Origin of the sequence: Lacihabitans soyangensis, assembly GCF_024343775.1 — a bacterium.
GTDB classification, from domain to species: Bacteria; Bacteroidota; Bacteroidia; order Cytophagales; family Spirosomataceae; genus Leadbetterella; species Leadbetterella soyangensis.
The window spans coordinates 1-57,671 of the sequence record NZ_RJUF01000198.1 but is presented as its reverse complement, the minus strand read 5'-3'; the positions used below and the strand labels follow the sequence as shown (position 1 = coordinate 57,671).

At 39.0% G+C, this 57,671-nt stretch carries 39 protein-coding genes (1 of these 39 running past the window's edge); 33 read left to right on the top strand and 6 right to left on the bottom strand.

What is annotated here, in order from left to right:
- Nucleotides 1-336, bottom strand: partial view of an SdrD B-like domain-containing protein gene (locus EGI31_RS25155; RefSeq protein WP_255039967.1) — the 5' end (the start) only. The gene continues 18,885 nt to the left of window position 1, outside the view; 336 of the gene's 19,221 nt are visible here — the first part of the coding sequence; the start codon lies at nt 334-336; its stop codon lies off the left edge, out of view.
- Nucleotides 337-518: 182 nt separating this feature from the next.
- Between EGI31_RS25155 and rhaT the strand changes: the two genes are divergently transcribed.
- The 7 genes from rhaT (at nt 519) to EGI31_RS25120 (ending at nt 7,968) form a co-directional block, all read left to right on the top strand.
- Nucleotides 519-1,571, top strand: a complete 1,053-nt coding sequence (gene rhaT, locus EGI31_RS25150) for an L-rhamnose/proton symporter RhaT (protein WP_255039966.1) — start codon at nt 519-521, stop codon at nt 1,569-1,571.
- A 223-nt stretch (nt 1,572-1,794) separates the two neighbouring features.
- Complete coding sequence (locus EGI31_RS25145; protein WP_255039965.1) at nt 1,795-3,087, top strand: sialidase family protein; 1,293 nt, start codon at nt 1,795-1,797, stop codon at nt 3,085-3,087.
- 98 nt (nt 3,088-3,185) lie between these two features.
- Nucleotides 3,186-3,758, top strand: a complete 573-nt coding sequence (locus EGI31_RS25140; protein WP_255039964.1) for a YceI family protein — start codon at nt 3,186-3,188, stop codon at nt 3,756-3,758.
- 105 nt (nt 3,759-3,863) lie between these two features.
- Entirely contained in the window at nt 3,864-4,370 is a 507-nt protein-coding gene (locus EGI31_RS25135) for a heme-binding domain-containing protein (RefSeq protein WP_255039963.1), read from the top strand.
- Nucleotides 4,371-4,576: 206 nt separating this feature from the next.
- Nucleotides 4,577-5,437, top strand: coding sequence for a dienelactone hydrolase family protein (locus EGI31_RS25130; RefSeq protein WP_255039962.1), 861 nt, complete (start codon nt 4,577-4,579; stop codon nt 5,435-5,437).
- A 259-nt stretch (nt 5,438-5,696) separates the two neighbouring features.
- A complete protein-coding gene (locus EGI31_RS25125) occupies nt 5,697-6,227 on the top strand; it encodes a gluconate 2-dehydrogenase subunit 3 family protein (RefSeq protein WP_255039961.1) in 531 nt (176 codons plus the stop codon).
- 28 nt (nt 6,228-6,255) lie between these two features.
- On the top strand, nt 6,256-7,968 hold the full coding sequence (locus EGI31_RS25120; RefSeq protein WP_255039960.1) for a GMC oxidoreductase: 1,713 nt from the start codon (nt 6,256-6,258) through the stop codon (nt 7,966-7,968).
- A gap of 76 nt (nt 7,969-8,044) precedes the next feature.
- Here EGI31_RS25120 and EGI31_RS25115 read toward each other — a convergent pair whose 3' ends face one another.
- On the bottom strand, nt 8,045-10,636 hold the full coding sequence (locus EGI31_RS25115) for a carbohydrate-binding domain-containing protein (RefSeq protein WP_255039959.1): 2,592 nt from the start codon (nt 10,634-10,636) through the stop codon (nt 8,045-8,047).
- A gap of 306 nt (nt 10,637-10,942) precedes the next feature.
- Between EGI31_RS25115 and EGI31_RS25110 the strand changes: the two genes are divergently transcribed.
- The 10 genes from EGI31_RS25110 (at nt 10,943) to EGI31_RS25065 (ending at nt 21,100) form a co-directional block, all read left to right on the top strand.
- Entirely contained in the window at nt 10,943-12,664 is a 1,722-nt protein-coding gene (locus EGI31_RS25110; RefSeq protein WP_255039958.1) for a GMC oxidoreductase, read from the top strand.
- A 344-nt stretch (nt 12,665-13,008) separates the two neighbouring features.
- Entirely contained in the window at nt 13,009-13,602 is a 594-nt protein-coding gene (locus EGI31_RS25105) for a gluconate 2-dehydrogenase subunit 3 family protein (protein WP_255039957.1), read from the top strand.
- A gap of 83 nt (nt 13,603-13,685) precedes the next feature.
- Nucleotides 13,686-15,797 (top strand): bifunctional aldolase/short-chain dehydrogenase, encoded by a 2,112-nt coding sequence (locus EGI31_RS25100; protein ID WP_255039956.1) that lies wholly within the window; start codon nt 13,686-13,688, stop codon nt 15,795-15,797.
- Between the two features lie 116 nt (nt 15,798-15,913).
- A complete protein-coding gene (locus tag EGI31_RS25095; protein ID WP_255039955.1) occupies nt 15,914-16,300 on the top strand; it encodes a GxxExxY protein in 387 nt (128 codons plus the stop codon).
- A gap of 119 nt (nt 16,301-16,419) precedes the next feature.
- On the top strand, nt 16,420-17,655 hold the full coding sequence (locus tag EGI31_RS25090) for a sugar isomerase (RefSeq protein ID WP_255039954.1): 1,236 nt from the start codon (nt 16,420-16,422) through the stop codon (nt 17,653-17,655).
- A gap of 38 nt (nt 17,656-17,693) precedes the next feature.
- Complete coding sequence (locus EGI31_RS25085) at nt 17,694-17,867, top strand: hypothetical protein (protein WP_255039953.1); 174 nt, start codon at nt 17,694-17,696, stop codon at nt 17,865-17,867.
- Nucleotides 17,857-18,369, top strand: a complete 513-nt coding sequence (locus EGI31_RS25080) for a DUF6169 family protein (protein ID WP_255039952.1) — start codon at nt 17,857-17,859, stop codon at nt 18,367-18,369. Before EGI31_RS25085 ends, EGI31_RS25080 begins: the two co-directional genes overlap by 11 nt.
- Entirely contained in the window at nt 18,366-19,073 is a 708-nt protein-coding gene (locus EGI31_RS25075; RefSeq protein ID WP_255039951.1) for a (Fe-S)-binding protein, read from the top strand. Before EGI31_RS25080 ends, EGI31_RS25075 begins: the two co-directional genes overlap by 4 nt.
- Nucleotides 19,073-20,461 carry a lactate utilization protein B gene (locus tag EGI31_RS25070; RefSeq protein ID WP_255039950.1) on the top strand — a complete coding sequence of 463 codons (1,389 nt, stop codon included), beginning with the start codon at nt 19,073-19,075 and terminating at the stop codon, nt 20,459-20,461. The genes EGI31_RS25075 and EGI31_RS25070 overlap by 1 nt, the downstream gene beginning before the upstream one ends.
- 63 nt (nt 20,462-20,524) lie before the next feature.
- The gene (locus EGI31_RS25065) at nt 20,525-21,100 is read left to right on the top strand and encodes a LutC/YkgG family protein (RefSeq protein WP_255039949.1); all 576 of its coding nucleotides are present in this window, start codon (nt 20,525-20,527) and stop codon (nt 21,098-21,100) included.
- Nucleotides 21,101-21,103: 3 nt separating this feature from the next.
- Here EGI31_RS25065 and EGI31_RS25060 read toward each other — a convergent pair whose 3' ends face one another.
- Nucleotides 21,104-22,903, bottom strand: coding sequence for a peptidase associated/transthyretin-like domain-containing protein (locus EGI31_RS25060; RefSeq protein WP_255039948.1), 1,800 nt, complete (start codon nt 22,901-22,903; stop codon nt 21,104-21,106).
- A gap of 241 nt (nt 22,904-23,144) precedes the next feature.
- Here EGI31_RS25060 and EGI31_RS25055 point away from each other — a divergent pair, with 241 nt between their 5' ends.
- The 5 genes from EGI31_RS25055 (at nt 23,145) to EGI31_RS25035 (ending at nt 28,078) form a co-directional block, all read left to right on the top strand.
- Nucleotides 23,145-23,369, top strand: coding sequence for a hypothetical protein (locus EGI31_RS25055; RefSeq protein WP_255039947.1), 225 nt, complete (start codon nt 23,145-23,147; stop codon nt 23,367-23,369).
- On the top strand, nt 23,359-23,694 hold the full coding sequence (locus EGI31_RS25050) for a type II toxin-antitoxin system RelE/ParE family toxin (protein WP_255039946.1): 336 nt from the start codon (nt 23,359-23,361) through the stop codon (nt 23,692-23,694). Before EGI31_RS25055 ends, EGI31_RS25050 begins: the two co-directional genes overlap by 11 nt.
- Entirely contained in the window at nt 23,691-24,317 is a 627-nt protein-coding gene (locus EGI31_RS25045; protein WP_255039945.1) for a TIGR04282 family arsenosugar biosynthesis glycosyltransferase, read from the top strand. The genes EGI31_RS25050 and EGI31_RS25045 overlap by 4 nt, the downstream gene beginning before the upstream one ends.
- A 165-nt stretch (nt 24,318-24,482) precedes the next feature.
- Entirely contained in the window at nt 24,483-27,323 is a 2,841-nt protein-coding gene (locus EGI31_RS25040) for a TonB-dependent receptor domain-containing protein (RefSeq protein WP_255039944.1), read from the top strand.
- 14 nt (nt 27,324-27,337) lie between these two features.
- Nucleotides 27,338-28,078, top strand: a complete 741-nt coding sequence (locus EGI31_RS25035; RefSeq protein WP_255039943.1) for a GLPGLI family protein — start codon at nt 27,338-27,340, stop codon at nt 28,076-28,078.
- A gap of 195 nt (nt 28,079-28,273) precedes the next feature.
- Here EGI31_RS25035 and EGI31_RS25030 read toward each other — a convergent pair whose 3' ends face one another.
- From EGI31_RS25030 to EGI31_RS25020, 3 genes are all read right to left on the bottom strand, one after another.
- Nucleotides 28,274-29,605, bottom strand: coding sequence for a hypothetical protein (locus tag EGI31_RS25030; RefSeq protein ID WP_255039942.1), 1,332 nt, complete (start codon nt 29,603-29,605; stop codon nt 28,274-28,276).
- A 212-nt stretch (nt 29,606-29,817) separates the two neighbouring features.
- Nucleotides 29,818-30,564: a methyltransferase family protein gene (locus tag EGI31_RS25025; RefSeq protein ID WP_255039941.1), complete on the bottom strand. Its 747-nt coding sequence runs from the start codon at nt 30,562-30,564 to the stop codon at nt 29,818-29,820.
- A 154-nt stretch (nt 30,565-30,718) separates the two neighbouring features.
- Nucleotides 30,719-31,378, bottom strand: a complete 660-nt coding sequence (locus EGI31_RS25020) for a DUF4230 domain-containing protein (protein ID WP_255039940.1) — start codon at nt 31,376-31,378, stop codon at nt 30,719-30,721.
- 46 nt (nt 31,379-31,424) lie between these two features.
- On the opposite strand from EGI31_RS25020, the gene miaA reads away from it, so the two are divergent.
- From miaA to EGI31_RS24965, 11 genes are all read left to right on the top strand, one after another.
- A complete protein-coding gene (gene miaA / locus EGI31_RS25015) occupies nt 31,425-32,363 on the top strand; it encodes a tRNA (adenosine(37)-N6)-dimethylallyltransferase MiaA (protein ID WP_310586246.1) in 939 nt (312 codons plus the stop codon).
- Nucleotides 32,364-32,448: 85 nt separating this feature from the next.
- Nucleotides 32,449-33,138 carry a (d)CMP kinase gene (cmk, locus tag EGI31_RS25010; RefSeq protein ID WP_255039939.1) on the top strand — a complete coding sequence of 230 codons (690 nt, stop codon included), beginning with the start codon at nt 32,449-32,451 and terminating at the stop codon, nt 33,136-33,138.
- Complete coding sequence (locus EGI31_RS25005; RefSeq protein ID WP_255039938.1) at nt 33,126-34,196, top strand: NAD(P)/FAD-dependent oxidoreductase; 1,071 nt, start codon at nt 33,126-33,128, stop codon at nt 34,194-34,196. The genes cmk and EGI31_RS25005 overlap by 13 nt, the downstream gene beginning before the upstream one ends.
- Before the next feature lie 44 nt (nt 34,197-34,240).
- Nucleotides 34,241-36,538: a BamA/TamA family outer membrane protein gene (locus EGI31_RS25000; protein ID WP_255039937.1), complete on the top strand. Its 2,298-nt coding sequence runs from the start codon at nt 34,241-34,243 to the stop codon at nt 36,536-36,538.
- 451 nt (nt 36,539-36,989) lie between these two features.
- A complete protein-coding gene (locus EGI31_RS24995; RefSeq protein WP_255039936.1) occupies nt 36,990-48,698 on the top strand; it encodes an SdrD B-like domain-containing protein in 11,709 nt (3,902 codons plus the stop codon).
- A 148-nt stretch (nt 48,699-48,846) separates the two neighbouring features.
- Nucleotides 48,847-49,848 (top strand): PorP/SprF family type IX secretion system membrane protein, encoded by a 1,002-nt coding sequence (locus tag EGI31_RS24990; protein WP_255039935.1) that lies wholly within the window; start codon nt 48,847-48,849, stop codon nt 49,846-49,848.
- A 31-nt stretch (nt 49,849-49,879) separates the two neighbouring features.
- Nucleotides 49,880-52,429, top strand: coding sequence for an OmpA family protein (locus tag EGI31_RS24985; protein WP_255039934.1), 2,550 nt, complete (start codon nt 49,880-49,882; stop codon nt 52,427-52,429).
- Nucleotides 52,430-52,576: 147 nt separating this feature from the next.
- Nucleotides 52,577-53,467 (top strand): type IX secretion system membrane protein PorP/SprF, encoded by an 891-nt coding sequence (locus tag EGI31_RS24980; protein ID WP_255039933.1) that lies wholly within the window; start codon nt 52,577-52,579, stop codon nt 53,465-53,467.
- An 84-nt stretch (nt 53,468-53,551) separates the two neighbouring features.
- Nucleotides 53,552-53,986 (top strand): IS200/IS605 family transposase, encoded by a 435-nt coding sequence (gene tnpA / locus EGI31_RS24975; RefSeq protein ID WP_255039209.1) that lies wholly within the window; start codon nt 53,552-53,554, stop codon nt 53,984-53,986.
- A 296-nt stretch (nt 53,987-54,282) separates the two neighbouring features.
- Nucleotides 54,283-57,057, top strand: a complete 2,775-nt coding sequence (locus EGI31_RS24970; protein ID WP_255039932.1) for a 2-oxoglutarate dehydrogenase E1 component — start codon at nt 54,283-54,285, stop codon at nt 57,055-57,057.
- A gap of 2 nt (nt 57,058-57,059) precedes the next feature.
- The coding region (locus tag EGI31_RS24965) for a biotin/lipoyl-containing protein (protein WP_310586245.1) at nt 57,060-57,671 on the top strand (612 nt) is incomplete at its 3' end.

The following is a 57,671-nucleotide window of genomic DNA, read 5'->3' as shown; positions in this document are numbered from 1 at the left end:
GGGTGCTACTAGAAAATCTCCTCCGGGATTTCTAAATACTACGTAATAATTTCCGTTGGCCAAACCCGTAAACTGGAAATAGCCAGGATTGCCCAAACCATCGTTGGCAGTTATTTCAAACCCAACAAAGGTGTCACTTGAAGGATCTGGGATTGAACCGATGGGTTGATAAATTTCGACAGTGACATTGTTCATTCCAGAGGAGGCGGGCTCATCTTGAATACCGTTAGCGTTTATGTCCTCCCAGACATAATTTCCTACTGTCGATTGCGAAAAAGATTTGAAATTTATATTTATCAGGAGACACGTAAGAATGATGAAATAAATGTTTCTCATATTCCTAAGTGTTTTGTATTCCGTATGAGAGAAACTCTACAAAAATGATGCCACCCAATAACTAGTTTCAGGTAGAAAAAAAATACTATAAACCAAAAAAAGCCTAAAAGGTGAGTAAAGGAGAGTGAATTTCAAAAAGTCGTTTATATTTGTAAATTCATAAAAAACAACCCTAAAATACAATGGAATCGATACTAGGAATCATTTTTCACTCCATAGGAGGCTTTTCTTCAGGCAGTTTTTACATGCCATTCAAAAAGGTCAAAGGCTGGGCTTGGGAGAGTTATTGGATAGTGGGAGGATTATTTTCTTGGTTAATCGTTCCGCCGATAGCAGCCTATTTAACCATACCAAATTTTGGAGAAATAATTTCTGGCACGGGGTCTTCCGTCTTGAATTTTACTTTTTTGATGGGTTTGTTGTGGGGAATTGGTGGTCTTACTTATGGCCTTGGTGTAAGATATTTAGGAATGTCGCTTGGGAATTCAGTGGTTCTGGGTTTTTGCTCGGCCTTCGGTGCATTGGTTCCTGCTATTTATTATGATTTTAACCCAATCGATGGTAAAACCACCTTTACTGATATGCTTCACAGTAGCGGTGGTCAAGTGGTATTGACGGGGGTTTTGGTTTGTATTATTGGCATTGCAGTTTTGGGAAGAGCGGGGCTTTTGAAAGAAAAAAGTCTTACGCAAGAACAAAAAGTGGCTAGTGTGAAAGAGTTTAGTTTGGTAAAGGGCCTCATCATCGCCATTATTTCGGGTATTCTGAGTTCCTTTTTTAACTTTGGTATTGAGTCAGGAAAACCTATGGCCGACGCCGCTGTTGCTTCTGGCAACAACCCGCTTTTTCAGAATAATGTCACTTATATTATTGTTATGTGGGGCGGTCTTACTACCAATTTTATATGGTGTATGTATCTTAATTTCAAGAACAAAACCTTTGGTGATTATACCAATGCTAAAACTCCAATAGCCAGCAACGTTCTTTTCTCAGGAATTGCCGGAACCATGTGGTTTTTGCAGTTTTTCTTTTACGGCATGGGCGAAAGTAAACTTGGAAATGGTGCCAGTTCGTGGATACTTCACATGGCTACGATTATACTCACAGCCAATCTTTGGGGACTTTGGTTAAAAGAATGGAAGGGCGTTTCAGCAAATGCTTTCCGAACTTTCGTAGCTGGCATAGCCATCATAATGTTGTCAATCTTCTTGGTTGGTATTGGGAATTCGATGTAAGTATCTAAAATATTATTCAAAAACCTTAAATGACCATTCAGAATTGTGTGGTCATTTTTGTTTGGGTTGATTCCTTTCCCAAAAGTTTTAATTTATATTTTATTCCGACCCATCTGTCGAATATTTCTCCTGCTTCATATATTTGATTATCTTATCTTTTTTGAGGTTGCTATATTTGTTTTCAGATGATAAGAATTGCTTTAATCTAAAAAAAATATTTGATATGATACGATTGATTTTCACTTTTCCTCTGGTTTTCCTAGGCCTTTTGGTTGCAATGATGTCTACTAATACCGAAAAAGTTCCGGAGATGACTTTATGTGCTTATGTGCCTCATAATGAATCCAGTGTGAAAACTATTGAAGGGGATTTTTCTTCAGTAAAAGCAACAGAAATTCCTTTTGAAAACGATCCAAATAAAGCTTACAGCATGCCATTATTGGCCAAAACTTCTTCGGGAGACGTAATGCTTTCTTGGACTGAGAAAGACGAACAAGGACTTGTCTCTTTTTGTGTGGCATTTTCAAAGGACCAAGGAAAGACATTTTCGGACAAAAAAGTTATTTTCTCGGGAAATGGTATCGGCAATAGCCGCATGATGAGAGCCAAAGTTTTAAGCAAGAAAAACGGAACTTTGGTGGCCGTATTTTCAAACAGGGGTGAAAGTGCTCCAAATGCTTCAGGTCGCGGAGGCCGTTGGTCTAATATTGTTTTTTGTGAATCCACAGATGGTGGAAATACCTGGACAAAACCAGCGAACGTAGATTCCGACCCTAAACAAGGAATAGTAAGAGGTTTTTTTGATGCCATAGTAATGAGAAATGATGAAATAGCCGTGGCTTACCTAAAAGATGTTGCCAACAGCACCAAGCACGAGGAAAGAGACCTCCGATTGGTAACCTCCAAAGACGGCATTTTTCAGCCAGAGCGATTGATTGATCCCGTAGTTTGCGATTGTTGTCCAATTAACTTTTTGATAGATTCGGAAGGTAATTTGAATGTCTTTTACAGGGATAACAATAACAATATCAGAGACATAGCTCGTGTGGTCTCCAAAGACAACGGCAATACATTCTCTAAACCTGAGATTGTTTTTAACGATAAATGGGAAATTAACGGTTGCCCCCACAGTGGTGCGGTCTCTACCATCAACGGCAAAGGAGGCTTGGTTTCTTGGTTTTCGGGTACCGATAACGAAATGGGCATCAGAGTCGCAACTACTGAAGGTAAAAAGCTTTTTGTATTGGACGATGCATCAGCCAAAAACCAATATTTGGTAAAAACACCTTCGGCTTCAGTACTTTTTTGGGAGCAAAACAAAGACGAAAATAACCCGTCTCAAATCGCTTTCAGGAAAATCGCCGATAACAAAGCATCAGAAATGACATGGGTAGAAGGCTCCGCAAACTCAACCAACGTGGTGGGCTTGAATGTTGGAAATACAGTAATAATTGCCAACGAAATTATACAATCTAACAAAAAGAATAAGCTAAAAATAAGCACAGTAAGTATTTGATATTTTGTGTAAAATTAAGAAATCACTTTGTGATCCTTCGTGCCTCCTTAGTGTACCTTTGTGTAATAGTCTCGTATAGTATAATTAAACCTAAAACAATGAAAAAAACAGTCTTATCATTCGCTTTTTTGCTAGTTTCTACCTTTACTTTTGCCCAATGGAGCATTGACAAAGGCCATACCAAATTTACTTTTATAGCCGAGCATCACGGTTTGTCCGAGGTGGATGGTTATTTCAAGAAGTTTGATGGAAAAATTACCGCTGCCAAAGACGATTTGTCCGATGCAGTTTTTGAGATTTCGATAGAGTCTGCGAGCATCAACACCGACTTAGAAATGCGTGATAATCACCTCAAAAGTGAGGATATGTTTAATGTCGAGAAGTTTCCTGCCATAACTTTTAAAAGCACCAAACTGACCAAGGTTTCTGGCAATAAATATAAAATGGCTGGAAATATTACCATCAAAGGTATCACTAAACCTATCACTTTGGATGTTACTATGAATGGACCAATGGCTCATCCAAATCCCAACAATAAAATACCACAATTGGGTATTAAAGCCACAGGGACAATTAAAAGAAGCGAGTTCGGCATTGGAGGAAAACTGGAAAACGTGATGGTGGGTGACGAAATCGCTATCAGAGCAACAGGTGAGTTTCAGAAAAAATAAGAAATTGCGATTGCGGATGATGATAATCTTATTTATGTTTTGTAAATTATGATTTCAATTATCCGAAACGCAAATTTTTATAGATCACCTAATATAAATAGTACAATGCTTAAAAAAATCTTTATTGGCCTCGCAGTCGTGTTGATTGCCATCCAGTTTGTAAAACCAGAAAAAAACCTTTCCGACGACAATACTTACGCCATCACTACCAAATATGATATGCCAGAGGATGTCAAAAAGACGTTTGAAGTAGCTTGTAACGATTGCCACTCCAACAAGACTGTCTACCCGTGGTATTCTAATATTCAGCCCATTGCATGGTTTTTAGATCATCATGTGGTAGATGGAAAGAAACATTTCAATATCTCTACTTTTACAAAATTACCTGTAGCCGTTCAAAACCATAAGTTAGAAGAGACTATAGAAATGGTCAAAGAAAAAGAGATGCCTTTGGAGTCATATACCTATTTTGGACTACACAAGGAGGCGAACCTTACCGATGCTCAAAGAGAAGCAATAGTAAGCTGGGCCAGTGCCCAAATGGATTCATTGAAGGCACATTACCCTGCTGATAGCCTGAAAATGAAGCCAAGACCAAAACCAGCGAAATAGAGAACATTCACCTACCAAAAAAGCCGTCGAAACATATTGACGGTTTTTTTGTTAGAACAGTCTAAGGGCTATTCGAAGTTAACTTTCGGGTAAAAATGAGCAGAGCGAAAACTCCGTGAAACTCAAAAACATAATGTGAATAAAGAAAAATACTGTGAAACTCAGTGTCGAAACAAGCAATCTAAAATTAAAACCTTAACAAAACTATGTTTAAACTAAGCTTTATCCTTCCTATTTTTTTTTCGTTTGTTCTTTTTGTCCCAACTTTCAATGATTTGGACACAAAGGCCGAACCGATGACCATCTGCCACACTTTTCCTGGTGATGACATGCGTCAGTTTGCACTTGATCCAGAGTTTCAGGCTCTCCATTTCGCACCGGCTCCGCTTCAATATACTGGAGTAGGAACCAATGTAACCTTCAAAACTACGGATGGTACAGATGGCAAAGGTTATTTGGTAAAAGCCAAAAAGAAATCCAACAAGTGGCTTTTTGTTTACCAAGAATGGTGGGGATTAAATGACTATATCCGTCAAGAATCAGATAAGTTTTACAAAGATTTGGGTGAAAATGTAAACGTTTTGGCAGTAGATATGTATGATGGACAATCCACTTCTAATCCTCAAGAAGCGGGTAAATTGATGTCAGGTACAAAAGAGGATCGTTTGGTAGCTATCGTAAATGGAGCCACAACTTTTGCTGGTAAAAAAGCAAAAATAGCCAATGTTGGCTGGTGTTTTGGTGGTGCTTGGTCGCTTCGCTCTGCTATTTTGGGAGGTAAACAAACTGTAGGTTCGGTTATGTATTACGGTATGCCTGTTAGCGATGTAAATGAACTCAAAAAACTCAATTCTGACGTTCTAGGCCTTTTCGCCACTGAAACTAGAATCTCAAAAGAAGTAATTGAGAAATTTGCTGAAAACATGAAAATAGCCGGCAAAAAGCTGGATTACAAAATATTTGATGGCGTACACGGATTTGCCAATCCAAGCAATCCAAAACATGACCCAGCTCTTACCAAAGAAGCCTACGGTATGGCTTTGGGGTATTTGAAGGGTAAGTTTTAAGGAGAATTTTATTGATTAAAGCCACATTGAATTCAATTCTTTGTGGCTTTTTTATTTCGAAATTATCTGTTTTATTGCTTCTCAACAATTGACCAGTTATTACTTAGCTTCATGTAATTTCATACCTGTATTTGCTCTTTTAGTCCAATCCTCCATATTAGTAGATGAAAAAATACTTCTATGGTTATTTTTTGAAAAAATATAAAATATCTTTGTTGTGATTCTTGGGCTTATATAATTATCTTAAAATCTATCTAAAATGAACAGAAGAGAACTCATACAGAGGGTTACGTTTATGCTTGGGGGCGTTATGGCTGCACCTTTGATGGCCGGTGCCATGGGAGAGGTGCTAAATTCCGAACCAGGTTTGGTGGCCGACGATTTGCAGGAAAGACTATTGGCCGAGGTGGCTGACATTATTATCCCTGCTACTTCTACCCCCGGTGCCAAAGAGGCTGGAGCCCATAATTTTATCATCAGAGTGGTGCGTGATTGTTTCACCAAAGACGAACAAAAGAAGTTTTATGATGGGCTGGGAAAGCTGAACGACGACAGCAAATCAAAATTCGGAAAGGGATTTGTGGATTTGACACTTCCACAAAAAAACGAAATGATAGAAGACGCCACGGTGTACAACAAAGACTTTTTCAGAGAAATGAAAAACCTCACCATTACAGGCTATTTTACCTCTGAAATCGGTGCTACGCAGGCTTTGGCTTATGATCCGATTCCAGGCAGATTTGATGGCTGCACCACCTTGGAAAAAGGCCAAAAAGCTTGGGCTTTATAATTTCAACCCTCTAAAATCAATAATAAAAATGAATTTAAATATAGATGCAGTAAAAGCTCAAACTTTCGATGCCATAGTGATAGGCTCGGGAATATCTGGTGGTTGGGCCGCCAAAGAGCTTACCGAGAAAGGATTAAAAGTGCTGATGCTCGACAAGGGCAAGCAACTTGAACACGTAAGTGGCTATGAAAACGCTATGAAAAACCCTTGGGATACGATGTATAATGGTCGCTTGACTGTGGCTCAAAAAGAATCTCATCCGAAATTGGCGAGAGATTATCCTTACAACGAAAATACCGAAAAATATTGGATGAACGACTCGGATTCGATGTACCAAGAAGAGAAGCGTTTCGACTGGTTCAGACCTGATATCGTCGGTGGAAAATCAATTATGTGGGGTAGACAGTCGTACAGATTGAGCGACATTGACTTTGAAGCCAACCTAAAAGAAGGCATTGCAGTGGACTGGCCGATAAGATATAAAGATATAGCTCCTTGGTATTCTTATGTCGAGAAATTCGCGGGTATCTCAGGTGAAAAATTGGGCCTGCCTCAGTTGCCAGATTCTGATTTCTTACCAGCAATGGATATGTACTGTGTGGAAAAAGAGGTGAAGAAGAAAATCGCTGAGCATTTTCCTGGTAGAATAATGACTATTGGTCGTGTAGCTAACCTTTCCGAAGCTCAAAAAGCTCAAACGGGTGTAGGTCGTTCGGGTTGTCAATACCGCAACAAATGCTCATTGGGATGTCCTTATGGTGCGTATTTCAGCACGCAGTCGGCCACCTTGCCAGCTGCAATGAAAACAGGCAAATTGACCGTAAGACCCGATTCTGTCGTAAAAGAAATTATGTACGATGAAAATAAAAATCGTGCTACTGGGGTAAGAGTCATCGACACAAACACTTTGGAAGTAGTAGAGTTTTATGCCAAAATAGTTTTTGTAAATGGAAGTACATTAGGCTCAACATCGGTATTACTCAACTCAACCTCAAACAGATTTCCGAATGGAATGGGTAATGATTCAGGCGAATTGGGTCACAATTTGATGGATCACCACTTCAAAATTGGAGCGAGCGGTGAATGGGAAGGCGGAAAAGATAATTATTACTTTGGTAGAAGAGCCAACGGTATTTATGTGCCACGTTATAGAAATATTGGTAACGACAAACGCGATTACGTTCGTGGCTTCGGTTACCAAGGTGGAGGCTCAAGAGCTGGTTGGAATCAAGGCTCTGATGCAAAAGCCTTCGGTGCTGATATGAAAGAGGCTCTAACCAAGCCAGGTCCATGGAGAATGGGATTGAGCGGTTTCGGCGAATGTTTACCATACCATGAAAACCGCATGTATCTTCACAAAACCGAAAAAGACAAGTGGGGGTTGCCGATTGTGGTTTTTGATGCGGAATTCAAAGAAAACGAGGCCAAGATGCGTATAGACATGCAAAATGATGCCGCTGAAATGCTCGAAAAAGCAGGTATGAAAAATGTAAGATCATACGATAATAAATCTTATCCTGGCATGGCCATCCATGAAATGGGAACTGCCCGTATGGGCCGAGATCCTAAAACTTCGGTATTGAATGGCAACAATCAACTGCATTCAGTTCCTAACGTTTTTGTAACAGACGGTGCCGCAATGACCTCAGCTTCTTGCGTCAATCCATCTTTGACTTACATGGCATTAACTGCTCGTGCGGCCGATTTTGCAGTAAGGGAAATGAAGAAAAAGAATATTTGATTATACCCGATGAAATGTAAAAAAGACTCTTCAAGGTATCCTGAAGAGTCTTTTTTTTGATATAAAGAAATTATTTTTAAAAAGTTAGAGCATTCACCGCAGCTGAACTCGAAGTAGTTGGTGAGGACTTCAAAGTTGCTCCTGTGTTTGAATAGGACCCTCCTGTATACAAGCCCCATCCTGATGAATTTCCAACAAAACTTCCACCTGTGTAAGTACCACCATAATATATTTTGTAGGACGTATTTTTGGCCAAACTTGGACTTGAAAAATGAAAAATTGCGGCAGCACTTCTCGGTTTACAGGTTACCAAGTCTTTTCCAGAAGCATCTTCAATATGAATAAGTGAAGTAGCTGCCAAAGACGAAGTAGATTTAATAAACATACTCACCTGAGTAGAAGAGGTGCTCATTGATTTGGTCATGTTTGAGTTCGGCCCTGAGGAAATAATAGTTCCTCCGCTTATAATGAAGTTTCCGTTGATATCAATACCTTCGTTGCCACTAACTATGGTGGTTCCTCCCTTGATGAAGAAATTTCCATTAACATCAACTCCATCCGACCCTGTAACTATTAGTACACCACCACCTATTGTCAGGCTACTTCCATCGTTCGACTCTGTTCCACCTGAAACTGTGCCATAAGAGGTATTGATGCCATCATTAGAAGCCGTAAGGTTGGTCACTCCACCGTTTATGTTAATAAAAATAGACTCCATTCCTTCATAGGATTTTGTAACATTGATTGTACCGTTGTTAACAGTTACCGAGGTTCCAGATTTCAAACCGTCGTCAGTTGCAGATATATTTAGTTCGCCATTGTTCATCACAAATGCTCCATCGCTTTTAAAACCTTTGGCTTCGCTGGTTTGGGTGCTACTGTAGGTAAATTTAGCACCTGAGGCAGTAATGTTTGTCGCACCTCCTCCTAGGGTAGCTGTGCCGTCCACATTTATTCCTTTACCTCCTTGCCCAGTACAAGTGATGCTTACGTCACCACCGTTTATTTTTAGGTTTTTATCACAATTTATACCGGCTGGGGCGACTATATCAGCATCTGTGGTGTTGTAATAGGCCACACCCGAATTCGTGATTTTTACAGTGCCAGCATTCAGCGTGAAATCTCCACCGGTTTTTATGCCTTTTGCTCCTTTGCCAGAAACATTCAAATTAATAGCATCTATGGTAATGATGGTAGTGTAACTTTGGCTTTTCAGAGCATTTCCTTTTTCGCCCGAGGTGTTCACGGTTATTTTTCCACCTTTGATCAATACATATGGCGTAATACTAGCATCTGTGCCTTCATAAGGTGCAGATATGCCATCATCTACACTGTTAATATTAATAGTTCCGCCATTAATTGCTACGTATCCTTCTTCGGCCACAATGCCGTCACCTGATGATGTTAGGCTCAAGTTTCCATTGTCCATCAAAAAATAATCATTGGCATGAATTCCGTCTTTTATTGCAGATTTTATGATAATTTTTGCCTCGCTTATGGCTATATAATCATCTGCTACAATACCATGTTTGTTGTTTCCTGTAACATTTAGGGTTCCTGTTCCCATAAAATTCAACTGACCTTCACTAAAAAAAGTGCCTTTTTGATCTTCAGTACTGGTAGAATAGGTTACTCCGTCCACTAAGTTGTTGGTTGTTCCAGCCAAAACGTTAATAGTTCCTTTTTTTGTCGATTGGATATTGACAGCTGGTCCTATGGAGTTAGTGATATTAACACCTTTCATGGTGATATTGTAGCGGTATTCGCTATAAAGTTTAAAACTTCCTTTAGTGGCATTGCCTGATAATAAATAGACAATTTCTTTGGAAACATTGGTCGATTTTACAGTCACATCGGCTCCACTTAAAGTTATGGACACACCGTCGCTTTGGTAAGGATTACTTATGGCTGCACTTACTCCTGAGTAGTTTATTACCACAGTGTCTTTGGCAGGTGTAGCAGTTCCAGAAGCTGTTGCCGCTACAATCAGCGAAACTGTACAACTCTGTCCACCTAAACTTAAATTAAAAATTGCGTTTCCGGCTGAACTAGGTGTACCCGAAATATTGTAAACCAAGCTTCCGGCTCCGTTGCTTAATGTACCGGCTGCTACTGTGGCAGTCAGTCCTTCAACTCCAATTGATGATGCCGTTGACACATCATATACACCACCATTTCCACCTGTATAATTCATCGTTAAAGTACCCGTGTAGGCCGTTCCGCTGGTACCGTTTGCGGGAGTTGCTACGCAAACTAATGAAGAAATGCTGGATTTTGAAACGGCCACAGGCAAAGCCAAAGTGCAAGTTTGGCCGCCTAAAGCAATGGCAAAACTTGCAGTACCAGATGTAGTGGGTGTTCCTGTGATTATGAAATTAGCCGTGCCGCTTCCTTCTGCCAAGGTGCCTGCTTGTAAGGTTGCTGTAAGACCCAAAACCCCAGAAGAGGCCACAGCGTCGTCGGAAGTGTAATCACCACCATTTCCACCAGTGTAAGGAACACTCGCAGTGGCTGTGTATGACGCTCCACTAGTTGCAGGCACTGAAAATGTGGCATTTGAACAAGCAATTGAAGTAATTGTAGCTCCCTCGGGATCTATGGAAGCGTTTTCATTGCAAGAGAGAGTTCCTAACAGAGCTAAGCTTAAGAGTGTTTTAGAGAATTTCATTGGTAAATGCGTTATAAAAATTTTCTGGATGCCTGAAGTTGCCGTTTTTGACAACTCATGATTTTATTCTGATATCGTAAACTTTTAAATTTCGAGAACTTTAAAATCTATTACGCTTAATTTTTTGGAATCGTTATTCTTGATTTAGTTTTATGGCATAAAAAATAGAATTTGTTTAAGAAATTATCGGTATAGCACAATAATGTAGCCTTTAATTTCAATTTTATGGAGTAATTATTTTAGGCTTTTGTCGGTTTTGAATAAACAAAAGCATAAATTCGCAGTCATTCAACCAAAAAATATTTAATGGCCAATCTGAATACAAAACTTAATAAAACAAATACGTACGATGCCATAGTGGTAGGTTCAGGCATGAGCGGGAGTTGGGCAGCCAAAGAACTTTCGGAGAAGGGTCTGAAGACGCTAGTTTTAGAGAAAGGACGAATGGTCAACCATTTGGAAGACTATCCGACCATGAATCAAGACCCATGGGACAAGGAGCACAGAGGAGCACTTACTGCTGAGGATAGAAAAAAGCATCATATTCAGATCAGAAGTGGGTTTGTAGGTGAAGATACCAAACATTTCTGGACCAATGACATAGATAATCCTTATCAGGAAATTCAGCCGTTTGATTGGATTCGCGGACATCACACAGGTGGAAGGAGTCTGCTTTGGGGTAAACACACTTACCGTTGGAGCGAGCACGACTTTGAAGCCAATGCCCGTGAAGGCATAGCCATAGATTGGCCTATTCGTTACAAAGACATAGCTCCATGGTATAGCTATGTTGAAAAATTCGTTGGTATCAGTGGTGAGAAATTGGGTCTTAGCCATTTTCCAGACGGTGAGTTTCAGCCGCCCTTTCCGTTGAATTGTTTAGAGGATCATTTTAAGTCTCAAATTCAAAGCAAATTCAAAGGCAGGTACGTCACCTCTGGTCGTGTGGCCCACTTAACAGAACCTACCGAAGAACAGCTAAAGCTGGGCCGAGGAAAATGTCAGAACAGAAATCGCTGCTCAAGAGGTTGTCCTTTTGGAGCTTATTTTAGTGCCAATTCATCCACTTTACCTGCTGCTAACAATACGGGTAATTTTGTCATTCGCCCTCATTCAGTGGTAAAAGAAGTGCTATTTGATAATCAAACTCAAAAAGCAACTGGTGTAGTGGTGATAGACGCCGAAACTATGGAAGAGCATACCTTCAAAGCAAAAATCATTTTCTTAAACGCCTCAGCCATGTCAACGGCTCAGATTTTGATGAATTCGAAATCAGAGCGTTTTCCAAATGGCATGGGTAATGATTCTGGTGAATTGGGTCATAACATCATGGACCATCACTATCATGTGGGAGCTATGGGTGATTTTGATGGCATGGAAGAAGACTATTATAAAGGCAGAAAGCCGGTAGGTATTTTTATTCCCAAATATGTCAACATTGATGCACAAACGCAGAACAAAAACTTCTTGAGAGGTTTTGATTATCAAGGAGCATCAGCTAGAAGCAATTGGGGTAGAGGTGGAGATGAAATAGGCATAGGTGCAGATTTTAAGGAATCCCTTTATAAACCGGGTGGCTGGAGTATGTCATTGATGGGATTTGGAGAGGTTTTACCCTATCATGAGAATAAAATGCACTTAGATTTTACGAAAACAGACAAATGGGGTATGCCTCAGATAGTTTTTGATGCTGGTTTTATGAAAAATGAACTCGAAATGCGTAAGCAAATCAAAGCAGATGCCGTAGAAATGTTAGAAGTCTCAGGATTTAAGAATATAAAATCTTTTGATAATTCTGGGGGAATGGGTGTAGGTGTGCATGAAATGGGAACCGCTAGAATGGGTAAAGATCCGAAAACTTCGGTATTGAATGGAAACAATCAGGTGCATGCTGTCAAAAATGTGTTTATCACAGACGGTGCGTGCATGACGAGCTCAAACTGCGTGAATCCATCGATCACCTACATGGCTCTCACAGCACGAGCAGCGAACTATGCTGTAGACGAACTCAATAAGCATAATCTATGAGTCGGTACAGGTAAAGACGCAATGCATTGCGTCTCAATCCTAGGTGGACGCAATGCATAGCATCTCAATCCTAGGTGGACGCAACGCACTGCATCTCAAGCATAGATGGATACAATGCATCGCATCTCAATCCGAGGTAAAGACGCAATGCATTGCGTCTCAAGCCAGAGTAAATGCATTGCGTCTCAAGCCAGAGTAAATGCATTGCGTCTCAAGCCGGAGTAAATGCATTGCGTCTCAAGCCAGAGTAAATGCATTGCGTCTCAAGCCAGAGTAAATGCATTGCGTCTCAAGCATAGATGGATACAATGCCTTGTATCTCAGTAACAATAAGAAACAATAAAATGAACAGAAGAGATTACCTAAAAAATACTGCAGCGGCATTCGGCTTAACCCTAACGGGAATTTCCATGTCCGAAATGCTCCTTTCGTGTCAAAAGCAAGCCAAGTTAGATTGGAAACCGGTTTTTTTTACGAATAATCAAGCGGCTTTAATAGCAGAAATAGCAGAAACGATTCTGCCGAAAACCAAAACTCCCGGTGCTAAAGAAATGGCTGTGCCACAGTTTATTGATAAAATGGTAAAGGAAACCATGGATGAGGCCTCGCAGAAAAAATTGATAGCAGGAATAGATTCATTTGAAGAGGAGGTAAAGGCAAAATACAACACTGATTTTATTTCTTTGAAACCAAGCCAACGGCAAGAATTTCTCGAAAAATTAGATAAAGAAAAACCTCGTTCCGGGCTCACGATGTGGGGAATTGCCTTGGAAAAAGATGTGCCAGAAGCCACCTTTTTCAAGACTATCAAAGGTTTAACATTGTTCGGTTTTTTTACCTCCGAAGAAATCGGGAGAAATGTCTTGGTTTATGACCCTGTGCCTGGCGAATATATCGGTTGCATGCCTCTAAAAGGTCAAAATTCTTGGACAGAGTAGGTATTCCTCAGTACAGTAAAGGACAGTTTAATAAATCCTAAACCATTTTTTTGTAGTAGATTTTAAAAAAAATACATTTTAGTATGTCGTTTAATAAAGACAGTTTCAAACACGCAAATTATCTATGGGACGAGGCCAAAGCTGCTGAAATGGCTGGCGATGAAGTTGCGTTATTTATATACCGCTCCAATCTCCTTGGGGCCGATCTAAGATTAACAAACTATGGAGGTGGTAACACCTCGGTTAAAATATCAGACAAAGATCCCTTAACGGGCAAAGAAACACAGGTAATGTGGATCAAAGGTTCGGGTGGTGACATCGGTACCTTGAAAAAGTCAGGCTGTGCGGCACTTTATATGGAAAGGTTATTGAACCTTGAGAACGTATATAGAGGTATTGAGCATGAAGACGAAATGGTAGAACTTTTCAATCACTGCATTTTTGATTTGGCCTCCAAAGCTCCTTCCATTGACACACCATTACATGGATTTTTGCCATTTAAACATATTGATCACTTACACCCTGATGCTGCCATAGCGATTGCCGCTGCTAAGGATGGTAAAAAAATAACTGAAGAATTATTCAATGGAGAAATTGGTTGGGTGGGCTGGCAAAGGCCAGGATTTGACTTGGGATTAAAACTCAGAGCTTGCCTGAACGAAGCAGCAGCCAAAGGCATCACGCTAAAAGGAATTATGTTGGGCTCTCATGGATTATTCACTTGGGGAGATACTGCATATTCTAGCTATATCAACACTTTAGAAGTTATAGAAAAATGTGCTCAATATTTAGAGGATAATTTTGGTAAAACTAGACCAGTTTTTGGAGGACAAAAAATAGAAAGTTTAGCAGATGCAGATAGAAAAGCTAAAGCAGCAGCATTAGCTCCAACGCTAAGAGGATATTGCTCTTCTGAGCGTAAAATGGTGGGCCATTTCACTGATGATAGCCGAGTTTTGGAATTTATAAATTCGAATGATTTGGCAAAATTGGCTCCATTAGGGACTTCTTGTCCTGACCACTTTTTACGTACTAAAATCGCTCCTTTGGTTTTAGACCCTGCAAAAATTGAAAATAAAGAATACTTAACTTCAGTTTTCGAAGAATACAGAACGGGTTACAAAGCCTACTATTATGCCTGCAAACATCCAAATTCGCCAGCCATGCGTGATCCTAATCCTGTGGTAATACTTTACCCAGGAGTTGGTATGTTTACATTTGCGAAAGATAAAACCATGGCCCGTTTAGCATCGGAATATTATACCAATGCCATAAATGTAATGAAGGGTGCTGAGGCAGTTTCCGAATATACTGCATTACCACATCAGGAGGCCTTTGACATAGAGTATTGGTTATTAGAGGAAGCAAAACTACAAAGAATGCCTAAGCCAAAGGCTCTTTCAGGAAGAATTGCCTTGATTACCGGAAGTGCTGGTGGGATTGGAAAGGCAATTGCAAGGAAATTTGCTGAAGAAGGTGCTTGTGTGATTTTGAACGATATCAACCAAGAGAGACTGGACTCGGCAACCGAAGAATTTCTGAAACTTTTCGGCAGAGATGCTGTGGCCTCTACTTTGTTAAATGTTACTGATAAAGATTCGGCTTTTGCGGCATTCGAAAATACAGCCTTAGCTTTCGGAGGTGTTGATATTGTGGTAAACAACGCAGGAATTAGTATCTCAAAATCTATTGCAGAGCACAGTCTTGAAGAGTGGGATAGACTGTATGATATTTTGGTAAAAGGTCAGTTTATAGTATCACAAGCAGGGGTAGCTATCATGCGTAAACAAGGTATTGGAGGAGATATCGTAAATATAGTTTCCAAAAATGCCGTAGTGGCCGGGCCTAACAATCCTGGGTATGGATCTGCAAAAGCTGCTCAAGCTCACATGACCAGATTAATGGCTGCAGAATTGGGAGCCGATAAGATCAGAGTAAATACTGTAAATCCAGATGCTGTTATCTCCGACTCAAACATTTGGGCAGGAGGATGGGCCGAAGGCCGTGCCAAAGCCTACGGAATTACCGTAGAGGAACTGCCAGCATATTATGCAAAAAGGACACTATTGAATGAAATTATTTTACCAGATGATATTGCTAATGCATGTTTCGCATTTGTAGGTGGATTGCTAAATAAGTCAACTGGAAACGCTATTAATGTGGATGGTGGTGTAGCCATGGGCTTTTATAGGTGATTTTTATGGAACACGGATTAACACTGATGGGACCGCACCGGCGGCCCGGACGGATTTTTTTAAAATTTTTCTTGATCTATTGTGTTATTCATTGCCCAAAAGAACTATTCGAAATAATGAAGCATGATGTATTAACCCAAAGAATTATTAAAGTTTATTATCAGGTTTATAATGAACTTGGGTACGGCTTTTTAGAAAAGGTTTATCAAAATGCAATGTTTTTGGCATTAAGAGAGGAAGGTTTGGAAATAGAAGCTCAAAAAAAAATAGATGTTTGGTTTCGAGGGTATAAAGTTGGTGAATATTTTGCTGATTTAATTGTTGAAAATTTGGTAATAATTGAATTAAAAGCAGCTGAATGTTTACTTGAAGAGAATGAGGCTCAATTGCTTAATTATTTAAGAGGAACAAGTATTGAAGTAGGATTACTATTTAATTTTGGAAAAAAAGCAGAATTCAAAAGAAAAGTTTACGATAACCATTTGAAGTACATACCCATTTAGAAATTTAGTAATTCAATTTAAAAAAGAATCCGTGTCCAATCTGTGTTGATCCGTGTTCTATAAAACAACAAAAGATGATAATTTCTCAAAATATAATAGATGACCATAACGCCAAACAAATGGCGAAACACAAAACACTCTTTGATTTCGCAAAAAACGAAACAGAAGGTGTTGAAAAAATAATTCAACGATTAATAGACTTCCAAGTTGCCATTCCATCTTGGGCATTAGGAACTGGTGGAACACGTTTCGGACGTTTTCCTGGTGGAGGAGAGCCAAGGAGCCTTGAAGAAAAAATTGAAGACGTAGGACTTTTGCATAAGTTAAACAAAACTTCTGGTGCTATTTCTTTACACATTCCTTGGGATATTCCTACATCTCCTAAGGAAATACAGACCCTAGCAGCTCAGCATGGATTGGCTTTTGATGCTGTAAACTCTAACACTTTTCAAGACCAGCCAGATCAAGCTTTGACCTACAAATTTGGTTCTTTGCAAAATGTCAACAAAGCCATACGCAAGCAAGCAATAGACCATAACATCGAAGTTATAAAACATGGCATAGATTTAGGTTCTAAATCTCTAACAGTTTGGTTATCAGACGGTTCATGTTTTCCTGGCCAGTTGAATTTTAGAAAGGCTTTTGAGAATACATTGGAGAGTTTACAAGAAATATATGCTGCCCTTCCTTCAGATTGGAAGTTGTTTGTCGAATACAAAGCCTTTGAGCCGAACTTTTATTCTATGACTGTGGGCGATTGGGGACAATCACATTTGTATGCATCAAAATTGGGAGAAAAGGCATTCACGTTGGTGGATTTGGGTCATCATTTGCCAAACGCCAACATTGAGCAAATAGTAAGTCTATTGATGATGGAAGGTAAATTGGGTGGTTTTCATTTCAATGATTCGAAATATGGCGACGACGACCTGACAGTTGGAAGTATCAATCCTTATCAGTTATTTTTGATTTTCAATGAATTGACGCACGGAACTCAGCCAAATAACGCTCCATTTGAATTGGGCTCTGGATTTGGTTGGATGATTGATGCATCTCATAATATCAAAGATCCTTTAGAGGATTTATTACAGTCAGTAGAAGCCATTATGGTAGCTTATGCTCAATCGCTTTTGGTTGATTCAAAAGCATTAGAGGACGCACGTGAAAGCAATGACGTAGTAAAAGCCCAAGAAATTATTCAAGCAGCCTATCGCACTGATGTGAGACCAATTGTAGCCGAGGCAAGATTGAGAGCTGGTGCGGCTCTTTCACCCATTGGTATTTTCCGTGACCTGAAAGTTCGTAATGTTTTAATAGGTGAACGTGGTTTGAAAACGGTTGCAACTGGATTGTGATAATTTTTGTTTGTATATTTGAATTAAAAAAATGCATTATGATTACGCTAACAATAAAAAGTAAGGGGCCAAGTAGCCCTCAAGCTATAGACTTAGCAAAGAAATTGCTTGAAAGTAAGAAGCAAACTCAGGCTGAAATGAGGGAGTTTGCCAGAACTGATGAGTTTCAGACAATAGTGAAAAGATTAAGGGAGAAAAAGAATGCTAGATGATAGCTCAATTAAAAACTACTATGATTTTGAATTTCAAGATGGGAATGATAAATCATATTTCTTCGAAACTAAAAATGGTTATTTTTATCAGATAAAATTTAAAGAGTCCAGTTATTTATTTTCGCCTATTAAAACAATCAGTCCAAATTCTTTCGAGTTTGTTGTTGATTTAGTCTATCCCCAAGGGAACTCAAAAGTTATTTTGGATAGCGTGATTCCTAGTACAGTAGCTGCTATTTTTAAAGATTTTTTTAAATCAAACGGATTAGGTACGGTTGTATATATAATTGACTCTTCAGATTCAAGACAATCAGCACGAAAGAGGAAATTTGATAGTTGGGTAGAATTATTTAAGGGAGACGATTTTTTTAAAGTCGATGCTGAAATTATTGATCTTGAGAAAAATAAAATTTACAGCTCACTCATAATTAAAACAGACAATCCTAACTTCAATGAAATAATTAAATATTTTGGCTCCTTATCTTCAACATATTCCAAATGAAAGTAGCCCTATTCATCCCCTGTTATATTGATCAATTCTACCCGAAGGTTGGTATCGCAACTTTGCAATTGCTCGAAAAGTTGGGCTGCGAAGTTGTATTTCCGCAAAATCAAACCTGCTGTGGACAACCTATGGCCAACTCAGGCTATGAGCATATTACCGGCGATTGCACCAAACTATTTCAGGACAATTTTGATGATTATGATTTTGTAGTTTCTCCTTCTGGTAGTTGTACTTTACATGTGAAAGAACATATTCCTTTGAAGGGTAAAATTTATGAATTGATAGAATTTATAACAGATATTTTAAAAGTTGAAAGCCTTGAAGGCGAGTTTAAGCATAAAGTTGGGCTGCATCAAAGTTGCCACGGGCAGCGTGGACTCAAACTCAGCCAAATGTCCGAACTCAATGCCCCGTTTTTCTCGAAACCAGAGCAATTGCTCAAAAACCTTAAGGGCTTGGAGTTAGTTACTTTGGATAGAAAAGACGAGTGCTGTGGCTTCGGAGGTACGTTTTGTGTAGCCGAAGAAGCTGTTTCGGTCAGAATGGGACAAGATCGATTGGCGGATCATCTTAAAAATGGAACAGAAGTATTAACAGGTGGAGATACCTCTTGCTTGATGCACATGGAAGGAATTATTCGTAGAGAAAAACACAGCATCAAGGTTATGCATATTGCAGAAATTCTTAATCAAGCAATCTAATGAAAACCCATAGCGAAGCGGCTGAAATATTCAACAAAGACTTTGATCGCACCACTTGGCACGATGAAACCCTATATTTCGTTCGCCAAAAACGTGATAAAGCCGCTTTTCAGATTAAGGATTGGGAACTTTTGCGTGAAACTGCTTCTTCCATAAAAAACAATGTTCTTTCAAACATGCACGATTATTTGTTGCAATTTGAAGAGAACGCCATAAAGAACGGTATAAAAATACACTGGGCTGCAGATGCCAAGGAACATAATGAGATAGTTTACGGTATCATTTCTGAATATTACAAAGGTGAGATTCCTGTTGATACTTTCAAAGGCATGGTAAAATCCAAATCAATGCTGACAGAGGAATGCCATATGAACGAATTTTTGGCAGAAAAAGGCATTGAAGTTATAGATACAGACTTAGGAGAGCGAATTGTCCAATTGGCAGAAGAGCCACCTTCACATATTGTGATGCCTTGTATTCACTGGAAAAAAGAAGAAATCGGAGAATTGTTTCACAAACATCTAGGCACTGAAAAAGGAAACAAAGACCCTCAATATCTAACAGAAGCTGCTCGTCAGCACCTGAGAGATAAGTTTCTAACCCGACCGATTGCCCTGACAGGAGTAAATTTTGCCGTTGCTGAAACAGGAGAATTCGTGGTTTGCACCAACGAAGGCAATGCAGACATGGGAGCTCATTTGGCTGATATTCATATAGCCAGTATGGGATTTGAAAAGATTATTCCGCAAAAAAAACACCTTGGCGTGTTCTTGAGGCTTTTGGCTAGAAGTGCTACTGGCCAACCAATAACCACTTATTCGAGTCATTTTAAAAAGCCACGTGAAGGCCAACAGATGCATATCGTGATTGTGGACAATGGTCGCTCAACACAATTGGGTCGTGAAGATTTTCGAAATTCTTTGAAGTGTATAAGATGTGCGGCATGTTTCAATACTTGTCCGGTTTATCGTAGAAGTGGAGGACATAGCTATCACAATGCTGTTGCAGGGCCTATTGGCTCTATTTTGGCTCCAAATTTAGACATGCGAGCCAACGCCGATTTGCCATTTGCGAGCACACTTTGTGGTTCGTGTAGCAATGTTTGTCCAGTTAAAATCGATATCCATCAACAATTGTACAAATGGCGACAAGTTTTAGTGCAAGAGGGTTATGCACCTGCATCTAAAACCTTGGCCATGAAAGGCATGTCAACAGTTTTATCAAATCCGGGCATATTTAAATTTTCAGGAAAAGTAGGAAGAATGTTGATGGATAAATTGCCATTTTTGGTAAACAACAACATGAATCCATGGTACAAGCAGCGTGAAATGCCCGAGCCACCGGAAGAAAGCTTTAGAGATTGGTATAAAAAGAATAGGAAAAAATAAAAAAACTCACGAAAGTTCCCTCTTCCTTTGGAGAGGTGATTTAGGGGTGAGGTTGAATTTAATATGAGCAGTAGAAACGAGATACTTTCTAAAATAAAACAGAATCAACCAGATTTGTTGCCTTTGCCGGATTTGTCGGTTTTGGGTACTGAACAGTATGATTTGGTGCAAAAATTCACCGAAATTTTGGAAGGCATAGGAGGGAAGGTTTTGCAAGTTTCGAATTTTGAAGAAATTAAAAAATATATTATCTCCAATTATCCTATCAACGCTAGAGTTATCTCTACATTGCCAGAATTTTCGGAAAATAAAGACTGGCAAATAGCTGACCCACATAAATTAAAGGATGCTGACTTTTTAATTATAAAAGGTCAATTTGCTGTGGCCGAAAACGGGGCAATTTGGCTGACAGAGTTGGAAATGGGACAACGGGTAGCTCCATTTATTACACAATATTTGGCAATCATTATCGAAAAATCCGCCATTCTGCCCACCATGCATCAGGCTTATGAGCAAATAGGTATGTCAGATTATGGCTTTGGTGTATTTTTGGCTGGTCCTTCCAAAACTGCGGACATTGAACAATCATTAGTACTCGGTGCCCATGGAGCTCGTGGTTTAGTGGTTTTTTTGGTTTAAAATTTACCTTATTTCAATCACTTTTCTCTCCGAAATCACTTTTCCATTATCATCTTTTCCGGCCAGCTCAATCACATATTCTCCAGGCATAGCCAAGACTTCAAATGAAACATGGGCTTTCCCAGTCTCGCCAGTTTCAATATTCGAATTCCAGTAGATGGTATTTCTGTTTTCGAATAAATCTAATCGTTCTCTATCTTTAATTTTTGAGGGCAAATAGAAGTTTTTGGTAGAATTGATACCTTTTGTAATAAACAGTTTAGCTTCGTTTTTGTCCCTCGTTTTTCTTTGTTCTACTTCAATATTGAGATAGGATTTAGAATAGATAACAATTAATGGTGGAAAACTTCTATAAAAATCAAGCACCCCAATCATGTCAGCCGAAAGATGCCCAATAGTTTCAGGAGTGACCTCCATTCCATCGTATATAATACTCACACCCACAGGTTTGTTAAGCAACATCAGGTTTGTAGTGTGCCTTTCTACATCATGAACTATTCTTATTCCAGGTACCAGAGAATTTAAAGAATAGAGGATATTTGGTCCAGTTGACTTTTTAAGGTCTTTCGATGCGAAACTTTGTGATGGTGGTCGCCCAAAAAGTTTTCGGTCTTTCGCTAATAATTTATTTTCGAGTTTTTTTGCTTTAACTACAACTTCATCTAAAGTTACCAGCTGATCCATATTTTCAAAATTGTATACTTTATTGAAGACTGGACTTTCCACTATTTGGTCAATGTTGTTTTCACTTGAGAATTTATACTTTAAATGTACGGTCGGTTTTTCAGCCAAGGTGATGTTTTTTACGATTTTATTTTTCTCGTTATAGGCTTTCAAATAAAACACCGTACTGTCGTATGTATTAGGAAGTATAAGGTTGAATTTTCCACTATCATTAGTTTCAACAACTTTGAAATCACTCAAATTATTATTTAAAAACCATACTGAGCCTTTAATATTATTTGCCAAATTGCCATAAATTAGTCTTCCTTCATCTTCCATGGGATATGAAGGAAGTGAATCTACGATTTTAGTTAGTTGCTTGTTTTTATGTAGATTTTCAAGTTGTGGATTTAAAAAATTTGCTTTTGTTACAGTTGTTGAAAAAATGCAATTCATGCATTCCTTTATTTCGAAGTGTATTGTGTCGGTTTTACCAAATTTCGATTTTTCAACCTTCAAATATTTGTTCTCAAAATATGTGGAAGCAATGTTAACGTTGGGAACCTTATCCAGCGGAAGTATTTTAAATTCAGTATAACTGAAAGTTGAATCATCAAAATTACGCATCCAATTGGTATAAGCTCTAAGCACATATTTACCCTCTGCAAGGTTTTGAGGTACTTTCCATGAGCCCGAACTTCTGCCATTTTCAAAAAGATAGGAACCTGAAAAAATATTTCGTTTTTCTTCTGAGAAAATGTCTATATAAACAACCTTGCTAGATACGGATTCTGGAGATATCTTATTGATTTTCAAGCTGAACCAAATAGTTTCTTCTGGGTAATAGTAGCTTTGATTTAAATGAGAGGAAATAGATTCGTTTCGGATTATAAATTGGTTATTTCTTTCCCGTGTCGATGTAAACTCCTTCTTCAGTTTCTCTTGAAAAATGTAATCATCAGAAGTAGTTGCTTTCGTTGTATTGTTTATAATTACTGTTCCGTAGGCCAGTGGTTCTTTGGTTTGATGGTCTATAATTTTGCCTTTGATGGATTTTTGTCCAAAAACTAGTTGAGTAAAAAACAACAAAAAAATGGTGACAAGTTTTAGGTTTTTGGTATGCTGTTTTAATCTCGACATTTTGCGGCAGTTTGAGGTGTTTTAATAGAAATTAGCGGATTTGTAAATCTATTTTTTTTTTCAATTTCCAAGAAAAAGTATGAACTTCACTAAAAAAGAAAAGTTACCACCAGAAATGTAAAATAAATGTAGCAAAAATCTTTTATTTCCTAAAATCCGTTTATACTTCTATATTTGTTGAAATTTGTAACCAATTGTAATCTTGGTTTATCAAATGTTTAATAATCTAGACCTTTACTGTATGGAGTCATTATTAATTCGCCCGAAATCCAAAGATGAAATGGAATTGTTAAGGGAAGTTCTTAAGAAAATGAAGATTAAATCGGAGGTGATCGAACTTGATTCAAAAATTAGAAAAAAGAATGAATTTCTTACTTCCTTAGAGTCAAGAATATTGGATCTTGAGAAAGGAATTAAAGAGAAAAAGGTATTCAAAAATGCATTTGATTTACTAAATGAAGTTTGAGTTAGAAGCTATACCCGAATTCGAGAAAGAATTTAAAAAGCTTTCAAAGAAATATCCTTCCCTCAAAAGTGATCTGCTTAAATTATTCCACTCTTTAGAATTGAATCCGCATCAAGGTATAAGTTTAGGTAAAGATTACTTCAAAATAAGAATAAGAATTTCGAGTAAAAATAGAGGGAAAAGTGGTGGTGCGAGAATAATTACTTGTGTTAAAGTCATATTGGGTAAGGTTTATCTAGTTGCATTATATGATAAAGCAGAAATTGGAAATATTATTTCAGCAGAAATAGAAAATAGGCTATCAAAAATCCTCTATCAAGATTGAAATCAGCTCTCCTCATATTCATAAAAAACCCTGAACTTGGTAAAGTAAAAACCCGATTGGCAGCCACCATTGGGGATGAAAAAGCACTAAAGGTTTTTAAAAAACTGCTTGTTAATATTCATGACAAATCTCTGAATGTGAAAGCGGATAAACTTTTGTTTTATTCCACGTACGTAGATAAAAATGACATTTGGGAAAATGAGGTCTTCAATAAGTTTGTTCAGAGTCCATCTCCAGATTTAGGTCAAAGGATGCTTTCAGCATTTGAGGAGGCCAGAGATTTAGGTTACACCAAGGCACTTATTGTCGGAAGCGATATTTATGAAGTTTCCACCGAAATTCTTCAAGATGGTTATGAACTTTTGGAAAACGCTGAAACTGTCCTCGGGCCATCCCATGATGGTGGTTATTACGCCATTGGTTTTAATTTTGAAAAAATTCACTCAGCAAATTTTCTACAAGATGTTTTCTTGAATAAAACATGGAGCCATGAACATGTGGCAAACGAGGGTTTGGAGACAATTAATTCATATTCTTACACTTGCAACTTTCTGCCAGTTCTCAGCGACATTGATACAGAAGAGGATTTGAAAAAATTTTCGGATATCTACAATAATTTATAAAAACTAATGTTTTAGTTTTGTGACACAGTTCTTTTCATGGCATTCTGCATGTTTTTTAACTTTTGTTAAGCAAACAATTGTTAAATAATGTAAAATCCACACGTTACATTTTTTTGAGAAAGAAACCCGTTACAATTTGCAAACCATTAGAAACTAATTCGAAAAATGAAAAAACTATTACTCCTTGTGGCCGCACTATACATGGCCACATTGACCTACGCACAGAACTACAGCATCAAAGGTTCATTGATTGATTCTGAAAAGGCTCCGCTCTCCTTCACAACGGTTTTACTACTTTCTCCCTTGGACTCGTCCATGATAACTTTCGTTCGGGCCGATACAGATGGTAATTTCCTTTTTAAAAACCTCAAAAAGCAAGATTATCTACTCAAAGCTACCTTTGTAGGTTATGTTCCTTTACAAGATTTGATCAAGTTTGACCCAGCAACCTTACAAAAAGACCTCGGGCAGCTGGTTTTGAAACCTATTCAAAAAGAACTTTTTGAAGTAGTTGTTCGGACGGCGAAGGCTCCGATGAGTTTCAAAGGCGACACCATAGAGTACGATGCCAGCAAATTTAAAGTACCGCCAGGCTCTTCGGTGGAAGATTTGCTCAGGAAACTTCCTGGTGTACAAATAGACGCTGAAGGTAATATTAAAGCTCAGGGAGAAGAGGTCAAAAGAGTGACTGTAGATGGCAAACGCTTCTTTGGGGATGATCCGAAGTTGGCCACGAAAAACCTTCCAGCTGAGGCAATCAACAAAGTCCAAGTCTTTAATGATAAATCTGAGTCGGCAAAGTTGACGGGTGTGGAAGACGGGAAAAGAGAAAAGACGGTCAACCTAGAACTGAAGGACGAATTTAAAAAGGGAGGATTTGGCAAGGCCACAGCTGGGGCAGGCTCTGACCAACGTGTAATGGGCAAGGCCAATTATAATAAATTTGATAGTAAAAATCAGTTTGCAGTAGTGGGTTTTGGTAACAATATCAACCAAACAGGTCTTTCTAATAATGATTATCAAGACTTTAAAGGAAGTCAATCCTATAACTGGAACGATAACGCCGACTTTGGATTTTCGCAAGGAGGCATGCGGTTTTTCTATTTTGGTGGTGACGACGACAATGATGATAATCTGGAAATACCACAGACTTGGGGTCCTGGGCAGGGATTTTCAAAGAACTATGCGGGTGGTTTGAACTATAACTATGACACCAAGAAAACCAAGGTAAGTTCTAATTATTTCTTCAACCAAACCGACCAAACCCTTGACCAACTCACTAACTCACAGTATTTTTTACCAACGTCGAGTTATTTTAGGGCAGATACTAGTTTCAATAGAAATTACTCCCAAAATCATAGAATGAGCCTGAGATTTGAGAAGGAAATAGACTCCTTGAATACATTCGTGTTAAACGTAAATGGAAGGGCTGGCAATAGAACGCAGTCTTCTGTAAATGGTATCGACTTTTTAAATACAAGTAATGAGAGATTTAGAAATCAGGCCTCTAGTAATTCTTATGATGCCACCAGTTTTGTTTTGTCCAGTTCGGCCATTTACCGACACAAATTCATGAAAAAAGGCAGGAATTTTGCCATTTCAGGAACCTACAATAAGAATAACAGTGACCAAAATGCCAACCAAACTTCTATTTTTAATGAGTATTCAGTAGTTGGCGAAAAATTCCCGCTAGGTTCCAATATCAGAAATTTGAATCAGAATGTTTTAGGACTGTCAGGTTCAGATGAGATAAAAAGTAGTTTATTGTACATGGAGCCCTTGAGCAAAAAAGTTGTTTTGGAGACTTTTTATAACTTCAGCAATCTAAGCCAGAATGTTGACCGAGATGTATTTAATCTTTTTGCTGATAGCAAGCCAAGGGTAGATTCATTGAGTAGATATTTTGATAATAACATTTTGTTTAACAGAGTGGGTACTGCTTTGCGTTTCAATGCCAAGGGGCTTAATATTTCAGGAGGAATAGCCGCCCAAAAATTTGATATAAGAGGCAAATTTTTTAATAACCAAGGTCAGTCAGAAATCGGAAACATAAAGAATACTTACAGGGCTATTTTGCCAAATGTCTCCATTAACTACGACCTAAAGAACAGTAGATATTTGAATTTTGACTATAACGTGGGTCTCAATGCTCCAAGGATTAGAGACTTGCAGCCGTTCATTGACAATTCCAATCCGATGTTTGTGAGAAAAGGTAACCCGAATCTACTTCCAACTACCACTTACAATTCCAATTTGTACTATTATATGTTCAATCCGGTATCTTTCATCAATTTAAACGCGGGTGTGAGTTATACCAGATACAAAAATCAAGTTATTCTTAATCAGCAAGTTAATAGTGATTTGTCTACTGTTTACACTCCTGAGAATATTTCGGGAGGTGATAATTTTAATGTGTACACTTATTTTGGATTTCCGATAAAGAAAACCAAAGTGGCCATGGCTTTGAACGCCAGTACCGGAATTTCCAAAAATCTCATGTACATCAATAACGAGTTGAACGAAAATAAAGGAGAGAATTTCTATCTCGGAACTAGGCTAGACCTTACACCGATAGACTGGTTCTCATGGTTTATTTCGGCTAACGCGGGTATAAATAACGCGAGCTACTCGATCTCAACCAATCAAAATCAAAAGTTTTTTAACAATTCGGTACAATCAAATACGGTCTTGCAGTTGCCTAAATTGATTTTCTTTACAACTGATTTTAATTATACGCATTTCAAAAACAACAAATTAGGGTTTAATCAACATGTGCCAATTCTAAATTTAAGTGCATACAAAGTTGTAGGTAAAAACAAGAAATCAGAAATTAGACTGAGCCTTTACGATGCCTTCAAACGTAATGTCAGGGTGAATCAGAATGCGTTTCAGAATGTGATAAGTAGTTCAGTTTCGCAAACGCTCTCGAGATATTTTATGGTTACTTATACCTATAACATGAAGGGCATAACGGCTAGAGTTAAAAAAAGTAGATGGGAAGATTAATATCAAATAATACAATGAGAAATTTAATAATAATATGTTTAGTGTTTGTTTCAGCTTTGGTTCAAGGTCAAAAGATCTCAGGACGAATCATTTATGAAACCTCAAGAGATCTTGGTAAGACTTTGGCCAAGGCCAAGTTTATGTCCAAAGAAGAAAAAGATAGAGAGTCTGAGACATGGAAGAATATGTTTTCTCAGAAAACCAAGTATGCTCTGAATTTTACAGACAAGAATTCGTTCTATACCTTCGAAAATCAGCAGGAAACTACCGAAGACGGTACATTTACCTATACGCATGATGATTTTTACCTTACAAGGGATTTTGAGAAAGGCACTTACTTTGACTATCAGAATGTTCTAGGTAAAACTTATATTGTAGAAGATAGCTTGAAGCCGTACAATTGGAAAATCATGAATGATGTAAAAGACATAGCAGGCTATATTTGTATGAAAGCAGTAGCTTATGATGCTTTAAAAGATCAGAAAATAGAAGCTTGGTTTTGTACTGATTTTGTAACTTCCTCCGGGCCTGACCGCTTTTATGGTTTACCTGGAGTTATTATGGAAGTCACATTGGACGACGGTGCCTATGTAATTTCTACGGTCAGTGTCGATACTAACCCCGCTTTGGAATATCCAAAATTGCCCAAAAAAGTGAAAGGCAAGAAAATTAATACAGATGGATATAATAAGATTATTGTGGATTATATCAAACAAAGTGAGGCCATGCATAGGCTGCCTTGGTGGCTTTATTAATGAGTTTTTATAAATGATTATTTTCAAAAACCTCGTTTGACTCATCAGGCGAGGTTTTTTTACTGCCAGAGTTTATGTCGTCGCCAAAGTTTGTGTCCTAGCCAAAGTTTGTGTCCTCACAAACTTAACGCTGTCCAAGTTTGTGTCCTCGCCCAATTTTGTTTCCTCACAAACTTCTCCATTACATCAAAACCTTCATTTCTTTTTCGCAAACCAACGATAAAACCTCGAACCTTCAATATCTGCCATATAATTCCATATTACATTATTGTTGGGATTTACGATCGTTTTGTGGTCTTGTATCAAGATATCTTTGCCTTCAATGTCTTTAAGTATTTTCCCAACTTTTCGAAGTTTAGGGTTCTCGGAGGTCATGAGTTTATCGTCCCAGTCGGTTTTGTGGCTGATGTTTTCGGCAGATGTCCAAATGATGGGCTTGCCGACTTCAAAACCAATGTGCCAGACCGCACTCACAGACATGTAGGCGAGCACAGCCCATTTTCTCCAACCCGATTTTTCTTCTATCAAAAACTGCCCAACCAACAACATTAGAAAAAACAAGGCCGGTATAGAAAGCCTTCCGGGGAAATCAATGCCATAGCCTTGCTGAAAAAAAGGTAGTGGAATAAGCACGATGACCACCAGCCAGAAAAGTGCATTTTTCTTAAATTTTGAACTGATCAAGAATGCAATAATTGCCCAAGAAAGTAGATAAAATACAATCAGTATTTTTGGTCGATGGTGCAGCACTTGGAAAAACTTGCCGGCCTTGTTCGAGTCTATATAAATAAAGTTTAGACCCACCACCAGAGCTGCTCCAATGATATTTTGGAAGCTAAGATAATGTTTTACGTTTTTCCATAAGTCATCTTTAAGTGTACCTTGGTAGTATTTCCATATACTAAAAATTATAAATGGAAACATGCCCACAAAGGCAAATGGGCTAAGGAAAAATGTAAGAGCGTAAAGGAATAATGTATTCTGTTTTGGACCTTTGTTGTAGATTAAGAGAAGTATAAGCCAAGCTGTAAGTGACTGATTGAAAGTCCAGTAGATAAGACCCAAGTTGCTATCAGCATAAAGAATCATACCAGCCCAAAGTGGATTGGCCGTTTCGGTATAGATATCTAAGAAGGAGTTTTTGTACAAAGCCCCAATGAAAAAGAGCGTGCCCCATCCGAAAAACAAAAGAAGCAGTTTGTAATTGAATTTTCGGAGATATTTTCCAGTTTGAAAAACGACTAAAACTGTCCCGATAAATGTCCAGAAAAACAAAGCAAACCTACCGAATTCTAAACCAAAAGCTTTTCCAAGGGCGGCTGCGGGAAGATAAAAGCCAAGGTAATAGGTCATCATGGTGGTTTTTCCTTCAAGAAAATGCCCTGGGAAACCACTTACTTTGTACATCACAGGCCAGTCGTATTTTACCAAATCGGCAAAGAGGGCTCCTCGGTACAGATGGTCGTTGTTTTGATACGTATAGTGCCCAATACCTGAGAAAAAAATGATGAAAAGAATTATTAGCAAAGAGACCCAAATCGTTCTTGGGTTTTTACTTAACAAATAATTGATTGAAAAATCAGAATGGACGTTTTTTAAACAAAGAAAAATGGAAACCAACGTAATACTCGAAAAAGCTATTGCGGAAGGCAAATTCAGCCATGCAAGACAAAATATCAGGAATGGAAGACTCAAATAGAGATAGGAAGCCTTGGTTAATATGCCATCCCAGTTAGGTTTCATCTGCCTTCTTCTTCAAGAATGTTTGTTGAACGTTTTATGACTTTCAGAATTAAATAGAGTATGGTACTGACTGCAAAGCCCCAAAACCAGAAAGTTGGCTTAAAGGTATATTCACCCCATTTGATGTATTCTCCCACCACTTCGAAGATATAAAACAAACCAAACATAGCAGCAACACCGTTTTTCTCTTTTTTCAATATTTTTTTAATCGAAAAAGGGTATTTTGGAGTAGTCGGAGACTTTAGTTTTGGTATAAACGCAGGTTTATCTGATGCCCATTTGAGATATGGTTCACCAAATTTTCTTCTTAAAAATGCTTCTTCGGCAAACATAATGCGTTCGTAGTAAACCCAGTAGGTAAAAGTAAATGCCACCAAATACCACAAGTCAGCTGTTAACATAGCCACACCCAACCACATCAAGAAATTACCTAGGTATAGGGGATGTCTAACTAAAGAATAAATACCTGTTTGATTAAGTTCTGCTGCTACTTGTCCCTCGGCGGTGTTTCTACCGGAGGTGTTTGCAGGTGTGTGACCTACGGCGTATATTCTAACCAAAAGCCCCAATAGCCCTACAGCTAAGCATACTAGCCAGTAATTAAAACCAAGGTCTGGGTAGCTCATGTCGTATATTTTGTAGGCATATACGCCCAAGCCTGATGCCAAAAAGAAAATAGGAATATAGCTCCGAAATTTAAACAATACGTTGCCTTGCTCCTCCAATTCTTCTATTAATGCCATAAATGTTTTTGGTTATTCGCCACAAAGGTAATGATAAAAGACTTTTAGACCGAATAATCTTTAATTTGAGCTATGTATTTGCTTCATTAGAATTAGGCCAAAGCACATAAAGGTTAAGCCATTGCTTTAATATTTACCAAAATTAAATGTCTAATCAAACTTCTTTAAAAGATGCTTTTTCGAGTACTTTAGGTAGAATCTCATGGTCTTCGAGTAAGATTGTCTTTTTGCCACCAACCTCTTTTATCTCCAACTCCCAGTTCATAGAGGCTGCTAATTGTTTCATCATTACTTTCACTTGGTTGGCGGCTATCAGCGGCAAGTCACTTTCTTGGGCTTTATCTTGCATCATTTTTTTTGCCTCAGCTAGTATAGCGGTGTAATCATCGTTGTTGAATTTGCTCAAAAGTCCTTGGTTTAAATCGTAAAACTTGTAGTCGGTATCAACGGAAAGTATTTCAGCTGGAGCAAACTCTTCTATAATTAATTTACGTTCTGAATTCTCTCTGCTAAACTTCATTTTGCTAAAATCATATCCTACCGAAACCTTGGCCTTCGCTACTACTAAGGCTTTGTTACTAGACTTAAACAATCCCCAAAATTCCTTTTTAGAGTTGTGGTCGTATATTTCGGTAAAATAGCCTTCAGCCAAAACCACCTTGAATACTTTCTCGATTCTTTCAAGCAAAACGTTGGATTCCACCCTTAAACTTTCTGTATTGTCTTTGAGTTTTTTGCCGTACATCCAGTTGAACACCTGCCACGAGGCCAAGCTTCCAACTGCCAAAGCGATGATGAATAAAAGAAATTCCATGTTGTATTTTGTGATTTGAAAGTCTAAATTAAGAACATTATCATAAATTTGCTCAAAATTTATCGAATTCCTTATCGAAGAACAGTTACCTACGTTAATAATTATAGTTGGTCCCACCGCTGTGGGCAAAACGGACTTGTGCGTAAAACTGGCTCAGTGGCTTAGCTGTGATATAATTTCGTGCGATTCGCGGCAGTTTTACAAGGAATTGAGTATCGGCACTGCCAAGCCTACATTAGAAGAAATGCAAAATGTGAAACATCATTTTATAGATTCACACAGTGTGGAAGTACTTTACAGTGCTGGCGATTTTGAAAGAGATGTTGAAGCTTTTTTAGAGTCTTATTTTCAACAAAACAATGTGGTCATTATGACTGGTGGCTCGGGATTGTTTGTCGATGCAGTAGTTAATGGCCTGGATGATATGCCCGAAGCACCCTTGGAGTTGCGGGCCGAACTTATGCAAAGACTTGAAAACGGGGAAAAAGAGAGCATGCAAAACGAACTCAAATCTTTAGATGCCGTGGCTTATCAGAATATAGATATACATAATAGTCAGCGGTTGGTAAGGGCTTTGGAGGTATGCTTAAGTACAAGTAAACCATTTTCATCATTTCAAAAAAAGGGAGAAAAGAAGCATTTTTATAAAATAGTAAAGATTGGTATAGAACGACCGAGGGAAGAATTGTATCAAAGAATAAATTTAAGAGTAGAGGCCATGTTTGAGCAAGGATTGCTCGATGAAGTAAAAGGTTTGCGAGAATTTAAAGACAAAAATGCCCTTCAAACTGTTGGCTACAGAGAGGTTTTTGGTTTTTTGGAGGGTGAACAAGACCTGCCGACCACGATGGACCTCATAAAACGCAATACCAGACGATATGCCAAACGACAGTTGACTTGGTTTAAAAACAAGGACTCCTTTGAATGGTTTGATGCTCAGTCATTTGAAGAAATTAAAGAATTTATTTCAAAGGAAATTTCTTAAATATCGCATTTTTTTCTGTCAGAACTGGGTAGTTTCATTTATTTTTAAAAAACATCTTACAAGTGGCTTTCAAAAGAACAGAATTATGTCAAAAATTATAATAGCTATAGATGGCCATTCCTCTTGCGGAAAAAGCTCCACGGCCAAAAAGGCGGCCGCAAACATGGCTTACAGTTACATAGATACAGGAGCAATGTATAGGGCGGTAACACTTTATTTCCTTCAAAATCATGTGTCACTTTCCAACCCAAAAGAGGTGGAAAAGGCTTTGGAAAACATTAGCATAGAGTTTAGGATTAATTCTGCAGGACAAAATCAGACTTATCTCAATGGACTAAATGTGGAGGATGAAATAAGGAAATTATATGTAGCCAACAAAGTGAGCGAGGTGAGTGCCATAGCAGCTGTTAGGCACGCCATGGTAGACCAGCAACGAAAAATGGGCAAGAAAAAGGGCCTAGTTATGGACGGGAGAGATATAGGTACGGTTGTTTTTCCTGAAGCCGAACTCAAGATTTTCATGACTGCAGATCCACTTGTACGAGCCCAACGCCGCCAAATTGAACTCATGGAAAAGGGCGAGGTGCTAGATATTGAAGAGATCTTAGAAAATATCAAAGGTCGAGATGTTATTGACAGTACGCGTGCCGAAAGTCCATTAAAACAGGCCGATGATGCGGTAGTGATAGATACCACTTATATGACGCTCGATGAGCAGGTAGATCAGGTTATTCTTTTGGCCGACATGGTGGTGCTTAAAAAATGGAAGGCTTGAAAAAATACGACTTCATAATAGTAGGAAACGGACTTGCGGGTTCCTTGTTGGCGAATGAATTGCTCAATAAAGGACAGAATATATTGGTTTTTGGGGATCCTACCATGAAATCCTCGAGTATGGTTGCTGGTGGTATGGTGAACCCTGTTACAGGCAAGTATTTGGCAAAAACTTGGTTAATCGATGAGCTTTTTGGCCTGTTGTTTGATTATTATCGAGGCTTAGAAAGGGAGTTTAAAGCGAGTTTTTTTCATCAAACGGGTTTGTTTAGGCCTTTTGCAAACCAAGAAAGTAAGGTAAATTTTCTAAATCAAATAGAAAAACATCAACTTCAGGATTATCTGGAGGTTCAAGATAACCCTACGGACTATTCTCCATATTTTAGTGTCAACTTGGGTGGCATGTATACCCAAAAGGCAGGTTGGTTAGATGTACCAGCAATGCTCGCCAAAATCAAAGAAAAGCTTTTGGAAAAAGAGTCTTTTGTAGAGTCAAAATTCGTTCATGAAGATTTGATGCTTGACAATTCAGGTTTCCGATACAATGATATTTTTGCTGAGAAAATCATTTTTTGTGAAGGTTTTTATGCAACCCAGAATCCGTATTTTCATTGGCTACCATTTAATCCTGTAAAAGGAGAGAGTGTTTTGGCCAAAGTAAATAACTATAAAATAAAGTCTATAGTTAACCAGGGTAAATGGATAATGCCATTGGGTAACGACAAAATACGGATTGGAGCTACCTATAGTTGGCATGAGCTTGACTTTGAAGCTACTGAACGGGGTCGAGACGAGCTAGTGACAAATGCACGAAAAATACTAAATATTGAATTTGAGATTTTGGCTCAACAGGCAGGAGTGAGGCCCTCAACCAAAGACCGACGTCCCATTGTGGGCGAACACCCTCATCACAAAAATATGTTTGTATTTAATGGTCTAGGCACAAAAGGGGTTTCTTTGGCACCATATTTTGTAAAACAGCTCTTAGATTTCATTTTTATACAAAAAGATATTAATCCCGAAGCAAACATTGAAAGGCATTATGCGTTATATTCGTAATTATTAACTGGTTTAGTACGATTTTTTGACCTTTTCTTAAACTAATGAAGTCTATAAAAACATTACTTATTACTGGGGTATTATCTGTTTTTCTAAGTTCGGTGGCTTTTTCGCAGCGATATTATGGCGTTACGGGAGAAGAATTTGGGAAAAGTAAGATTCAGAAGAAAAGGTTCGATTGGAAAACCATTAAAAGCAACAATTTCGAGTTTAATTTCTACCGAGGTGGTGAGGATTTGGCCCGTAAAGCTGCAAAAAAAGCCGAAGAAGAATTTGAAAAAATAACCGAAACCTTGGGCTATACACCTTTTTCGGTCATGAAAGTCTTCATTTATAATTCACCAGAGGATCAAAGACAAAGTAACATAGGTAACACTGCTCCACTGGATTTAGACGGCGGCATCTTAAATCTCTCCAAAGCCCGTGTTCAACTTCCTTATCAAAAGAGCGACTCCCTTTTTTATAATAAATTGATCAAAGAAATCGCCAATTTGTTTGTTTATGACATGCTATATGGTGGTAGTTTGAAAGAGGCGGTTCAAAGTCAATTGCTACTTATGGTTCCCGATTGGTACATAAGTGGTATCTCGGCATATATTGCTGAGGCTGATAATTCTGTTAAATATGAACAGTTTAAGAAAGTAATCGCCGAAAATAGAAACCAGAAACTTTCGCAATTGCGAGGTAAAGATGCGGAAATAATTGGGCAGTCGATATGGCATTATATTGCCATTAAGTACGGGAAGGACAACATTTCTAATATTCTTAATCTAACCAGAATTATCAGAAACGAGCAGTCCAGCATAACCAGTACTTTGGGCTTATCTTTTTCAAAGTTTCAAAGAGAATGGCAGGCGTTCTATTTGGAAGGTAATTTAGAAAGAGAGCAGAAAAAGGAAGTCGTGAAAGTGGAAGAAGCTCAGCCTAGCACGCCAAATGTGCTCTTGAACCTCAAAAATGGAGAAATTGACACAGATAATTATGTTTTTGACGAGGTCAATATTCAGCAGTATAAGCTTTTGAAAAAAACAGATGATTCTCCAAATATACTTGTAGGCAATGGACAAAGAGAGGGTTTAAAGAAATCAGCAGATGAGTTTAAACTTAGTCCTGTGAAGGCCTACAACAATTTGTTGGTTTCAGGAGGTAACGATTTGGGGATATTGATAGACCCTGCGAGAAGATTTGGGGTGGGATATAAGTTAATGTTTAATGATTTGCTAGAAAACAATGTACTTACATTAAAGACATACGTCCGACCGTCGGCTCCTTTCTTTAAGAACTACGATTACTCACTTACCTATGGCAATTTTGCTAAAAAAATAGATTACATCTTTAAATTTGAGAAGCGTTCTATCAATTTTGATGGTATAGATGAGGACAATAATTATTTGTTCCGACCTATAAAAATTTATCCGCAAGCAGACAAAACCATTTTGTTGTCAAGGCGAATTATATCGCAGAAGTTCTCAGCTAGTGTAGTTTATCCTTTTTCCGAAAATCTCAAATTTGAGTTTACGCCATCGTTTTTAAAAGCCACGGACATTGATTATGAACTTCCCGGTCGTGAAAACCTCAATAATCTTTATCTTTCTGCTGGTGTGAATTTGGTCTTTGACAATACTCTTGCCAACTCCAGCGGTGTAGATCTCGGTACTCGTGGGAAATTTGGTGTAGAGAAAAACATCAGCTTTAAAGATACCAAACAGAACTTTGAAAGCTTAAATCTCGACCTTAGGCATTATCAGAAGTTAGTCAAAGGTTTGGTTTTAGCTGGGAGATTTAACTTTGGTAAGAGCATGGGCAATTCACCCAAATTTTCTTACCTAGGAGGGATGGAGAATACCGTAAATCGCTCTATTTATGATGCCCAAGGCCTATTACCTGGACCTGCTGGCGACTTTAGAGATATCCTGTTTTATAATTTTCCTGGTCAACTTCGCGGCTTTGACTTTGCTCGATTATTTGGCAATAATTACATCTTGACCAACTTTGAACTAAGGGGATATTTGGCAGAATATTTCCCAAGAAGCTCCATGTCTAGCACCTTTCTAAGAAGCCTTCAGATGGTTGCATTTTATGATATAGGTACAGCTTGGAATGGTAATAAGGGGCCTTTCAGCAGACAGAATAGCCTCAACACCATTCTTATTGGTACAGACGGAATAAGTCCTTTCTTTGCTGAAGTAACCAACTTCAAAAACCCTTTTTTGATGGGTACGGGATTAGGTCTTAGAACCACTATTTTAGGCCTTTTTGTCAAAGCTGATTATGCCGTAGGAAAGGAAGATAAAGCATTTTCAAAACCTAAGTTGTACATTTCCATAGGAAAAGACTTCTAATTTTTGGAAAAAACTCCACTTTGTTAAAGCTGATTATGCCGTAGGAAAGGAAGATAAAGCATTTTCAAAACCTAAGTTGTACATTTCCATTGGAAAAGACTTCTAATTTTTGGAAAAAACTCCACCTCATTTTTAGTACATTCAAATCTATTTGGCATCGATTAATAAATTTTATTGGATTCTTTTGGCATAGTTTTAGCTGCTATGTTTCTTGTATTTTTTTTATATTTCCTATCCAAAATATTATCAAGCGGTGTAATTTTATTAAAAAAATCCATTTCTGCAAGTTACACATTACCAGCGTATTACATTCTTGAAATTTTGCCAAACCAAATAAGTGTATTTTTTTTTCTAATTGGCATAGTTTTGGATACATGATAGTTGCGAGTAGGGCATATTGGCTTTAGTCGGTTCTAAAACTATTTATTTTAAGGATTTTAGTTTTTCAGAAATGAAAAAAATATACGCAATGAAGTCATCATTTTGTACACTCCAAAATCAGCCGCTTGATGTGGCCGAATATAAAGGTGCATCTCAGAAAAGCGAGATGGGCAATGAAGGAAACTGCCCAAATAGCTTGATTCCTCTTACCGAAACCCAAAATGATGGCGAAACTGAAAAACACAACTTTATGATAAACAATGTCTTAATGTTAGTATTAACAGGAAAAAACATCTACAAATTTATTTTTCACCAGTTTATGAAACAGCTTTCCTCCCGAACAAAATTTACTAATTTCTTAGAGATCTGGATTAGTTTGGGCTCTCATTTGTATTTAGATAGGAACGATAGGTGGCTTTATAGGTTCAAAGACATATTCCGAACATACAAAATAGGCCTGTCAGCAATAATTCTGCTGACTTCTTTGAGTAGTTTTGTTCGTGCCGCTGAAGTGGATTTGGCTGTTAAACAAAGTGTTAGCAATGCAACGCCTTCTACAGGTGGTGCTATTAAATATACTGTATATTTGGTTAACCAAGGTAATACTACGGCCACCAATATAGTTGTTGAAAACAAAGTTCCAATCACTGGTTTAGGTTCGATTTCGACTACCCAGACTAGCGGTTCATGGTCTTACAATGGCACTTCTGGTGTTGGTTTATGGACGGTACCTTCTCTGGCTGGAGGCGACTCAGTAAGATTAGAAATAAATGGGGTGGCCACCGCACCAGGTGTTTTCTTTAACATTGCACAGGTTCTCTCAAGTCCCGATACAGACATAGACTCAGTGCCGGGGGATACAGATTTAACAGAAGACGACATAGCCACCTCATGTTTCTCGGTTCCGATTGAGTGGTATGCAGGTGATGAATATACAGTAGAAGTACCAGCTCCCTTTTCCTATGGAACAGGGATTGTTTGGTTTAGAAACAGTCAGCCAATTGGGCCAACTACTCCTGAGGCGACTGTCAACGTTGATAACTCCCTAACCATTCGTGGTATTGGTAGTTATACTTTCACTACCTCACTTACTACTTGTTCTGCCACTGGTTGTTGCCCAATTATCTTGATTCAAGGGCCAATATTCGATTTGGCGTTTACCAAAACACCAAATGTAACAACGGTGGTTGCGGGTGGTCAAATAACCTATACACTTAATGTTATCAATCAGGGAAATGTGGCCGCTACGGCCATCCAACTTTCGGATTATATTCCAACAGGTTTAACCTTGGCTGATGCCAATTGGACACAATCTGGCGGAGTGGCCACTTTGGTAACTCCGATTGCCTCATTGGCAGCGGGGGCTTCTACTTCAAGAACCATCACATTTAATGTTTCTCCAACATACACTGGGGCTTTATCTAATTCGGCTGAAATTTCATCGGCAAGAGGACCTTTGGGAGAAATCATACCAGATGTTGACTCTGATTTAGACAATAATCCAAACAATAACGGAACGCCAAAAGATAATGTTGTTAATGAAAACGGTAAAACGGGTGGTGATAATGACAACTCCGATATCGGTAATATCACAGTCACTCCGGCTCCTGTATTTGACCTTGCTCTAAGAAAAACCTCTGTAGCAACAAGTGTTGTAGCTGGCGGGCAAGTAACCTACAACATAGACGTATTTAACCAAGGAAATGTAAATGCCACCAATATTCAGGTTTCAGATTACATTCCGGCCGGACTTACTTTGGCCGATCCGAATTGGACAGTTGCTGGTTCTATAGCCACATTGGTGACACCAATAGCATTATTAACTGCGGGTGATACTACTAGCGTAAGTATTACTTTTAATGTTTCTCCGGCTGCCACAGGTTTAGTTACTAACTCTGCCGAAATATCTTCAGCTAGAGGTCCATTGGGAGAATTATTGACTGACGTCGACTCTACACCAGATGCTAACAGTGGCAACGACGGTGCGGCCCAAGATGATAATATTTCAGGAAATGGTAAAACTGGTGGAGACGAAGACGATTCTGACATCAGTGCTATAAACGTAAGTCCTGTTCCTGTATTTGACTTGGCTTTGCGTAAAACCAATCTAACTACGGGACCTCTATATCCAGGTTCAACAGTTACTTATAAAATCGATGTTTTCAACCAAGGTACAGTTATGGCCACAGGTGTGAAAATTACAGATTATATACCTGCAGGTTTGGTTTTGGCTGATGCCGACTGGACTCAGACAGGTGCCACCGCCACTTACAATAATCCAAACATGGTTATTTTGGCTGGTCAGATGGTTCCTCTTACTATTGATTTTGTAGTTAGCAATACATTTGCAGGTGGTGCTATACGCAACTCTGCCGAAATCAGTGATGCCAAAGGCCCAGCTGGTGAGACTATTACAGATATTGACTCAAACCCAGACAATAATCCTGCGAACGACGGTATATCAGTTGATGATGCTATCACTCAAAATGGTAAAACTGGTGGAGATGAAGACGATTCAGATTATTCAGATATTACGGTTATAGCTCCTGCTTCTATTGGTAACTTCGTATGGTTAGATGCTAACCAAAACGGAATTCAAGATGTGGGCGAAACAGGCATTTCTGGTGTAAATGTTACATTAGAAAGACCTGATGGTTCTGTGGTAGCAACTACTACTACAGACATCAACGGACAATATTTATTTAGCAATTTAGCTCCCGGTTCTTATGTAGTGTCTTTTGGAAAACCTTCAGGTTACACCTCAAGTACGCCTAATACAGGAGCAAATGATAATTTAGACAGTGATGCAGATGTTACCTCTGGCAAAACAGCAACTTATGTGTTGGTAGCCGGTCAGTACAATCAAACTATTGACGCTGGATTCTACCTTCCAAGTTGTGCCGACATCATCAGTATTTCTGCTTTAGACAGTGATATTTGTTCGGGAGATTCTACTTATTTGGTTGCAACTTCTTCTAATGGTGTTTCTATAAACTGGTACTTGGTGCCTTCAGGTGGCACGCCATTGTTTACTACAAACAGTGGTCAGAACCGATTGGTATACCCAACTACTACCACTGTATATTATGCTCAACTTAGCACTGTGGCTCCTGGTTGTCCTACGGATCGTACACCAGTAGCATTGGTTGTGAATCAAAGACCACAAAATCCAACTTGTGGAAACTTGGTGGAGGTTTGTACGGGTCAAACCACAAATCTGAATACACATATTATTAACGGTACAACCACCCCAGGTGGAGTATTTGAATGGCATACAGGATTCTTACCTACATCACCGTTGGTGACTAATCCACTTGCGGTTGGTGCTGGAAACTATTACTTATTTGAGAAATCTGGTGCTGGATGTTATAGCAATCCTACATTGGTGACAGTGGTTGCCAAAAGCTGTGCAACAACAATAGACTTGTCGTTATTGAAAACAGCTGACAAACGTACTGTGAACTTAAATGATAACATTGTTTACACCATTCAGTTAACTAACGCAGGTCCTGATTTAGCAACAAACGTGAGAATTGAAGATAGACTACCTTCTGGTTTACAATTTGTATCTAGTTCAACTTTGACAAATACAAGTGGTCTCTTAACAGCCACAATCCCTTCGATACTTTCGGGTCAAACAATATACTTTACTTATACGGCTAGAGCAATAGGCTCTGGAAGCATCATTAATGTGGCAGAAGTTGTAGCGGCAGATCAAAGAGACAGTGACTCAACACCAGGAAACGGAGTAACCATTAACGAGGACGACGATGACGACGAGGTTATCAATGTTATTGTTCCAAATCCAATGGCTGACCTAAGTTTGCAAAAACTGGTAAGTAATTCGTCTCCATCTGTAGGGGATAATATTACTTACACCGTTAGAGTTTCTAATGCTGGTCCAAATAATGCTACCAATGTTGAAGTGAAAGATATTCTTCCTGCGGGCCTTACTTTGGTATCAGTTACAGGTGCTGATGTTAACCTTGCTACAGGAAGTACTGCCACTGCAACTTTCTCTAATATAATAGCAGGCTCTTCTGATGAGTTTTATATTTTGGCAACTGTTACTGGTTCTGGAAGCATAGTAAACAGTGCAGAAGTAACCAAGTCAGATCAATTGGATCCTGACTCTACACCAAATAATGGAGGAAACGAAGACGATGATGATATCAATACTATCACCGTTCAAGCACCTTGTAATCCTACTACTCCTTTGATTTCATGTGCTAACCCTTATATTTGCCCTGGAGAAAGTGTCTCTATATCTGCTATTGGCTGTAATGGAACAGTAGTTTGGTCTAACGGTATGACAGGAAATATCATTACAGTAAGTCCTTCTATAACAACCATATACAATGCTCGTTGTCAAGTAGGAACTTGTTTTAGTCCAAATTCTAATAATATTCAAATAATTGTAAATGCCATAGCTCCGCCATTGATTACAGCTTCATCTAGTACAGTTTGTGCTGGTGGTTCTGTAACATTGACTGCCACTGGTTGTACTGGAACAGTTACATGGTCAAATGGTACTTTGGGTTCTTCTATACAAGTTAGTCCTACCGCTCCGGTAACAACATATACAGCCACCTGCGGTACATTAAGTTGTATCAGTAATGTTTCTAATTCTGTAAGTATTACCTTAACTGGAAGCCCAGTAGCACCAGTTCTGACTGCATCTAATGCCAATATTTGTTCTGGACAGAGCACTAATTTGAATGCCGCTTTGTGTACAGGTTTAGTTACTTGGTCAACTGGTCAAACTGGAGCATCTATAACCGTTTCTCCATTGGTGACCACAAGCTACACAGCAACTTGTGCTGTAGGATCATGTGTGAGTGCTGTTTCGACTCCATTGATAATAAATGTAGGTACATCACAAACACCAACAATATTGGCTTCTAAAGACAATACCTGTGGAGGCGAGCCTGTAACTCTAACTGTAAGTAACTGTACTGGAGGTATATTATGGTCAAATGGAGCAACAACGCTATCTATTGCAGTAACTCCTACTGTAACCACCACCTTCTCAGTAACTTGTGGAACAGGTACTTGTGCTGCTACAGTTCAAAAAGCGATAAACGTTGGAGGGCTTGGCATGACACCAACCATTACCGCATCTGCTAACAATGTTTGTGCTAATACGCCAATTACATTAACAGCTAGCAACTGTACAGGCACCATTACTTGGTCGCTGACTTCAAATCCTTCAGTGGCTTTGGGTACCGGAAGTACGTTTAATATTAGCCCAATAATGTCTGTTTCTTACACAGCAACTTGTGCAACAGGAACTGGCTGTAGTGGATTTGCGACAATTGCAATTAATGTTACGTCTAACTCTGCTGCTCCAATAGTAACTTGCGGTGCAGAGAGAATTTGTGCAGGCGATAGTTTAGTATTTACAGCTCATAATTGTACGGGAACTGTCAACTGGTCAAATGGCTCTGTCGGAAACGTAATGGTTGTAAGACCAACTGTTAATACTACTTATTCGGCCACTTGTACAATCAATGGTTGTGTAAGTCCAGCTTCGGTGCCAGTTCTTATCACGGTTATTACGCAAACACCAACAATTACGGCTTCTTCTGAAACAGTTTGTGCTGGTGGAAATGTAACCTTGACTGCGTCTAATTGTACTGGAACTTTATTGTGGAACACAGGGGCAACTTCGGTTTCAATAAATGTATCGCCAACTGCTCAAACAACTTACTCTGTAACTTGTACGGTTGAAGGTTGTGTGGGTACAGCTTCTAAAGTTATAAACATAGGCTCGGGTCAAGCACCAACCTTGGCAGCCTCAACTAATAATGTATGTGCGGGTACTTCTGTGGTATTGACAGCTAGCAATTGTGCATCAACTATAACATGGAACACAGGAGCTACTGGAAATTCTATAACAGTAATACCAGCAAATACTACAACTTATTCAGCGTCTTGTGGAACACCTTCATGCTCTGGCTTTGCGAGTATAACTGTAAATGTTTCGAATGCTCAGGTTCCAGTAATCTCGGTATCTAACGCATTTATTTGTGCTGGACAAAGCACTACCTTAACGGCATCAGGGTGCTCTGGAGGTCTTACCTGGAGCAATGGTGCTACTACGGCCGCCATCACGGTGAATCCAACAGTCAATACAACATACACTGCTTCTTGCGGAACGGGTGTTTGTTTGAGATCGGTAAGTCAGGAAATAAATGTAGTTTCTCAGAATGTTCCAACACTTGTTGCAAGCAACAGCAACATTTGTGCTGGTCAAAGTGTGACCATTACCGCTTCAAATTGTGCCTCTGGTCTGGTTTGGAATACGGGGGCAACTACTGCTAGCATTACTGTTAGTCCTATCGAAACAAGTACTTATACAGCTACTTGTGGAACAGGAACTTGTGCTGGAACAGCTATTCAGGTTATAACTGTGGGTACGGCTACTAACCCTACGATTACAGCATCTAATACCAATGTTTGTAGCGGAACAGCAGTGACGCTTACAGCGGCAAATTGTGCTTCGGGCTTGGTTTGGAGCACAGGTGCAACTGCAAGTAGCATCACTGTAAGTCCTAATGCAACGACCACTTATACAGCTAATTGTGGTTCTGGTACTTGTATTGGTACATCTTCAGTTACTATCAATGTATCTAATAGTTCTTTAACGGCTCCTGTTGTTAGTTCAAGTGTTTCTGGGCTTTGCGAAGCTGGTTCGGTTACCCTCACAGCTACTGGTTGTTCAGGAACAGTAAATTGGTCAAATGGTCAAACAGGAACTACCCAGACTTTGACTGTAAGTACTACCCAGACCTTCAGTGCAACATGTACTGCCGGTACTTGTGTCAGTCCAGCTTCAAACTCAGTTACCGTAAATGTTGGAGCACTAGCTGCACCAGTAATTACGAGCAACGGAACAGTAGTATGTAATGGCTCTGGTGTGACTTTAAATGCAACAAATTGCTCAGGAAATATTCTTTGGTCTAATGGTATGACCACTAGTCAGATATCGGTTAGTCCGGTGGTAAATACTACTTATTCGGCCATTTGTAGATCGGCAAATCAAAATTGTGATAGCCCATCATCAAACAGTATCTCGGTTACTGTTTCTCCAATTCCGAACGCACCTGTTATCACATGTAGTGCCGACAGAATTTGTCTTGGAGAATCTCTTGTATTGACAGCCATTGGTTGTGAAGGTACAGTAACCTGGAATTATAACAATACGACTGCCACAGGTACTACTTTAACAATAAACCCAGTTGTTACAACAGTTTATACTACCACCTGTACTATTGGAAACTGTGTAAGTCCTGTTTCAGGTGCGGCTACTATCACAGTTGGAAATCCAATTCCTCCAATAGTTACATGTAACAATACGGTTATATGTTCAGGTGGTTCTACAACATTAGAAGCCGCTGGATGTGTTGGAACTGTTAAATGGTCTAATGGTATGGAAGGAACAGTTATATCTGTCAGTCCAACTACTTTGACAACTTATTTTGCAGTTTGTGATGCAGGTATTTGTGAAAGCGGTCAGTCTAACTCTATTTCTGTAGTAGTTACAGGTACTGGAGTAGCAAAACCAACCGTTAGAGACTTGGTAAATGTATGTCCAAATACTACGGTTGATCTTACTACTGCTGTGACAAGTACCGCACCGGTTGGTGGAACCTACGTTTACAGATCAGGTTCTACTCCTGAATCACCTGTAGTAGCTAACCCTACATCAATAGCCACAACTGGTACATACTACGTATTTGCCTCAATTGGTAATGGTTGTTTCAGCGAAGGTTCAAGAATAAATGTAGGAATAGTTGTCTGCCAAGAGCCTCCTGTAAATTGTGTCACATCTCCAGCCACAGCTTCAGCTGGTGCAAATGAGACCTATTGTGTAACTAATGATTACATTACACTGAACGGATCTATAGGTGGAGCTGCGAATTCTTCTAGATGGACTACCAACGGAACTGGAACATTTGAAAACTCAATAACTCCAGTTACTAAATACTTCTTCTCTGCTCAGGATATTACAAATGGTACGGTTACTTTAACATTGACCACCAATGATCCTGACAATGCAGGTCCATGCCAAGCGGCTACTTCTTCGAAAGTTGTAACTATCAACGGTGTGAGTGCAGTGCCAACTATTACTACTAACAAATCTCCAATTATTTGTTTGGGAGACTCGGTATTGTTGACAGCAAGCGTAAGCGGTACCAATACTTACATGTGGAGCAATGGTGCAACTACTAGAAGTATATTGGTTAAAACGCCAGGTTCGTACACAGTACAATACGTGAACGCTGGAGGCTGTAGATCGATTAGTTCGGCGGTTACTCAAGTTAATTTGAGTAGCTCTATTGCAGCACCAACAGTTGTTGCTCAAGCAACAAATACTTGTCCAACCACTACGGTTAACTTGGTTTCTAAAGTTACCAGCTCTCCAGTTACGGTTGGAGGTGTGTTTGAGTACCATGTAGAAAATAATCCTAACTCCGCGATGTTAGCATCAACCAATGCAGTTGGAGCAGGTACTTACTATGTATTTGAGAAAACGTTAACAGGTTGTTATAGCGGATCATCAGCCATTACTGTTTCTATAGATAACTGTAATGTAGTAGCAGGTGATGCCGATATTCAAGTCAATATCTCTGGAAACAAAACAAGTGTAGTTATTGGTGACGAAGTTATCTATACCATTCAGGTTAAAAATAATGGTCCAGCTACAGCTACAAATGTAGTCGTGATGAATGAGTTACCTGAGGGATTGGTTGTACAGGGAGGAACCCCTGGTTTATTGACAGAGGGTACTAATCTGAAGATAGTAATACCTACTCTTGTAGTGGGTGCGACCAATACTTACACTTACACTGCCAAGCTCTCGAAAGCAGGCAATGTGAATAACGTTGTGAACAAGGTTTCTGCTGATCAGAATGACCCAATCACTAGCAACAATTCAGACGATTTCGCCATTGAATGTACAACTTGTCAAGAAACATGTATCGCTACAGCTTTCAAAGCTGATACGATCAGACAATCTAATGGAAGCTTCAATATCAAGTTTACGGCATTGCTTAAAAACTGTGGTAATGTGGCATTGAGTGGTGTTGAGTTGGATGAGAACCTAAGCACGATGTTCCCAAGTCCTACTACATTTACCATAATACAAAAACCAACTCCAAATGCTACAAGCACCTTGGTGGGTAACGATAGCTACAATGGAACTTCTAACATTGCTGTTCTGAATAAACTTTCCAGCACATTACCGGTAGGTAAAACAGACACCGTTGTGTTTGTCATAAATCTACTGCCTATGGGTACGGAAGGACCATATTCTACCAATGCCATAGCTAAAGGTGTAGGTATGACAGCCTTCGGTATTGCTCAAGACGTGTCAGATGTTTCTAATGACGGTAGTGTGGTAGTGAAAGCATTGGCTGATCCTACAGTGGTTAAACTGTTCAAGTCACCAAGTATAGCTATTGTGTTGGCTGTTAAGGATACAGTTAAGCAAACAAACGGAAGTTACAACGTTACCTTCCAAGCTATTGTGAAAAACAATGGTTCTTTAGATTTGAGCAATGTAATAGTAACAGATACACTATCTAAATACTTCGGTGCTCCAGCATCATTCACAATGGTCGGAACTCCAGGGCTTAATCTAACCAGCTTGTTGGCTCCAAACAATGCATTCAATGGTACTTCTGATACCAGACTGACATTGCCAACGAGTAAGCTTGCAGTTGGTAAACAAGATACCATTATGTTCACTATTAACTTAGTAACGGGTGGCAAGAAAGAGTTCCAGAACCAGGCGATCGCCAACGGAACAGGAACACTTACAAATGGAACAACCTCGACAGTTACGGATGTATCTAACTCTGGTGTTAATCCAAATATTCCAGGAAGCACACCAACACAGTTGATATTTGGTTCGCAAAATCAAGGCTCTGAGATCAATACTTGTGTAGGTCTAGCACTTACTTCAATAAATAAAACAAAACTGGAAGATGGTACTTACAATATCACTTACCAGGCTATTGTTAGAAATTGTGGCAACCTTGCTCTCACCAATGTGGCTATCTGTGATACACTCAGCAATACCTTCTCATCTCCTACAGAGGTGAAAGTAGTGGTGAAACCATTCACAAACAGTGGAAGTACATTGGCTGCCGATACAACGTTCAACGGTATAACCAACACTTGCTTGCTCAAATCTGCCACAAGCAGCTTAGCAGCTGGTAAAACCGATACTTTAAGATGGACAATTAATATTAAGTTGAATAGCAACAATGGACCATTTAGAAACAACATAACCGTTAACTCAACTAGTCCAAGTGGACAAGTGGTTTCAGATGTTTCTAATGATGGAATAAACCCAGCACCAGCAGGTTCTAATCCTACCATTCTGAACTTCAACGATAATATTCTTGATGAAGTTATTGGTCTTGCTAAAAACCTAGTAGGTATCACCAAGGTACCAAACAGACCAAAGGTGTTTGATATTGAGTTTGGTTTTGTATTGAAAAACTACGGTATCGTGCCGTTTACGAAAGTTCAACTGCAAGACAACCTGGCTTATACCTTCGGAGACAAAGTCATCATTGACTCTGTTTATATCAAAGACCCTGAAACTGGTTTAGTAGCTAATGCCAACTACACAGGTAAAGGAGAATTAATAAATATCTTGGCAGATTCTTTAAGTACATTGCCACTTTATACCTCTAAGTCAGTTGGCTTGGTGGTAAGAGTTGACATGAGCATGGCTGATACATTGAAATATGAAAACATTGCATTGGCTATAGGTTACTACAATGGAGGTTCAGTATCAGACGCCTCAGTAACAGGTCTTAATCCAGATGATGATTTGTCTGGTGATCCTACTGATGACTCAGACCCTACGGTAATTGACTTCACAGGTCTTCTTGATCTGACACCAATTACTCCACTGGGTATAGCTAAGTCAGTTGATACTCTGGGAAGTGCGGATGGAAGCTATTTATTGACTTACAAAGTAATCGTGAAAAACTTTGGAACTACTAAACTAGATAGCGTTCAGTTGACAGATGACTTGGCCGATGTATTTAGTAACAAAACACAGTTTGTATTGATGGGTGTGCCAACACTTAATGATAGCAGCACGTTGAAAGTAAATGCTAAATATGACGGTGATACGGTTAAGACTATGCTTATTGCTAACCAAAGTTCACTTGCGGCAGGTCAGTCCGATACTTTGACATTCAAAGTGAAAGTCATTAATAATGACTCTGAGGCACAGACCTATCTAAATACCGTTAGCGGAACAGCCTTGTCTGATACGATATTGGTATCTGATAAATCTAACTCTGGAGCTCTAGCTGACAAAAACAACGACGGCAATCCTGGAAATGATAACGAGCCTACTGGTATCACTTTGGTGCCAGCAATTGAGGATACTTCGGCTGTAAGTGTCATAGTATATGACGGTCTAACACCAAACGGCGATGGTCAGAACGATGTACTTGTCATCAAAGACAAAGAGAACAAAATAACACTGACAGAGGATGATAATATCTCGGTTTACATATATAACAGATGGGGTCATTTGGTTTTCGAAACAGAAAACTACTTCAAAGATTATCCAAAAGGAACTGATGTAAATAGCCCTAACGGATGGGATGGAACATCTAACACTGGTGTGAGAGTTGAAGAAGATAAATACGTTCCAGATGGTACATACTATTATGTAATCTCCAGCACAAACCCAAGATTGTTCGGAGGGATGCCGTATGTAAACTTCATAACAGTTAAAAGATAAATACAATAAATGGGGGAAATAAAAATTTCCTCCATTTATTATAAAAACTAAAAAATTTTATATTTTTGCTAATCTATTGAGTGTCAATCTTTTTGGATTGCATTAAAAGAAAATATATTTCAGGAAAAAAATTATAAATAATCAGACAATGAAACATTTTCACTCCGCAAGGAATAAGGCTATAGTATTTGCCCTATTATGCCTTATTTCAACCACAAAAATCTTTGCACAGCAGGAGGTCATGTATTCTCAGTACATGTTTAATACACTTGCCATCAATCCAGCATACGCCGGAAGCAGAGACGTCTTAAGCCTTACCGCCTTAGGAAGGTATCAATGGCTGGACAGGAATGTGCCAGGCTCTCCAACTACGCACTCGTTTTCTTTGGATATGCCAATTAAAAACGAAAAGATGGGTATTGGTCTTGTGGCTTATAACGATGCACTCGGAGTTGCTAATAATACAGGACTAAACTTGGCTTATGCCTATAGATTCAAATTAGGTGCTAAAACTACCATGTCATTGGGTTTACAACCAACCGTGACAAACGTTAATCTTGCACTTTCTCAGGTTACAACATTGGTCGACGAAAATATTTTTTCGGCAGATAGAAGTAGATTTATGTTCAATGCTGGTTTGGGTATGTTCGTGAGCAATGATAAATCTTATTTTGGATTTTCGGTACCTCAAATAATTGAGCAAAAAATCACTCCTGATATAGCTACAAGTACTGGTAAAATCAAAAGACACTATTTTGCAATGATGGGTTTTGTAGTTGGAAAAGGAAACTTCAAAATCAAGCCATCGACTATGTTAAGATATGCCGCTGGTTCTCCACTTGGTGTTGATGGAAACATCAACTTTTGGTATAAAGACAAAATCTCTTTGGGTGTGTCGGGTAGAAAATCTCAAACCGTACTTTCGGGCCAAGACAACATAGACGCGGTTGTGGGAATGTTTGAACTTCAACTTACCCCTCAGCTTAGACTAGGCTATGCTTACGACTATAATAACAACAGGTTGAATACCAAAGTAGGAGGTACCTCTGCTTTGTATAACAAGCTCACGGGTACCCCAACACACGAATGGTTACTAAGGTATGAGTTTGGCTACGGCAAGTCTAAAATTCTCACACCGAGGTACTTCTAATACCAAAGTCCCCCATATAAATATTAAAATTATGTTTGTCAGGATTAAAAGAAAAATTACACTATTGGCATGTGCTGGGCTGATGTCTTTCATGGCAATTGGTCAGAATGCACTTCTAAAAACTGCGGATCATCACTTCGATAACCTCAGTTATATAAAAGCCATCGATGCTTACGAGCAAGCCTTGAAAAAGAAGGGTTTATCTGAAGCCGACAAGTTTTCGGCCATGCGAAATCTCTCAGAGAGTTATCTTAAAGTCAAAGATGCCGTGAATGCAGAGAGAGTTTTACGTGATTTAGTTGGTTCTTCAAGTGATTTCTCAGGTGATCGTGCAAAAGTACTGATGGACTATGCACAAGCTCTCGCTAGCAATGCCAAGTATAAAGAATCTCAAGAGCAATATCAGAAATATCTTGCCATTGTAGACAACGATACAAGAGCCAAGGGCTTTTCCAAGCTTTATAATGATGTTAGTGTGTTGTCAAAAAATGCAGCTTGTTACAAAGTAGATTATTTGTCTATTAATACCAATGCGGCAGATTTTAGTCCTACAAATTATCAAAACGGCTTAATTTTCGTATCGAACAGAAGAAATACATCAGGTGTTAGAAGAGTATTTACTTGGAACAATACCCCGTTTTTGGACCTTTATCATCTTGAAGATATCGCCTACCTGTCGGCCACTGAGGCTGGTTTAGGTGGAGGGGGATCTTCTTCTAAAAAGGCAAAAGCGGGTTCAACCGGTACAGTAGGTTCTGACGAATACACCATGCCTACAGCCAATGACTCGCGTACTATTGGTACTTATGGCGGAAAAAACATTTCTCAGGGATATGGATATGCCGACAAACCAATAACTGAAAGTGATAGAATGGGTGGGTCTATAAACTCAAAATATCATGAAGGTCCAGCTGCGTTTTTTAAAGATGGCTCGAAAGTGATTTTCACAAGGAACAATACATCTTCAAGTGGTGCTGCTAAGAAAAGCTCTGACGGAATCATCAAACTAAAGCTCTACATGGGCGAAGCCAAAAAAGACGGTTGGGGAAATGTAGCTGAACTACCATTTAACTCTAACGAATACTCAACAGGTCATCCAGCACTTTCGCCTGACGAAAAATTATTGTTTTTTGCATCTGATATGCCAGGCGGATTTGGTGGAACGGATATCTATGTAACACGCTATGACGGTGTAAACTGGTCAGCTCCTGTAAACATGGGTAACACCATCAATACCAAAGGCAATGAAATGTTTCCTTATGTTGACGAAAAAGGTAACCTTTATTTCTCTTCAGAAGGTCTTCCAGGTTTAGGTGAATTGGACATCTTCTTCACTCAGCTGGATGGCGTTACGCAAAAAGGTAGAGTTATCAATTTGGGTGCTCCCATTAACTCAAGTAAAGACGACTTCGGTATCATCACTGACGGGCTTAGACAAAGTGGATACTTCAGTTCTAACCGTAAAAGAGGTGGAAATGATGACGATATTTACAAATTCGACAGAGAGTGTGAAATCAAAGAGGGTTGCGAGTTGTTGATTGCTGTTTACGATGCCGACACTAAAATGCCGCTTGATAATACAACAATAAATTACACCGACGAAGCAGGAAACAATATAGAACTAGTTACCAATTCTGAAGGAATAATAGCCCTTGACAACGTGGCTGTAGATCACGAGTATTCATTTAAAACTAAACGTGATGGTTACAGCAACAACACGGTTAGTTATTCTACCGATGAGTGTGACAACGAACCTTCGAGATTAGAGATTCCTCTAGAAAGACCAAAGGCGGCAGATTCTACAGAGAATGTTACTTCTATTACACCGGATAAATCTAAATTGGCAGAGGATGGAACAACCGTGAATCCTGACCTCGCCAATAATACTGACAACACCAATAGTAAAAATCAAAATGGAAGCTTGCCGTCTGGTACTTCTAAAGCAGGTAAAACTTGTATAATCAAGGGTAAAGTATCCTTGCAGTCGAACAAGCAAACTATTGAAGGGGTGTTGGTTTCTTTGAAAAACGGATGTGATGGTTCAATAGTAACTGCATATTCCGACAAAAACGGGAACTTCCAATTCACCGCAGTTGAGGGTTGCGATTATACCATCGAGGGTAAGAAAGAAAGCATGGCTTCTAAGTCTAAATCGCTTAAGAAGTTGAATTGTAAGACTAACGAAAACGTAAGTTCAGACATCTTTATGTTTACCAAAGGTGATGTGGTTGAAATCGATAACATTTACTTCGATTATGGCAAATGTAACATTCGTTCTGATGCCAGAGTTGAATTGGACAAATTGGTGAAACTAATGCGTGAATATCCAAAAATGAAAATTGAGTTGGGTTCTCACACAGACAGCAGAAGTCCGTCTGATTTTAACCAAAAATTGTCTGAAGGAAGAGCCAAAGCATCTGCAGATTATCTATTTAAAAGGGGCATAAGCCGCTCAAGAGTGGAGTATAAAGGATATGGCGAAACTCAGCTAGTAAACAACTGTGCCGATGGTGTACAATGCTCAGAGGCTGAACATCAAAGAAACAGACGTACGGAAATAAAAATCCTACAAATGGATTAATTTTATAGCAAGATTTTATAATTTGACCGTTTAGAAATAGACGGTCATTTTTTTTGGTTAAAAGCTGCAAAAATTAAACACCCGCAGGTAAGTTCATGGCAGTAATTCGTATTACTCCTTTGCTTACAAACGGTAAAATATAAAAGTATGAAGAAAGCTTTCTTAATAGCTCTTTTATTGTTTTCAAAAATTGGAATTGCTCAAATAGGGCTTTTGAAACAATACCACCTAAACTACCTAGCCATAAATCCGGCTTTGGCCGGTGAAAATAGCCCATTTACTCTTAAGGGTATATTGGGCAATCAGTTCAATGGCTCCATCAGGTTCAATCAGGTGAATCAAATATTGGTCTTGGACGGCCAATTGTATAACAAGGGCGGTTTGGCTTTTCAAGGTTACCGAAATAATTCGGGCAACATAATAAGTACAGGATTGGGTTTTAGTTATGCCAAAGGTTTTGAAATTGGTGAATTAAAACTAAAAATGGGGGCAAATGCAGCTATTTTTATTCAACCCAATTTGTTGGCTACCAATTTGACTCAGCGGGTATTACCTCATGGTGGTCTTGGGGTTTTTAGTAGCTACAAGGGCGTATTTTTAGGCGTTTCTAATCCCATGCTTTTGGCTTCTCGCCAAATTGGTGAACAGAAACCTTTGCTCGTAAACGGGGGATATATTTTTGAAAATGAATCTATCTTCGGCTTCAATGCCAATATGCTGTACTATCACGATTTTCAAACCCAAAGAAGCAGCTATGATTTTAATTTAAAAGCTTCCATAAATAACAGATTTGGTCTTGGTGCATCCTACCGATCCAACAAGCTCATGGCCTATGGGGAATCTAAACCAACGCTCATACCTTTTGCAGAATATAAGGCAACCAGAACCATGAGTTTTGCTTTGTCCTATGATTCCCAACCCACCGTAGAGACGCAACCCAATACACCAAATTTAGCATTGGGTGGGATTTTTCAGTTTATGCTGAAATACAATAGTGATGATACTGGAGGTGATAGCTGGTTTTTTGGTAAGTTTTAAATCTTTATTGGTCTCAAATTAAGTTAAAACTATGCAATTTATTGCATGTCACTTTAGTTTCTAAAAAATTTGTAACTTTATGTTATGGAATTTCAAAGAAGTGGCGGACATACAGTATCCCGATTGACTGCTCATATTGTATGGTCAACGAAGTATAGATATTCGGTTTTGGAAGGTGATATAAAGATACGTTGTCGAACTATCTTGATACAAATTTGTGAGGCAGAAGGTGTACAGATTTTGAAAGGTGTTGTATCGAAGAATCATATTCACATGCATGTAGAATACAGGCCATCGCAAGATTTGAGTACTTTAGTGAAGCTGTTAAAGGGGCGTTCATCAAGAAAATTGCAGATGGAATTTCCGGAGTTAAAGAAGAGATATTGGGGTCGTCACTTTTGGGCAATAGGATTTGGATGTTGGAGTACAGGCAATATAACAGATGAAATGGTAAACGAATATTTGGAACATCATAGAAATCCTGATTCTAATGACAATACAAATTTCATCGTTGAATAGGCAGACTTTCAGTCTGTACGAAAACTATGGACTTTTAGTCCATAGTGGTTTATTTAAATATTTAGTAATATGTCTAATTAAAATTTCAAAAAAAGTTCCTATTTTCTCTCCTTTTTCTTTAAAAAGTTCAATAAAAGGAAATATTTAATACATTTTTTATAAAAAAAACACAAATTTTTGCTTATTAAAAATAAAAATATTTAGTTCGCATAAAAATATTTTTATTATCGTTTAAGTATTACGAAATCATTGGCTTTTTCGAATTAAACAACGCTTTAAGTGTACATAAAATAATAATGGACCAGTTTTCATATATAGCAAATGGCGACGTAGCCGCCTTGGAATCGCTTTACCAACAATATCTTCAAAATCCTGAATCTGTAGATGCCAGTTGGCAATATTTTTTCAAAGGATTTGAGTTTTCGAAGTCATGGAACGCTGAATCTCCTGCTCCAACAGCAGCAGTTTCGAGTGACTCCGAAAAAGAAAGAATCTTCAAAGAACGCGAAGTTGTACACCTGATCCGTGGTTACAGATCAAGAGGACACATGATGTCCAAAATCGATCCTCTCTATTCGAACAGAAAATACAACGCCAATCTTGACTTGGCTTATTTTCAGTTGTCTGAGAAAGATTTGGATACGGTTTTTGAGGCAGGTGTAGAGGTTTTTGGAAGACCAGCCACATTGAGAGAAATTGAAACCTCTTTGAAAACCATTTACGGAGGCAAAATTGGCTTCGAATACCTTTTCATACGCGATCGTAAAATCAAAAGTTGGTTTAGACGCAAAATCGAAAAGGATTATCTGACTTACAATCCTTCGTTTGATCAGAAAAGAAGAATTCTGAAAAAAGTAAATCAGGCTGTAGCTTTTGAGAACTTCCTTCACACCAAGTTTTTGGGCAAGAAAAGATTTTCGCTTGAAGGTGGTGAGTCAGCCATAGCTGGCCTTGATGCCGCCATATTGAAAGGTGCTGAACTGGGTGTTGAGGAGGTAGTAATAGGTATGGCCCACAGAGGAAGACTCAATGTGTTGACCAATATCATGCAGAAGCCTTATGATCAGGTTTTTAATGAGTTTGAGGAGAACGTTCCTACGCTTGAGTTTAGCGATGGTGACGTGAAATACCACATGGGTTATTCTAGTCAAATTGAAACTCCATCAGGTAAAAGAGTTTCCATGAAGCTTATGGCCAACCCTTCGCACTTAGAAACAGTAGATCCCGTGGTTTTAGGATATGCACGTGCCAGAGCCGATGCTCACTTTGAAAGTCAAGGTCTTAAGCCGAATGAATTTGCTGATATTTATGACAAGATTCTTCCAATCATCATACACGGTGATGCTTCTTTGGCAGGTCAAGGTATTGTCTACGAGATAGCTCAGATGTCTAATCTACCTGGTTACTACGTAGGTGGAGCTATACATTTCATTATCAATAACCAAATAGGTTTCACTACCGACAACGCTGACGCACGTTCTACCTTGTATTGCTCAGATGTGGCTAAAATGTTGGATACGCCGATATTCCACGTTAATGGTGACGATCCAGAGGCGGTGGTTTATGCCATGGACTTGGCCATAGAATTTAGGAAAGAATTCAACAAGGACGTTTTTGTGGATATGATTTGCTACCGTAAACATGGCCACAACGAAGCCGATGAGCCTCGTTTTACACAGCCAGGCATGTATGAGCTGATCAGTAAGCACCAAACGCCTAGGGAGATATATGTAGACAAACTCAAAGCCGACGGTACTATAAACGAGGAGGATGCCAAGAAAATCAAAGCACAGTTTGACGACGATTTGCAAGATATTCTTTCAAGAGTGAAGCAAAATCAATTGCCGTATGAACTTCCAAAATTGGAAAGAGACTGGGCGAAATTGCGTCGTTCAACAATCGAAGATTTTGAAGAATCACCGAAAACAGGTATTTCGAAAGATGTAATCACCCAAGTTGGGGCGGTTTTATCCAATGTGCCTGAAGGTTTTACTCCTATCAAACAAATAGAAAAAGTTTTAGAGGAGCGTAAGGACATTTTTGCTGGTAAGAAACCATTCAATTGGGCTGCAGCAGAATTATTGGCTTTCGGTTCATTGCTACAACAAGGCAATTGGGTGCGTATGACTGGTCAAGATGTTCAAAGAGGTACATTCTCACATCGTCATGCCATATTGCACGACATCAAGAATTATTCGAAATATAACAATTTGGCCCACATCAGTCCAGATCAAGGAAAGTTCGAGATTTACAACTCCTTCCTTTCTGAGTACGCCGTGATGGGCTTTGAATATGGCTATGCATTGGCCAACCCAAGTGCTTTGGTTATTTGGGAGGCTCAATTCGGAGACTTCGCCAACGGTGCTCAAATCATGATCGACCAGTTTTTGGTAGCCGCCGAGTCTAAATGGAATTCCATGAATGGTTTGGTTTTATTGCTGCCTCATGGTTACGAAGGTCAGGGTCCTGAGCACTCTAACGCCCGTCCTGAGAGATTTTTGCAATTGGCTGCCGAATACAACATTTATGTGTGTAACTGTACTACACCGGCCAACTTCTTCCACATGTTGAGAAGACAATTGGCTCTTCCTTTCCGCAAGCCATGTGTACACATGTCGCCAAAGTCGATGCTAAGACATCCGATGGCCGTTTCAGAGATGAGCGAGTTTGCCGAAAACACCAGTTTCAAAGAAATAATAGCTGATGAATTGGCTGACCCTAAGAAAGTTAGAAAAGTGTTGTTGTGTAGTGGTAAAATATATTATGATCTTCACAAGAGAAGACTAGACGATAAGAGAGAGGATATTGCTATCATAAGAGTGGAGCAATTGTATCCTTTCCCGAAAACAAAAATTGAAAACGAACTGGCTAAATACAGTAAGGCAGAAAAGATTTGGGTTCAAGAAGAACCGTTAAATATGGGATATTGGTCATTCATAGTTCGGGAGTTCCCTGGCGGTATTGATGACGTGATTTCGAGAAAACTTAGTGCTTCACCGGCAACAGGTTATACCAAGAATCACAACGATATTCAAAGTAAAATTTTAGAAAAAGCATTCCAATTGAATTAATTATGGCTATTGACATGAAAGTACCTTCGGTAGGCGAATCAGTAACAGAGGTTACCATAGCTGCTTGGGTAAAAAAGGATGGGGATTTTGTAAAAATGGACGAAGTTATATGTGAGCTGGAGTCTGATAAAGCGACGTTTGAGTTGCCAGCTGAGGCTGACGGTATTCTTCGCATTATCGGAAAAGAAGGCGATACCCTCAAAATAGGTGCTGCTATTTGTTCTATTGAACCACAAGGTGCTGTGGCGGCGGCTCCGAAAGTTGAGACTGCTCCTGCCGAGGTTGCTGCCCCAGTGGCAGTTGCTACGCCTGTTAGCGAGGTAAAAACCGAAACTTTGGACATAAAAGTTCCTACTGTTGGTGAGTCTATCACTGAAGTAACCATCGCAAGCTGGGTGAAAAAATCAGGAGAAACAGTAGGCTTGGACGAAATTATATGTGAATTAGAGTCAGATAAGGCGACTTTTGAATTGCCTTCTCCATTTGCAGGTACACTCAACATCATTGCTGAAGAAGGTAGCGTAGTGGCCATCGGCGGTGTGTTGGCATCTGTAACGGTTGGAGGAGCTGTGGCTGCTCCAATTGCAGCTCCAGCAGTGGAAACACTAGCAGTA

What these genes read in the sequence shown, in the direction of transcription:
- rhaT (WP_255039966.1), top strand. Translation starts at nt 519, where the DNA reads ATGGAATCGATACTAGGAATCATTTTTCACTCCATAGGAGGCTTTTCT.
- EGI31_RS25145 (WP_255039965.1), top strand. Translation starts at nt 1,795, where the DNA reads ATGATACGATTGATTTTCACTTTTCCTCTGGTTTTCCTAGGCCTTTTG.
- EGI31_RS25140 (WP_255039964.1), top strand. Translation starts at nt 3,186, where the DNA reads ATGAAAAAAACAGTCTTATCATTCGCTTTTTTGCTAGTTTCTACCTTT.
- EGI31_RS25135 (WP_255039963.1), top strand. Translation starts at nt 3,864, where the DNA reads ATGCTTAAAAAAATCTTTATTGGCCTCGCAGTCGTGTTGATTGCCATC.
- EGI31_RS25130 (WP_255039962.1), top strand. Translation starts at nt 4,577, where the DNA reads ATGTTTAAACTAAGCTTTATCCTTCCTATTTTTTTTTCGTTTGTTCTT.
- EGI31_RS25125 (WP_255039961.1), top strand. Translation starts at nt 5,697, where the DNA reads ATGAACAGAAGAGAACTCATACAGAGGGTTACGTTTATGCTTGGGGGC.
- EGI31_RS25120 (WP_255039960.1), top strand. Translation starts at nt 6,256, where the DNA reads ATGAATTTAAATATAGATGCAGTAAAAGCTCAAACTTTCGATGCCATA.
- EGI31_RS25115 (WP_255039959.1), bottom strand. Translation starts at nt 10,636, where the DNA reads ATGAAATTCTCTAAAACACTCTTAAGCTTAGCTCTGTTAGGAACTCTC.
- EGI31_RS25110 (WP_255039958.1), top strand. Translation starts at nt 10,943, where the DNA reads ATGGCCAATCTGAATACAAAACTTAATAAAACAAATACGTACGATGCC.
- EGI31_RS25105 (WP_255039957.1), top strand. Translation starts at nt 13,009, where the DNA reads ATGAACAGAAGAGATTACCTAAAAAATACTGCAGCGGCATTCGGCTTA.
- EGI31_RS25100 (WP_255039956.1), top strand. Translation starts at nt 13,686, where the DNA reads ATGTCGTTTAATAAAGACAGTTTCAAACACGCAAATTATCTATGGGAC.
- EGI31_RS25095 (WP_255039955.1), top strand. Translation starts at nt 15,914, where the DNA reads ATGAAGCATGATGTATTAACCCAAAGAATTATTAAAGTTTATTATCAG.
- EGI31_RS25090 (WP_255039954.1), top strand. Translation starts at nt 16,420, where the DNA reads ATGGCGAAACACAAAACACTCTTTGATTTCGCAAAAAACGAAACAGAA.
- EGI31_RS25085 (WP_255039953.1), top strand. Translation starts at nt 17,694, where the DNA reads ATGATTACGCTAACAATAAAAAGTAAGGGGCCAAGTAGCCCTCAAGCT.
- EGI31_RS25080 (WP_255039952.1), top strand. Translation starts at nt 17,857, where the DNA reads ATGCTAGATGATAGCTCAATTAAAAACTACTATGATTTTGAATTTCAA.
- EGI31_RS25075 (WP_255039951.1), top strand. Translation starts at nt 18,366, where the DNA reads ATGAAAGTAGCCCTATTCATCCCCTGTTATATTGATCAATTCTACCCG.
- EGI31_RS25070 (WP_255039950.1), top strand. Translation starts at nt 19,073, where the DNA reads ATGAAAACCCATAGCGAAGCGGCTGAAATATTCAACAAAGACTTTGAT.
- EGI31_RS25065 (WP_255039949.1), top strand. Translation starts at nt 20,525, where the DNA reads ATGAGCAGTAGAAACGAGATACTTTCTAAAATAAAACAGAATCAACCA.
- EGI31_RS25060 (WP_255039948.1), bottom strand. Translation starts at nt 22,903, where the DNA reads ATGTCGAGATTAAAACAGCATACCAAAAACCTAAAACTTGTCACCATT.
- EGI31_RS25055 (WP_255039947.1), top strand. Translation starts at nt 23,145, where the DNA reads ATGGAGTCATTATTAATTCGCCCGAAATCCAAAGATGAAATGGAATTG.
- EGI31_RS25050 (WP_255039946.1), top strand. Translation starts at nt 23,359, where the DNA reads ATGAAGTTTGAGTTAGAAGCTATACCCGAATTCGAGAAAGAATTTAAA.
- EGI31_RS25040 (WP_255039944.1), top strand. Translation starts at nt 24,483, where the DNA reads ATGAAAAAACTATTACTCCTTGTGGCCGCACTATACATGGCCACATTG.
- EGI31_RS25035 (WP_255039943.1), top strand. Translation starts at nt 27,338, where the DNA reads ATGAGAAATTTAATAATAATATGTTTAGTGTTTGTTTCAGCTTTGGTT.
- EGI31_RS25025 (WP_255039941.1), bottom strand. Translation starts at nt 30,564, where the DNA reads ATGGCATTAATAGAAGAATTGGAGGAGCAAGGCAACGTATTGTTTAAA.
- EGI31_RS25020 (WP_255039940.1), bottom strand. Translation starts at nt 31,378, where the DNA reads ATGGAATTTCTTTTATTCATCATCGCTTTGGCAGTTGGAAGCTTGGCC.
- cmk (WP_255039939.1), top strand. Translation starts at nt 32,449, where the DNA reads ATGTCAAAAATTATAATAGCTATAGATGGCCATTCCTCTTGCGGAAAA.
- EGI31_RS25005 (WP_255039938.1), top strand. Translation starts at nt 33,126, where the DNA reads ATGGAAGGCTTGAAAAAATACGACTTCATAATAGTAGGAAACGGACTT.
- EGI31_RS25000 (WP_255039937.1), top strand. Translation starts at nt 34,241, where the DNA reads ATGAAGTCTATAAAAACATTACTTATTACTGGGGTATTATCTGTTTTT.
- EGI31_RS24995 (WP_255039936.1), top strand. Translation starts at nt 36,990, where the DNA reads ATGAAAAAAATATACGCAATGAAGTCATCATTTTGTACACTCCAAAAT.
- EGI31_RS24990 (WP_255039935.1), top strand. Translation starts at nt 48,847, where the DNA reads ATGAAACATTTTCACTCCGCAAGGAATAAGGCTATAGTATTTGCCCTA.
- EGI31_RS24985 (WP_255039934.1), top strand. Translation starts at nt 49,880, where the DNA reads ATGTTTGTCAGGATTAAAAGAAAAATTACACTATTGGCATGTGCTGGG.
- EGI31_RS24980 (WP_255039933.1), top strand. Translation starts at nt 52,577, where the DNA reads ATGAAGAAAGCTTTCTTAATAGCTCTTTTATTGTTTTCAAAAATTGGA.
- tnpA (WP_255039209.1), top strand. Translation starts at nt 53,552, where the DNA reads ATGGAATTTCAAAGAAGTGGCGGACATACAGTATCCCGATTGACTGCT.
- EGI31_RS24970 (WP_255039932.1), top strand. Translation starts at nt 54,283, where the DNA reads ATGGACCAGTTTTCATATATAGCAAATGGCGACGTAGCCGCCTTGGAA.